Here is a 40,682-nt window from a genome sequence, read left to right as displayed (position 1 = left end):
GTTCACTGGGATTCCCTTTGCCGTCACCGGCGGCATCCTCTCGCTGCTTCTGCGCGGGATGCCTTTTTCCATGAGCGCGGGGGTTGGCTTCATTGCTGTTTCCGGCGTGGCGGTGCTGAATGGCATTGTCATGCTTACGTTCATCAACCAACTCCGTGAGCAGGGATTGACGCTTGAAGACGCCATCGTGCAAGGTGCGCTCACCCGGTTGCGTCCGGTCCTGATGACAGCGCTCGTAGCCAGTCTCGGATTCGTCCCGATGGCTCTCTCCACAGGAACGGGCGCGGAAGTGCAACGCCCCTTAGCCACTGTCGTCATCGGCGGACTCCTCACTTCGACCGTGCTCACGTTGCTCGTCTTGCCCGCAATCTATCGCTGGTTTGTGAAGGACTGACCTGAGGTGGGAATTTCAACTGGTTCGATACATCAATGGATAGTTGATAAGGCCCTTGACTTGTCAAAGACGCAAATATATGCTTCGTTGGGCATATAAGAATTCGAGCAATGAACGAGTATATCGAGATTTTTAAGGCCCTGAGCGATGAAACACGATTGCGCATCCTGCGCTTGCTTCTGATGGCCAAGAGCGGGCTGTGTGTCTGCGAGCTGGTTGATTCGCTGGAGGTCCCTCAATACAACGTTTCCAAGCATTTGAAGGTGTTGAAGCAGGTGGGACTCCTCACCGAGCGAAGGGAAGGGCGGTGGGTTTATTACTCGTTGTACGACGCCGATGAGCCATTCATGCAGTCCCTCTTTGACGCTCTCGCCTCAATTCCAAGAACTCTTTTGGCGAGGGACGAGAGGGAGCTGAAGAAGCGCCTGCGCATTCGCATCCGTGGCAAATGCCTCGTCGGGATAAAAAAGGAGAGATTGGTGCCGGGCAGGGCGGCCAAGAGAGTGCGCCAGAAGGCGAAGGCCGAAGTGGCATCGGTGAGCCGATGAGCAAACGCTATGACTGGTCAAGAGCCGATTGAGAAAATCCGAGCTGAATTACGCGTGGGCATGGACTTGGTCAAATGCCGGCAGTGTGGCTGCATGAAGGAGACGTTGAAAAAGATCGAATCGGCTCTTCCCACGCTCGAAAGCGAAGCCGGTTCGGCTTTGCTCAAACAGATCGGAGTTTGGCTGGAGCAGATGGAATCGATCAAGTATGCGTGCCTGGGCTGCGCGTACTGCTTCCCGGCCGTAGCGATGAACATATTCAATCAAGCCTTTCCCGAAGCCGCCGAAGCTCAATCGTTGAGTTGCGCCTTTGACGTAAGGGAGCGGACGTGGCCGCCGGTGCCGGGAGAGTATTTTGCTTTTTGTGATGGTCCCAATTGTCCGGTGGCCGTTTCCACCCTGGCCAGTGTGGAACTGGCCGAGGAGCTGGCTCGCATCAGGCCGAAAGGACTTTGCATCGTTGGGAAAACGGAGACGGAAAACATCGGCATTGATAAGGTCATCAAAAACACGATCACTAATCCGACTATTCGCTTCCTCCTTCTGGTTGGCAAAGAACCTCAAGGGCATTGGACCGGAAGCACATTTCTGGCCTTATGGAAAAACGGCGTTGATGAGAGCATGAGGGTAATAGGTTCTCCGGGAAAGCGTCCCATTTTGAGGAACGTCACTCGTGATGAAGTGGAAGCCTTCAGAGAACAAGTGCGGGTTGTCGACCTGATCGGATGTGAAGATGTGAAGACCATCATTGAGAAACTCCAAGAACTCTCGCAGGATCCCAGCCCCTTCTGTGCCTGTGTGCAGTGCGCTGAGGAAACCAAGTCCGCTCAGATTTCCACGGTACCGGTCATTCAGGCAGAAGAACCGACCCACGTTGAGATGGATAAGGCCGGCTATTTCGTCATCCTTCCGCAACCGGAAAGAAAGGTGATCCTTGTGGAGCATTACTCCTACGACAACCGGCTCTTAAGGATCATCGAAGGCGAAACGGCCAGGAGCCTCTACTGGACAATCATCAAAAACGGCTGGGTCACGCAGCTCTCTCATGCCGCTTATTTAGGAAAAGAGTTGGAGCGGGCGGAACTGAGCCTGAAGCACGGATTCAAATATGTTCAGGACGGGGCGACGGGAGACTTCACGCGAGAACGCTAGCGCCTTTCCTAATGAACGGAAAGGAACGCGGGATCAAGAAGCGAATGATTCCGATTTCGATCGTCTCGGCCGCACGGCCATCGTCGCTGCGAAGCAGACGAGCCACGGGGATCCCACTCTCGAAGAGGCTATGCCCGAGCCAAGCCAGATTCCCATCGCGACGGGACAGACGAGACCGCTCTTCATGTCTCATGCACCTCCTTGCAGACTCCTCATCTTGGTCGCCCATGGAGTGCCCGCAAATGCTCGCTCGCCGCTATGGCCTCCCCGCCCTGAGCCCCCCGAAATGAGGTTCAGCGGAGGAGTCGCACTGCTCCGCTGCTGACCTCCACCAGCAGAGACCCTTACGCCGTGACCACTTTCACGGCTTCCCGTTGCGCCGTTGACCGTCCACGTGGCCCGAAGGGTTCGCAGTTGATCTCCGTTGGTCATGTTGCTGACGTTAAAAGAGTCCCTATGGCTGCCCCCCGAACGACTCACCAGTCCAACCAGCGTCCGTGCCGTCCCTCCCAACGTGAGATACTCCAATCGAAATGTCCCCGTCGCTGTCGTCGGCTCAAGCGTCGTCCGAATCGCATCCGCTCGCGCATACGCCTCACCCAATTACTCACACTTCCCGAGAGAAGAAAGCGCAGATCCCCTATCCGCCGTGCCCCACATTCTCCCCTTTCTCGTTTCCGTTTTCCCGCCATCCTGTCATCGAATAGGAAGATCGAGCGTTGAGATTCGCAAGCACGAGTCCCTTGGCGTGAAGTGAAGACGCACATATCCCGCTTTCTCTTCTAGAAGATGGATCTCTTGCACATAAATGAGGTTTTCCGGATGCTCGGTCTCCTCGCACTGCGCCAAGTCCAAGACGGCCCAGGTGTCGATTGTTTTCACTTTTACCTTCGGTCGAACGATCCCTGATCCCACGTCAACGACGACCAAATGATTCGCCTTCTTCCACCGGTCAACGAATGCCACCACGCCCTCCCGGAGCCAAAAAAGGCCGTCCGACGCGAGCTGGTGAGCTTCTTCCTCGCCAGAGATCACCGGATAATAAACTCTGCGCTCGACATTTTCAGGAGGATATATGGGTATCCCGACGTTCTCGTGATTCTCAAGTCCTTGCCTGTAATGGAGCCTGTTTTGCATGGGTGAGGCTGTCGCATCATAGACAAGGTAGACCGCACTCCACCAACCGGGTTGTGTCGAATACCGGGGAGTAAATTTCACATAGGCGATGAACTGCCCATAGACGCTAGGAAAATAACAGTAAAAGTGATCCACAACGGCGCCAGCCCTCAAATCTATCACGTTCACGATCCTCACCGTTCCGCTGACGCTCCCTACTACGACCGCCCGCGATGGATTAATGATCACAAGCTCATCGACCTGAGCCGTGTCGTTTCTAATGGTGAAAAATGACTTAGTGGCGCGACGTTTATCTTTGACCTCAAAGGTGAAACTTTTACCTCCCCCACAGTCGCCACAGGGCTCGACTCGCGTGAGAGAAATGATGAGATCCTCGGATTCCACAGAAACCTCTCGTTGACGGTCGGGATCAAAGACGTCTACCTTCGAGGACCGCTGAGCTAGGGAGCTTGAGAACGAGGTTGTTCCTCCGTTTAGACCGACGTGAAAACCAGGTACACACAATGAGGAAGCCATAACGACCGTGAGCACCTTCTTGAGGCTCAGACGAGGTTTCTCCCTCATGATTTTACCTCCTGTGAAAATGGCATGTAGCGCAAGCCGCCAAGTTGTCCTACCTCGCTTTCATCGTCATGGTGTGCGTAAGCACATGAGTGACTCCTTAGCCTAGATAAGGCTACCTCAACCGGATGGTCACGAAATTACCAAGATCCGTAATCCCCGAGCACCTATCATCAGTTGTGTAGTTATCCAACTGAGCTTCCGCACAACCAGGGCATACATCCGTGACGGTCTTAACTGTCCCAGGGGTTCCGCCCAATCCGAACTATTAACACGCGATCTCCGCATGTCAAGTGCTGATGATCCGGATTCCGAGCTACAGTCGTATTGCTCAGCGACAGTCCACTACAGGCCGGTCTAATTGCTTGTTGGCGGAAGCTCCGATCAGGTGCATCAGACGGAAAATTTCGAGGCGGCCGCACGCAAAAGAATTCACGAACAATATCTCCGAAGTTAATTGATCGCCCACTCCCGTTACGGTTAACTTGCACTATAAAATCACTACGCAACATCGTAGCAGTAAAATTACAAGCGGCATTTGTAATGTATGCGCTTGCGGGAGCTCCCACACACCGGGACTCGTGTGGAGTGTTGTATTGGGAGTGCCGATAGGTTCCAAGCACACGGAAGCTCACGGCCCTATTGCCGTTGCCGGTGATCCCGTTTACAGTCCAACCGGCTCTCACTTCTGTAAATTGGCGTGCTGGAAGGTTGGCAGGGTTAAAAGAAAATACATGGGTGCCACCACTACGAGTATCGTTAAACAAGGTCACATTCCCACCAGCGCTTACCAATGTTAAGACAAGCCTTCCGCTTGCAGTGCTTGGAGAAAGTAATACTGCGATTCGATCCGATACGATGTCAGCCTCTGTAATTTGAACCTTCGGCTCCACTGTCACCTGAATCTGTTGAGTGAGCCCCAGCGTCACGTCAATGCAGGGATTGCAAATCCAGCAGTGATTCACCTGCGCATCAATCGTCGCCGTCCCCGGACTCAGAAACCGCGCCTCAAACCAATCCCGAACGGAATCAGAAATCACCACGACCTGCACAATGCTCACGTTACTCTCCAACCAATCAATCGCCCGCCCATCGTTGATCGCCCAACTCGACCCATCCGCATAATACACCCGCGCCGTCACGCTCGCCCGCTCCCCTACTACCCCCCGTATGCTCGCCACCCCCGGCTCCAGCCGCAGCGGCTGCGAGACACAATTCGGACAGGCCATCGTCGCCCGAATCCCCCGCCGCCCATCCACCAGAATCGCCTCCCCGATGATCCGCTGACTCTCCTCCACTCCCGCTATCCCATGCACCACCAGCTTGGCCTGCCCCCGGCTCACCCCACGCGGCAGCAGCCGCCCAAATTGATCGGGAATTCGTTTGTCTCTCAACGCCTTGACCGCCACCTGCCGCACCTCCCCCGGTCGCAACCGCCCGCCCTCGTAAGTATAACTCTCCTCCCCATAGAACTCTTCCACCCGACTCGGATTCATCACAGCAATCACCGTGTCGGCCTCCTCCCCAATCCTCCAGGGATAGTTGAACCCGCCATAGGCCTCGCCCACAGCATCCTTGGGACTGACCGAAATGACCTCCGATCCATCCTCGCTCACCAGCAGAAGATCGGCCACTACGTTCTCCCCTCGCCCCCGATGCTGCAGTTCCAACCCCACGTCCTCTGCCCGCCGAGGAATCTCCCCTCGCTTCTCCTCAAGGTCAAAGGCTCGCGCCTGCCCGGACCCTACCACCACCCGTCCCAACGACTTCCGCACCGCTTGCCCGTTCACCCGGTAGTGCGCAATCAAAGAGACCTCTTGCTGCCGATCTCCGCTATTGCCCAGAAGCAGCAGCGGCCTCAAACCCTCCCACAGCCGCAACGCCGGACTGAGCACTCGCCCCGATTGCCGCATGCCCACATCCACCAGGCGGATGTTCGCCGCATATCCTGAGGAATCCGCCACCCATCCTTGCACGAGCAAATCTCCCGGCTTCCCATTGTGAGCGATGCTCACCCCAACGGCGGTTGCGCCTATGGTTGACGATTCGACGATCTCCTCGCGCACGTCCATCACCCGCGTTTGATACGGTCCCAGCTCAAACGTCTGCCTCGCGCTGAAGCCGCTCTCGCCATAGACGCGCAGCTCAACCGCCCGCGTCCGTTCGCTCGTATTGGCCAGGATCAGCTCCCCTTGAGCCCTCTGGCCCGGCCAAAAGAAGACGCCATCAAACCGTGGAGCGATGCACATCGTCGGAGGCACGAAGACGTGATTGAATGACAGGCCCGCCGCCTCGTTCACCACGATCACTTGTCCAACCACTTCCATCGGATCGCCCACGTAGCCGAGCGCGACCTGTCCCTGCCCGGATGCCTCGCCGATCAGCTCCTCAAGCGACACATCCACGCTCTGGAGCGGCCCAAGCGAGATCGTCCGCGCCCGAAGCAGCTCTCCACTTTCCCGACGCACAAGGGGCGTAATCTCAATCCGTCGCGGCTGCGCGTTGTTGAGCATCAGAAGGGAGCGAAATCCCTCCCCTGCCCGCCAAAAGGGAGCATGCAGTTGCACGGGCCGAAAGCGGGCCGCTCGTTCCGCCAGAACTTGTTGTCGTAGGGCTTCAAGTTGACGCTCCCGCTCGGCCTCTTGAGCCGCGTCCGACGAAACATTCTGCCCCTCGTGAGGATGAGACGCATCGTTCCCCGCGCTGTCAATGATCGAAACCGCGTCTGACGAAATGTTCTGCCCATGGTGAGCGTGAGGGCTCGTCTGTTCCGGCTCGCGCCCCACGGGCCACACAAAGAGCGCGAGCATGAGGAAAAGAACCGCTCCCCTGTTTCTCCTCTTGTGTTCTCCCCAATGGTAGGACATACGCCTGGCCTCCCTTTCCACACAGGAGAGTCGCGCAGAACTCCCTTGTGAAAATTCAACTACTGGTTCCACTCTTTTCCGGTTGCCCGCCGCTGCCGCACGAGTTCTTGCAACTCGCTCTCGGTGACCACGGGTGGGGCTCCCGGAGGCAGGACTTGCAACGTCTTCAAAAACTCCACAATCGCTGCTTGATCTTCCTCCCGGAGGGCGGCAAATCGCTCTCGCTGTGGCCGGGCTTCTCCGGCGTGATGGAGGATCGCTTCGGTGATCGTCGTCAGATCACCCCGATGCCCATACGGAGCCGTGCTCCCCACATCCCACAGCTTCCGCGTGAGGAATTGATTCGTCGGCACGCCGTCCTGAACCCTCCGTTCATTGCAGAAGAACCGATCCTGCTCGTCGCAGATGACATGCCGCTTCAGATCGGTATAGGCCCGCACAATCGCCCGACCGTCCGGCGTTCGCTCCAGTCGAGGCATCGGCCCTTCGCGCGTCAGATCGAACGTGATTGGGCGCGCGACCTCCTCCGGGCGCAAATTCCCCGGTGGATTAAAGGGGTTGGGCTCGCTGAAGACGGGATTATCCAGAATGAGCGCCGGACGATGGCAGTCGCTGCAGCCGATTTGCTCAAAGAGCCGCTCGCCCCGCTCGGCGGCTGCTCGCCGCGCAGGATCATCCGGCCAGACGCGCCCCGGAACGTTCATCGCTGCTTGAAAGAGCGTTAGCGCGGTGATGTCTCCTACGCTCAGCTCATCCGGCACGCCGTCCTCATCGTAATCGGGCGTCGTGATGAGGTTGCCGTGACTGTCCCTCTGTCCGACACCAAAACGCTCCACGGTTTGCATTCCGTGATGATGATTCAGGGCATTGATGGAGAAGACCCGCAGGGAGACGACCGTCCCCTTCTGATTGAAGGGCTTGATGACCAAGTCTGGATCGACTCCTTCGACGCGCGACGTATCCACTGTCCCATTGGGCTGAGCTGTGATCTGGCCGAAACTGACTCCTTTCGTCACGAGCTGTTTCGTTACGGGCTGCCCCATTGACCGCGCCTCGGCTATGGCAGCCGCTCGAATAGCTTGTAGCGCCGCGCTCATCTCGCGGGCGAGCATCTCAATCGCTCCCGCTCCGTTCATCCCTAACGAGTTGCGCTCATTAGAGAATTCGGCGGAGGTGGAATCAGTCGGGGGATCGAGCGTCTGCGCCAACACGAAGACGTTCGCTGCAAAGCCCGCAGCTCCACCAATGGTCGGCTGGAAATGACAATCGGCGCAGCTTGTCGCATCCGGTCCGGAGACCCGCGAGAACCGAGGCGCATTCTTCGGATCGCGCGTGGTCGGCAGGCCGCTTCCGGTCGCCGCCGGACGCCCCTGCCCGTCGAGCACCGTCCACCGAGCCGAGAAAATCCGCTCGCCGATCTCCAGCAGCTCCTCAAACGGAATCCGACCGCTTTCAATCTCGGCCTGATCCAGATGCCTCTCCAAAGCCGGCCGCTCCCCCAAGCGCACCCTTTCCTTCTGCGCGCCGTCCCGGTTATCCCCGAAGGCGAAGACGCCTCCAAGCAAGAAACCACAAGCAGCGAGTTTTACAACCCTAGCCAGTGAAGCCCGACAAAATATCATCCACCACGTGATTGACCTCCTCAAGACCTTCCTTTTCCTCATCGATCAAGACATCCTCCTCTATTTTTTCGGGCCTTATCTATACACAAGTTTCCTGTTTCTGTCCCGTCATTGTGTCTCATTTTTGCGTCACTTTGTCTCATTTTTTCCGTCACTTTGTCTCATCTTCCCCTCACTGTGTCTTATGCGGGTCAACGGTGCCGTCATTTCTCCGTGGGTGACGGCTTCGCGTGCAGACTCTTTTGATACTCTTTGGGCGTCGCGCTGACCCAGCGCTTGAAGGCGCGCTCAAACGAGCGCAGATCAGAAAAGCCGCTGGCCTGCCAGACCTCGATCACATTGAAGCGACGGCTCGCCAACAGCCGCTTGGATCTCTCCACCCGTAAAAGACACACAAACTGCATCGGACTCAGCCCCACCTCCCGACGAAAGAGCCGATAGAAGTGAGAGCGGCTCACGCGGGCCTGGGCTGCCAGGTCTCCCACCCTAAGGGCTTCGTGAAAATTCTCCCTCAAATAGGCAAGGACCCGCGCCACCGGAACGGAATAGGACTCCAGCACCGAGGTTTCCCCTTCGAGGAGCGCGCGGATTAACTCCGTCAGATGCTCAGCCATCGTCCCTCGCCCTGCCATTAGGTCCCTCCTCAAAAGCAATCTCTCCTCCTTATCAATTTGAGGTGATCACGGCAGCACCTCCAGCGTTAGAGTCCACGTATTTCCTTTCAGGGAAACACCTTAAGCGGTCTCTAGGCCTGGATCGGGGAGGAATCCCGCAGGTCGGGTCTTACACCGATATTGCAGACGGTGAGGAAATCGCTGATGCCTCCGTGGAATCTCCCCTGAGGGAAGCCTCAACGTTCGCCTCTGAGGGCCCTTCATCATTGCCCTCCTCGGGGATGGGCCTTGCTGCCGGTCCTTATGCGGAACGGATTTTACTTTTCTCCTTATCCTTTTTCGGTCAGATCAAGAGGCTGATTCATCATCCGCTTGCCCATCGCCCGTCCACTCCAGCCCCCTCACTTCCGCCAACTGATCGGTCAATGCCGGATGCCTCCGCGCGCAGTTTTATCCTCGGTCGTTGTTCCAGGGCGATGATCTCGATTTTGTGCGTTGGCGGTCCTCGTCATGCGACTTCGGCATATAGATGGCTCGCGCAGTCTCGAGGTGCTTTCAGAAAGGTTGACCCAATTGGACGACGCGCGAAGAAGCCGTGCAGGCCTTGGAATGGCGTCTTGCTCCGTTTCGGAGCGTCCTGTATGCTTACAATTTCGGACATGTTCACGGGACTGATCGAGGAGGTCGGGCGGATTCGCCGTCTCGCGCTCATGGGTGCGGGGGGGGAACTGCAGGTCGAAGCACGTGAGGTCTTGGATGGCCTGCGCGTTGGTGAGAGCATCGCCGTCAATGGCGTGTGCCTGACGGTGACAGAGGTCGAGCGCAATGGCTTTCGTGCGCAGCTCTCGGCCGAGACGCTCCGCCGGACGACATTTGGTCAGCTTCGCCCCGGACGATTGGTGAATCTCGAACGCGCGCTTCGGGTGAGCGATCGGCTCGGCGGGCATATCGTCCAAGGCCATGTGGACGGCATCGGACGCTTGCTGGAACGGCGCCCGGAAGGAGAATCGTGGATTTTTCGCTTCGCCTTCCCCCAGGATCTTCGTCGGTATCTCGTCATCAAGGGCTCGATCGCTGTGGATGGGATCAGCCTGACGGTCGCCGGACTGAGCGAGACGTGGTTCGAGGTAGCGATCATTCCCCACACGCTGCGGATGACGAACCTTCGGGAATTACATCCTGGCGATGGCGTCAACCTCGAAGTGGACGTTCTGGCCAAGTACATCGAACGAATGATGGAACCTATGCTCGCGCACGTTCGGTCGAAACTCTCAGGGATAACGTTTGAACAGCTCAAAGCCGAGGGGTACGCGGAATGAGAGCGCGCCGAGGACGCGACGTTTCGCCTTTTGCTTCCATTCCGGAAGCCATCGAGGAGATTCGCCAGGGGCGCATGGTCATTCTCGTGGACGATGAGGATCGCGAGAACGAAGGGGATCTCTGCTGTGCCGCCGAGAAGGTCACGCCGGAGATCATCAACTTCATGGCCAAGCATGGGCGGGGGCTCATTTGCCTCTCGCTCACGCCCGAGCGATGTGAGCAGTTGAACCTCCCCCTTCAAGCTCCGGAGAATACGTCCCGGTTCGAGACAGCCTTTTGTGTCTCGATTGATGCGCGCGAAGGGATCACGACGGGCATTTCGGCGGCTGACCGCGCGCGCACGATCTTGACGGCCATTGATCCACGCACGCGTCCCTCGGATCTGGTACGTCCCGGGCACATCTTCCCATTGCGGGCGCGCGAGGGAGGGGTCCTGGTGCGCGCCGGACAGACGGAAGCGTCAGTGGACCTGGCGCGATTGGCTGGATTGACGCCCGCTGGTGTTATCTGCGAGATCATGAACGGCGATGGCACGATGGCGCGGCTCCCGCAGCTCATCTCCTTCGCGCGCCGCTTCGGTTTGAAGATCGTCACCGTGGCCGATCTCATTCGCTATCGCCTGCAACACGAGCGCGTGGTGCGCAAGCGCGCCGAGGCCATGCTCACGACCCCGTATGGAGAATTTCGCGTTTCGGCCTATGAGAATCCCATCAATGGGGAGGTTCATCTCGCGCTGGTGAAGGGGATGATCCCGCCGGACGAGCCGGTTCTCGTTCGCGTCCACACGCTTTCGATCCTCGGCGACGTCTTCCGCTCTCAAGGGGAAGAGACCGAGCTGCATCGCGCGCTGGAGCAAATCGCGCGGGAAGGGCGTGGCGTCCTGCTTTATCTGATCCGACGCGAGCATTTGGGCGAGCAACTTGTCACTTCGTTGCTTCGCCATCACACAGCCTCCGCCTGCGAGATGCCGGAGCCGGAAGTCGCAGAGCATCGGGTACCTGGAACGCTCTCTTGGGACATGCGTGACTATGGTATCGGTGCGCAAATCCTGCACGATCTCGGTGTCCGACGCATGCGATTGCTTACGAACCATCCGAAGAAGCTCGCCGCGCTCTCGGGCTTTGGCTTGGAAATCGTCGAGACGATCCCCTTCTCCGAATTGGGCGCCGATGTCGTCCCCTTTCGGACGAGAGGGCGAGCACGCGCCTGAACGAACTCCGCCCGCCATCTCGCCCCAGAGTCCGAAGGCCGCGGCATTCCCTTTCCCGAAAGGGCGGCCACGGCGAGATGCGAGCAACGCCGCAAGCCGATGTCGCATTCTGAACTCAATGTGAGGAGATCACGCCATCGCATATGAGACGTGCGAACGTCGCCATCGTCATTGCCTCCGGCGCTGGGGTGATCCTCGCGCTCGCCCTCGGACTCGCCCTTTGGACGAGGAGCGCGCACTTCGATCGGCTCTTGGAGCGAACGCTCAATGATCGGCTGCGCCCGCTGCGCCTTCGGATTGAACTGGCGGATGCGAACCTCTGGCTTTGGCGGGGCACTGTGGAGCTGCACGATGTGCGCCTCTTCCCCGGCCGACATCAGGCCCCATTGCTTCGCCTTCCCCGCGTGAGCGTGCGCTTCGAGATCGAGGACCTTTTCGCTCGCACGTTTTCCATTGCCGATCTTCGGCTCGATCGCCCACAGATTCTCATCGCGATTGATCCGAATGGGCGCCCGAACTTCGCCGATATTGACCTCTCCGCACTTCGCCGCCCGAAGGCTCCCAGGCCTTACACCTTGCGTCTGGAGCACATAGAAATCACCGACGGGAACCTCCTGGTCAACGACCGACGGCATCGCCTTCAACTCAAGGCCGAAGGCATGCTCTTCTCGCTCTTGCCCGCGGATTCGTCCCCACGCGCATCGGGAGCGATACAGCGGCTCGACCTCGCCGTGGACGAGCACGTGATCGCGCGCGCGCATTTGGAATGGCGCGCGGAGGTCGCCCGCGACCACGTGCGGTTGGAGCGCGTCCGACTCGTGGCCGATGTCGGCGATGTATTGCTGGCCGGGACGATTCGCGGATGGATGAATCCGCAATACGACCTCGTGGTGGAAGCTCTCTTGCACCTGGATCGCGTGGCGACGAACTGGCCTTCTCCAGTGATGCTTTCTGGGGATCTCGCTGTTCGCGGACGCATGCGCGGTCGGGGGCGCGCTTACCAACTCGACGCGATGGCGATGACGACGCGCGCCACGCTGTGGGGAATTCGCGTGGCGAATGGGAGCGGGGAGATTCGCACGCCTGACGCGACAGCAGCCGAGGGATCGATGGGCGCGCGCCTGCTCGTTCATCTGAAGGCGGATGCGCTCGCAGCGGCGTTCTTCCGCGCGCGCGGCGTTTCCGTGATGGGAATGCTCTCGGGGCCGACGGGTTGGCTTTTCGCGGGCAGATTGGGTGGGCGCGCGACGACGATCGGCCCCTTTCCTATTGAAGAGGTTCGCGCTCATGTGCGTCTGGGGCCGGAGCAGGCGTCTCTGGAAGACCTCGATGTGCGTATGCTCGGTGGACGAGCGCGCGGCTCGGCTCGTGTTCATTTCTCTGAGAATTCGGAAGCCCATGTGCGTTTCGACGGTGTGAGCGCTCGGGATCTCGTCGCTCGCCTCTCCTCTCGCGCGCTCCCTGTGGAAGGAACGGTGCGGGGGACCCTCACGGTTCGGTGGCCAGGGCTGGCTATTACTCGCGCCTCAGGCGCGCTCGCGATGACGATCGCGCCATCTTCAACTTCGACGACCGATGCACTCCCAGTGCGCGGCGCACTCGATCTCGCTCTATCTCCCCGAGCACTGGCGGTGAAGGCTTCTTCGCTCCTCGTCGGCCGTTCAACAGTGAACCTCTCCGGCACCGTGAATTGGAATGGCGATCTCGATCTCGTCCTTCGGGTGCGTTCGGAGGACATGGCCGAGCAACAACGATTGCTCGAAGCGTACGGCTATCGGTTGCGCGCGCTGACGCAGGACCTCGTCCCACAACTCTCCGGGACGGGCGAATACTCCCTTCGCCTCGCCAAACGCGGAGACGAGTACGCGATCTCTGGCGAAGGGGAGGTGGGTGGACTCCTATTGGCGGGAGAGCGCGTTCACTCGCTGCGCGCGCGTTTCGCGCATGCGCACGGACGATGGCAGATCGAGGAAGCGCGCATTCTTTGGGAGACGGGCGCTCGAGCAGAACTGGCGATTGAGACGACCGAAGGAAATGGCTTCGCCGTGCGGGGCCAACTTCAGCGCGTGAACGTCGAACGATGGCTGAAAGCGCTGAATCTCGAATTGCCATTTTCCGGGAAACTCTCAGGTGAGATCGCGCTCGTCGGCTTGCCCGGAATCCCAAAAGGGACAGCCCGAATCCTGTTGGAAGATGGCGCGCTCTTGCTCCTCGAACGATCCCTGCGATTTCGCCACCTGATGGGTGCTTTTCACCTCGATCCTCCGCGCTATGAGATCCGCGACGTTCGCCTCGCGCTGGATTTCGGCACGATCGCGCTTTCGGGATCGCTGCGGAGCGACGACGGAGCATACGCGCTCGCGATGAGGGCAGAGGACGTAGATTTAGCGACCTTGCTGCGCACAGTAATGGGGCGAACGCCGAACGTCGGGGGGCAGATTGCGCTCGCGCTCTCGGGCCAAGGCACGCTCTCAGATCCCCGCCTCTCCGGCGATGTGCGCGTGCGTCAGCTCTCGATCGCCGGTCGCTCAGCCGGAGAGATCGTGGCGGAGTTGAAGACGAACAACGGTCGCCTGGAGATCCCCATCACGGCCACGCTCTTTGGCCAGACGCAAACGCTTCTTGGCACGCTCGACCTCACTGATCCCGCCCTCGTTCTCGACGTACGCGCGCGATTCGAGGATTTCGCGCTGACCCCGTATCTCCGTCTCGCTCGGCGGCTCTCGGAATGGCGAGGTGCGATGAGCGGAGAGCTGCGGCTCGAATGGCCGCTCGGATCGCGCAGCGAGTTCACGAACACTCGGCTGCCAGCGAACCGCACGACCGATGTGCGCGCCATGCTCGCTCTCTCACGTCTGAATCTCGTCATCAACGAATATGCCCTTCAGACGCGCCGACCGTTCGCATTACACATGCGCGGGCGACTGTTGAGAATCGAACCCGCCGCGCTAGTCGGCGAGAACACGAGCCTCGATTTGAGCGGCACGATAGATCTCGGCGAATTCCTCGGAGGACCGACGGGTCGCGGTCACGAGTTGGATTTGAACGGGTTGGTGGACCTGCGCCTTTTGCGCGGCCTATATCCCGGCCTCTTCGCTTCGGGGCGAGCGACGATTCGCGCGTCCCTGCGGGGATCGTTTGAGGAGCCGCGCTTGAGCGGCCTCATGGAGATCGAGGATCTCGCGCTGCGCGTGCTCGATTGGCCGGTCGCGCTCACCCATGGACAAGGGCGCATCCGGTTCACGGCCTCACAAGCGCTGATCGAGAACCTGCGCGCTCAAGCGAACGGCGGCGACGTGACCGTGAGCGGCGGGCTCTTGCTCAGGAACCTTCGCGCCGACCAATGGCGAATCATCGTTCGCAGCGAAGCCATCGCCCTCACATATCCTCGCGGACTTCGCTCCATCGTAGACGGGACGCTCACGCTGCAAGGGAACCGACAATTGCAAATCCTCTCGGGCACGATCACCGTACGCCGCTCCGAATACACTCAAGACGTGGACCTGGCGCAACTCATCCTCGCTCAGGCGGGCGAGCGACTGCGGCTCTCGCTCCTCGACGCGCCGATCCGCCCCCCATTGTCGCTTGACATCCGCGTCCAGGCGCTGGACACGCTCTTGGTTCGGAACAATCTCGCCGATGCTGTTGGGAGCGCCTCGCTGCATGTCGGAGGAACGCTGGCCTCCCCCGTCATCTCCGGGAACGTGATCGTCACGCGCGGCGTCGTGCGCTTCCGCAATCGCGAGTATCAGATCACGCGGGGGCGAATTGATTTCCCTCGCGATGGGACGGCGGCGGGCGCGCCTCGCTTTCAGCTCGAAGCGGAGAGCGACATCGCCGGATACCGCGTGATCGTCGGACTCCTCGGAACGCTCGACCGATTTCAGACGACGCTTCGCTCGGAGCCGACGTTGCCTTCGGAACAAATCCTCTCGCTAATCGCGACGGGCGAACTCTCGCAGCGCGCTATCTCCTCAACGACAGTGCCAACGGGATTGGGAACGGCGGCCAACTTGCTCATCGGCGAGCTGACGCACCGCGCTGAGGAATTCACGGGGAAGATCTTCGGCATCAACCGCTTTCAAATTGACCCACTGATCGTTGGCCGAGGTTCCGATCCGACCGCGCGTCTCACCATCGGGCGACAGATCAATCGCAATCTCTCCATCCTCTACGCGACGAACCTTTCAGGTCCTCAGGAACAGGTCATCATCGTCGAGTATCGCCTGAGCGACCGCTTCTCGCTCGTGGGGACGCGCGACCAAGACGGGAATTTCAGCTTTGATTTGCGAATCCGAAAGCGCTTCTGAACGAGCATGGAGCGAATCGGACGATCCGTCGCGCATCGGACCACCGCGGAGATCCCACCGCGGGAGAGACTTCGACAGGCGTCGGCAGCTATCATCGCTCGAAATCCCATCTGCTCGTTCTGCCCCTGGATGCATCGGGGGCTTCTTCTCGGTCTTGCACTGCTTTTGCCCGGCGCCCTGCGCGCGCAAGTGGAGCGTCCGACGTTGGCGTCCCTTCAAGGAAAGCCCATCGCTCAAATCGAGCTTCTTGTGAACGAGAAGCCCATCACGGATCCCCAGGACGAACTGCGGCGTGTCCTTCCGCTTCGGATCGGTGATCCTCTGCGTCTGGCGGACGTGCGTCGTGCGATCTCAGTGCTCTACGAATCCGCGCTCGCTTCCAACGTCATCGTGGAGGCCGAGGATATGCCTTCGGGCGTGCGGCTGCGATTCCGCCTCTCTCCGCAGCCACGGATCGGGCGCGTGAGCATGCAAGGCGCAGATCCCGACGTACAAGCGCGCCTGCTACTGCGACTCGGCGAATTAGCCCCCGGCGCGCGCTTCACCGAAGCTCTCCTCGCTCGCGCGGCGGAGGAGATCGTCGAGTTCTATCACGGCCTCGGATTCTTCGACTGCGAAGTCACTCCGGAAGTGACTTTCACCGATGACGGCCGGACGGCCAACGTGCTCTTTCGGATCGCTCCGGGTCCGCCGGCGCGCGTGGCCGAGGTGCGGATCACCGGCGAGGTGAGGCTCGATCGCAAAGAGCTGCTCGCGCGTTTGGAGAGTAAGCCCGGCGCGCTCTTCGATGCGCTGCGTCTGCAGAGCGATGTGCAGCGGATTCGCGAGCTGCATCTTCGGCGCGGATATCTGGCGCCGCGCATCGCCTCCCCGCGCTTGGAGCGCGCCGAGGGCGAGAATGCCCTCATCGTGGAGATCGCCGTCGAATCCGGTCCACAGGTCGAGGTCCAAGTCGAAGGATTCCCGCTCTCCGCGGAACAGCGGCATCAACTGCTCCCGATCCTTCGCCAAGGAGGCTTGGACGAAGCGACATTGGAAGAAGGACGGCTGAATCTCCTCGACTACGTCCAGCGTCAGGGATATTTCTTCGCCGAGGTGACGGTGACGCGCGCGGAGGCGGACGATCGCGTTCGCGTTCGCTATGAGATCCAACGAGGACGACGATACGCGCTGCGCGCCATTCGCGTGGAGGGGACATCGGCCGTCACCCTGGAACAGCTTCGTCCGCGCCTGGGCTCGGTCATCGGCGGACGGTGGGGACGAGGCCTCACCAGTCGTCAGCTCATGCAGCGCGATCAACAGGCCATCGTCGAAGCTTTGCGCGAACAGGGATACGCTCGCGCCCGCATGATCGCCGCGCGCCTGGCGGTTAGCTTGACCAAGGAGGACCTCCTCATCATTTACGCCGTGGACGAAGGGCCACGCTTGATCCTCGCGCAAGTGAATGTCGAAGGCGCGCGCGCTTTCTCTCCCGAGGAGTTGGTGCGGGCGAGTGGACTGCAAATCGGTGCTCCTTTTGTCGAAGCGCGCGTGCGCGACGCCATCGCTCGTCTCACCGAAATGTATGCGGATCGGGGCTATGCCGAAGCCACGATTACTCCCTTGATCCGCGAAGACGATGCGCACCGCGTCGCCGTGACGTTTCGCGTCCATGAGGGCGAGCCGTTGCGGATTGGATCCATCCTCATCCGAGGTAACCGCATCACCCGCGATCAAGCGATCCGGCGCTACGTGAGCTTTCGCGAAGGAGAATGGCTCCGTCCCGCCGAGCTGACGCGCAGCGAGGAACGCCTGTACGGCACCGGCGCCTTCCGTCGCGTCTCCATCACTGCGGAGGCGATCGAAGCGAATCCCTCCTCGCACGCCGTGCGCGATGTGCGCATCGAAGTGGACGAAGCCCCGCGCTATCAGTTGACCTACGGTTTTGGCTTCCGCACCGACGATGGACCGCGTGGCCTGCTCGAGCTCTCCGATGCCAACTTTCTCGGCCAACTCCGCACAGCCGCATTTCGCCTCCGCGCGAGCCGCCGTGAGCAAACCGGACAGCTCTCGTTCACCGATCCGAAGTTCTTCGGCACAGATTTCTCCTCTCTCGCCTCCGTCCTCTTCCAACGGCAGGAAGAGATCGCCTTCGACGCGAGCCGCTTGAGCATCCTCGCGCAGGTGGAGCGGTCCATTGGACCGCGCAGCTCCTTCCTCTTCCGCTACACGTTCAGCAACGTGATCATCTCCAATGTGACGGAGCCCGAGGAATTGCGTCGAGAGGATACGACGGTGCAACTCGGTCGGCTCTCCACCTCCTTCGTGCACGATTCGCGCGATAATCCGTTCGATCCGATGCACGGGACGTTCACGACGCTGGATGTCGCTATTGTCTCTCGGTTCCTCGGTGGAAGCGAGAACTTCGTGCGCTTCTTCGGCGAGCATCAACGCATGTATCGGCTTACCCCCCTGGCCGACGTCACCTTCGCATCGAACGTGCGCGTGGGGCTTGCGCGCCCCTACGGACGTTCGCTGACGATCCCCATCAGCGAGCGCTTCTTCGCTGGCGGTTCGACGACCTTGCGCGGCTTCGGTTTCGAACAAGCGGGGCCGCGCGCGCCCGATCCGAATCGCCCGGGTCAGACGCGTCCGTTCGGTGGTAACGCGCTCGTCATCGTGAACGCGGAATTGCGCTTTCCCGTGCTGCGCGCTTTGCGCCTCGGCGGAGCGATCTTCTACGACGGAGGGAACGTCTTCGCGCGCATCTCCGACATGAGTCTCCGTGATTTCACGCACACGGTGGGTCTCGGCTTGCGCATTAAGACCCCACTCGGTCCCCTGCGACTCGATTTCGGCGCTCTGCTCCGGCGCGCGCCCGGCGTTCCACGCACGCAACTGCATCTCACTTTCGGGAATCCCTTCTGAGGCGGCGCGAGATGAATGCGCTCCGGCAAAGCGACGCCAACAGTGAATCCCGCGCGACGCGATGGAGCGCGCGTCATTTCCACGGGCACGTCTTCCTGGCGCGATTTCTTCGGGGAGCGCTCCTCGGCTTGCTCGTCTTTCCCTTCCCGACTTCCGCACAGACGATCCTCGTGGATCGCATCGCCGCTGTCGTCAACGGCATGGTGATCACCGAGAGCGACATCCTCTGGTATCTCGCGTTGGATCCGGAGATACCTGAGGGGACATTCTCCGAAGATCTGAAAGCGCGCGCTTTGCAACAGCTCATTGATCAAGCGCTCCTTCACCAAGAAGCCGAGAAACTTCCGACGCTCACCATCGCGGAATCAGAGATCGAGGACTATCTCGCTCAACTGCGCGCGCGTTTCCCCTCCGAGGGCGCGTTCCGACGCCGTCTAGCAGCCGTCGGACTGGACGAGCGGACGCTTCGCGAGATCGCTCGCCGTCGGATGGAGATCTTGCGCTTCATTGATTTCCGCTTCCGTTCCTTCGTCTTCGTGAGCGAACAGGAAGTGCAGGGATATTACGAGGGCCATGTCGTCTCGGAAGCGCAACGACGCGGGACGACGCCTCCTTCGCTCGAGCAGGTTCGCTCACTCATCGAGCGCATCCTTCGCGAGGAGAAGACGAAAGCGGAGATGATCGCGTGGCTCGATGACGCGCGCCGAACAGCCGAGATCGTCCTCTATCCCCCGTACCGCTCTCTCCTGAAGTGAACGAAGGAGCCCCCTCAAAAATGCGCTCGGGAGGTGGTGTGGGCCCTCCAGGACTCGAACCTGGAACCAACGGATTATGAGTCCGCTGCTCTGACCGGTTGAGCTAAGGGCCCGTGATCCTGAAAAAGAGTTTGCCCGTTCTCGGGACCCGTGTCAAGCACTGAGGGATTCGTGAGATGGACTCTCGCTCAGAGGCTCAGTGAAGCACGAGCGAGTTCCCCGATGACACGCCACGCCCGTCTGCTCCACGAGATAGAGCAACGTGTCTCGATCGCAATCTACTAAGATCGCGCGCACGCGTTGAACGTGACCGGATGTCTCCCCTTTCCTCCATAATCGGTTGCGCGAACGACTGAAGTAATGGGCGTATCCGGTGCGCAACGTCTGTTCGACGGCTTCACGATTGGCGAAAGCCACCATGAGTACCTCGCGCGTCGTCGCCTCTTGCACGACAACGGGCACGAGTCCACCGGACTTCTGAAAGTCCACGTCATCGAGCGGAACGCCGGTCATAATCGCACCTCGACTCCCCGCTCGCGAAGAAAGCGCTTCACGTGCGGGATGGGATATTTGCCGTAGTGAAAGATGGAAGCGGCGAGGGCGGCATCCGCGCCTCCGATGGTCAAGACGTCGAGGATATGCTGAGGATGTCCACAGCCGCCACTGGCGATCACCGGGATGCGTACGCATTCGGCGATCGCGCGCGTCAGGTCGAGATCGTATCCCGCTTCCGTCCCGTCGCGATCAATGGAGGTCAGCAGGATCTCTCCCGCGCCCAGGGCTTCCGCTTCCCGCGCCCAAGCGATGGCGTCGCGCCCTGTCGGTCGCCGCCCTCCGTGCGAATAGACCTCGAACCAAAGGCGCTCGCCTTCCTGGCGCCGTCGCGCGTCAATGGCGACGACGACGCATTGTCGCCCGAACGTCTCGCTCAATTCACGAATGAGCGCGGGACGCTCAAGCGCCGCCGTGTTCACGGAGACTTTATCAGCACCACTGCACAAGATGAGGCGCGCGTCCTCCAACGTGCGAATTCCTCCTCCGACAGTGAAGGGGATATCGAGCGTGCTCGCCACGCGCTCCACCCACGCGCGCATCGTCTGTCGGTGTTCGATCGAGGCCGTGATGTCGAGGAAGACCAACTCGTCGGCGCCCTCCTCTCGATAGCGAGAGGCCAACTCCACCGGATCTCCCGCATCTCGAAGAGCGAGAAAATGCGTCCCTTTTCGAACGCGCCCTTGATCCACATCCAGACATGGGATGATGCGCTTGGTCAATCCCATCGCCTCATGCTTCCGAAGGACGTTCCGCATCGGACGAAGGAATGCTCCGGCGCTCTTCCTCAGCGAGCGCTCGACGAATTTCCTCAAGCGTCATCCACCCTTCATAAAGCGCCTTTCCGATCACTACGCCTTCGATTCCGGCGCGCTTCAATTCCACGACGTCGGAGACTCGACTGATCCCTCCGCTCGCTAGGATGCGGACATCTGAGACGGCGCTCAGCTCCGCGTAGATGTGAAAATCCGGACCGCTCAACGTCCCATCGCGTTCGACAGCGGTCACGAGGAATCGTCGGACGCCATAATCGCGAAATCGCGAGAGCGCTTCTTCGACAGTGACCGACGTCGGCCGCGTCCATCCCTCCGTCACGACGCGCTCTCGCGAGAAGTCGAGCGCGACGACGATCCGCTCCGGCCCGAAAGCTTCGATCAACCGACCGACGCAGGCCGGATCCTTCATGGCCAGTGTTCCAAGAACGATGCGCGCGACTCCTCGCTCGAGCCACTCCCGCGCCGCGCGCTCGCTACGAATCCCTCCACCCAATTGCACCGGGATCGTCACCCCCCTCACGAGCTGCTGAATCACGGAGAAATTCGAGCCCAACCCGAGCGCCGCATCCAAATCCACGAGATGCAAGGCATCGGCCTTTTGCTCCTGCCACCGCTTGGCGGTCGCCATCGGATCGGCGCTGTAGACCTTCGCCGTCGCGATCTGGCCGCGCGTCAAGCGCACGACTTTTCCCATGAAGAGATCCAACGCCGCTAAGAGTTCCATCGCTCCCTCGCTATGGCGAGAAAGTTCTCGAGCACGCGTCGTCCGACCCCCCCCGATTTCTCGGGATGGAATTGCATGCCGAAGAGCACGCCCTCGGCGACGATCGCCGGAAACGTCCGGCCATATTCCGCCTCCGCGAGGATGATCGTGGGATCCTCCGGATACGGATGATACGAATGGACGAAGTAAACCCACGCGCCGTCTTCGATTCCCTCGAGGAGACGATGCCGCTGCCGCACGCGCAGGGCGTTCCATCCGATGTGCGGCACCTTCACCGAATTCGGCAAGCGCACAACGCGCCCGCGGAAGAAGCTGAGACCGCGCCCCGCTCCCTCTTCGCTCTCCTCAAAGAGGATCTGCATACCGAGGCAGATGCCGAGAATCGGCTTTCCATCCGCAAGCCATTGCTGCAAGCGATCTCGCATCTCGCCGAGGCGTTCCGCTACTGGCGTGAAATGGCCAACGCCGGGGAGGACGAGCGCGGCGAAATCTTGCTCCGAGGGGAATTCCGCTGCGACGACGGGTTCCACCCCCGCTCGCTCCAACGCCGCGCACAAGCTGAACAAGTTCCCGACGCCGTAATCGAGCACGAGGACGCGCACGTCAGATCACCCCCTTGGAACTCGGCACGCCCGAGCGCTGCGGATCCGAACTCATGGCCGTGCGAAGCGCAAGGGCGAAGGCCTTCATCCCAGCTTCGATCTTGTGATGATCGTTCTCCCCATACAGCACGACGATGTGCACGCAGGCTTCCATCGCCGTCGCCAAGGAACGAAGGAAATGCGCGACGTCCTCGCGAGGCATGTCCTCGATCATCTCTCGTTGGAGTTTGAGATCCGTGACGCTGAAGGGACGACGCGCCAAATCCACGCTCGCGAGCGCCAGCGCCTCATCCAAGGGAACGAGCGCCGAGCCAAAGCGTCGGATCCCCTCCCGCTCACCGAGCGCCTGATTCATCGCCGCGCCGAGCGCCAGCGCCACGTCCTCGACGAGATGATGCACGAGATCACCCGTGGCCGTGACCGTCAAATCCATGAGGCTGTGATGAGCGAACACTTCGAGGATGTGCGCGAGAAAGGCGGGGCGTAATTCCACTTTCGCACGTCCCTGCCCATCAAGAAGGACTTCGACGACGATGTTCGTCTCGCGTGTCGTGCGATGTACGCGAGCCCGTCTCTCCATCCGACCTCCTCCTTTCGCTCACGCCCGACGAAACAGCTCAGGCAATTCGTTCACCGTCGGCAGAATCGCTGCAGCGCGCCGAGCGCGAAACCACGCGATCTTCTCTCGTGCCCCGTATCCCGTATTGTAAACCCCGACGAATGCGAAGCGCGCATCGCACGCGCGCTCGACCATGAGAGCATCCTCAGTCGAATCCCCGACGTACAACGCCTGTCGAAAATCTCCCATCGCGCGAGCAGCCCGCCACAGACCATACGGCTCCGGCTTCCCGATCGTCATTCCTGTCGGGGCGTTCCCCCATTCGTCTTCTAAAAAGACGAGGGCCTCCGGGTTGAACGCATCGAGTCGCTCTCCCAACGTCCGACGCGCTGATTCGCGCGATCGTCCGGAGACGATCCCTAAGCGCATCCGTCCGAACGTTCGCAATAACCATCCGAGCACTTCATCGGTGAGGATCGGGCGCTCTCGTTCCATGAGCCCAGGTCCCAAATGAAATCGCGGTTCCCATCCGAATTGCTCGCGGCAGTAGGCAGCGCCATAAAACAGCTCGTTGAACACGCGGATGACGAGGCTCTGCTCGGGCTCTCCCGGATAGCGAAGGAACCTCTGAAGCGCTTGAAACGCTTCTCGACGGCGACCCGCTATTCCCCATTCCTCGAGGATCGTTCGCTCGATCGAGGAAAGACCGGAGCTGTCGGCGCGTTCGGCCAGCTCGAGAAGTCGACGCCGCATCGCCGCTGACGGAAACGGATGGCGCAGCTCGATCACTTCCTCCACCGTCTTCGGACGACGCAGGCGTCCGACGTATGCCATGAATCGCTCGGCTGCGTCGCGAAGCTCTCGATTGGCCAACTCCCCATCCACTTGAAGGAAATCTTCCACCCATCGCTCGGGCAATTGAACGGCGATCCCCCATAAGATGGCGCACACCGTGTCCCAGTCGTTGTTGAATCCTCCGCTCCGTCGAAACTGATAAATGAGCCGTCGCGAGACCGGACGTGTGATCGGGCGCTGCGCGAGCTTGCTCAAGATGTACGAGACCGTTTCTCGAATCGCGAGATCGTACGACGGTCGGATGTCGATCAACACCCCATCGCAATCGAATAGGACGACGTCCACCGATGGCGCCTCGACAGCCCAATCCTCCCGAACATACACGATCCCCGCTCGAGTCCGTCGTTCGCGATAGTTCATCCGAGGGCCTCCTGAACCCGCGCGATCAACGCCCGATTCGTCTCCGGCGAGCCGACAGTCGCGCGCAGACACGCCCCATAACCGAGTACTTCGCCGACGTATTTCACGCGCAAGCCGTGTTCGGCCAGATGCCGCCAGACCATGTTCGCTCGATCACCGACTTCGAAGAGGACGAAGTTCGTCTGCGAGGGAAACGCGCGCACCCCCAAGGTCTGCAATGCCCGCCGCAGCCACTCGCGCTCCCGCTTGACGGTCTCGATGGTCGCGCGCACTTCTTCATACGCCTCCAAAAGGAGCCGGGCGAGTCGCACGGCGAATGCGTTCACCGGATAGGGATATTGCACTTTCTCGGCGAAAAGACGACTGAGACGCGGAGGCGCCAAAAGATAGCCGAGTCGCATCCCCGCCAATCCGAACGCCTTCGAGAACGTCCGCAGCAGAACTACGTTGGTCGAACGCGCCAGGAGCGGCAGCGCCGTCTCCGATGCGAATTCGACATAAGCTTCGTCCACGATAAGAAGGCCGGAGAACTCTCGCGCCAAGTGCTCGATCTCAGCCAAGGGGAATTGATTTCCCGTCGGATTGTTCGGGGAGCAGAGGAAGAGCACGCGCGCTCCGTGCGCTGCTCGCGCGAGCGCTTCCAAATCGAGGGAGAAATCTTCCCGCAATGGGACTTCGATCACCCGCGCTCCAGCGAACGCGCAGCGAATCCGATAGAAGGAATACGTGGGCGCGATCGTCACCGCTGTCGCTCCAGGCTCCAGGAAAGCCTGCGCCACGAGATCGATGAGCTGATCCCCACCACTTCCCAAGACGATGTGCTCGGGCTCGATCCCAAGATAGCGACTGAGGTCTCGCACCAAGGCCCGCGCGTCTCCGATGGCGTAGAAGCGAGGATCGAGCGTCTCCACAGCGCGCTGCGCCAACGTCACAAGGAGCGCCTTCGGCAAAAGGACATTCTCATTCGCATCGAGTTTGCCTTCCGACAGCTCGTCCCCTTCGGGGATCGGATACCCCTCCAGAGCGTCCAGCTCGTCGAGTCGCTGTTCCCACCACGCCCTCATCTCTTCATCCGATGGTCAAGACCTCGCACGCGTTCCTCTAAGGCGCGATAGTGATTCGGCAACCCTTCGGCGAGAGCGAGGATGCGCACCGGTTCCACGAATTGCGCGAGACTGCGCCGCGCGCATTCGGCGTACGTCACCCGTTTCAGGAAATCGAGGACCGAGAGACCAGAATAAGCGGCTGCCGTCCCCCCCGTGGGTAAGACGTGATTCGTGCCCAACACGTAATCGCTCGCACTCGCCGGGGAATGCGAACCAATGAGCACGAGTCCGGCCCGCGAGATGCCGCGCGCGACGCTTCTCGGACGCCGCGTCATGACTTGCACATGTTCGGGGGCCAAGGCATTTGCGAAGCGCACGAGCAAATCGAGATCCCCTTCCGCATAGAGCAGGAACCCTCGCCGAGCAAGCGCCTGCTGGATGATCGCACGACGCTCCGCCGTCGTGAGTCGTGCACGGAGTGCTCGCGCCGTCTCCTGCGCCAAATGACGAGAGGTCGCCAGCAACCCACAAAGACTGTCCTCCCCATGCTCGGCCTGTGCCACGAGATCAGCGGCGATCGCTTGCGGCGATGCCGTCTCGTCGGCCACGATGACCAGCTCGCTCGGCCCAGCCGGCAAATCAATCCCCACGCGCTCGGCAGCCAAAAGTTTCGCGGCCACAACATACGGTCCACCCGGCCCCACGATTTTCTCCACCGATGGGATCGTCGCCGTCCCGTAGGCGAGCGCTGCAATCGCCGTTGCTCCTCCTACGCGATATATCTCGGTGATCCCGCAGAGATCGGCCGCGACGAGAACGAGGGGATGAATCTCGCCCGTCTCTTGCCTCGGAGGGGAACAAATCACGATTCGCTCGACCCCAGCCAAGCGCGCGGGCACGACGTTCATGAGCACGGAGCTGGGATACGCCGCCTTTCCCCCCGGGACGTAACATCCCACACTTCGGATGGGACAATGCGCGCTCTCAATGACGACACCATCGGCGACGACGCGGACGCGCTTCAAGGCCTCGAGCCAACGTCGCTCGGCGCGTTCCAATCGGCGCCGCACCAACCGGAGTGCCGCGATCGCTTCGCGTGAAACCTCGCCGTAGGCCGCGCGAACGGCCTCCGGTTCGACCCGCAGCCGGTCCCGCGAGAGCACGACGCCATCGAATCGCGCCACATATTCCAGAAGCGCTTCATCCCCCCGCCTCCGAACGTCCTCTAGGATGCGGTGCACCTGTTCCCACACTGCTTTCGAGAGACCACGACGCTCGCGAATCTCCCGCAATCGCCGTTCAAAAGTACGCTGCGTCAACGCCCGAATCGGAATGAGCCATTTTTTACTCATGGGCCTCGTTGCGCGCGATCTCCTCCAAGGGCAAGATCTGTTGCGGTTCGTGAACGACGAGTCCCTGCGCTAATCGGCGAAGGGCGGGAAGCAGCGTGAGGAACTGCTGCTTCTCAACAATCGTATTCACCGAGTACCACCCGGGGGCCGAAAGCGGACTGACCGTCGGTCGCTTCAAGGCAGGCAGCGCCCGCAATAGCTCCTCCAAGTTCTCTTGCCGCACGTTCACGAAAATGTGGAGCTTCTTCTCGCTGTCAATCACGCCCTTGAGCAGCGTCATGATGTCGTAGATCTTCTCCCGCTTCTGCCGATCCCGCAGCGCGCGCCGATTGGCGATCAAAACAGCCGTGGACTCCAAAATCGTTTCGATCGGTTTGAGATTGTTCCGCTCCAGCGTCGTCCCCGTCTCGATGACGTCAACAATGACGTCCGTATCCTCAGGGGGTTTCGCCTCCGTGGCCCCGAACGAGAGATAGATGCTCACGCGATCGTTCGTCCCACGTCGCCACCAGGGCGTGACGATGAGCGGTTCCTTCCGTCCGAATTTCCGGCGATAGAGCGGATTGGCCTTCACATAGTCCGCCGTGATGTTCAAATACTCGGCGGAAATGCGGACTTTCCGCCCCTGGCGCCAGAACTTCCGAAAGAGATCCGTCAGCGAAGCGACATCCACGTCTTTCGGAACCGCGACGACCAATTTCACTCGCCCATATTCCAGATCCAAAAGGGTCTCAACATCCGCGCGCCCTTCTTGAATCCAATCCTTCCCCGTGATTCCGACATCATGCAGTCCTTCGGCGACGAAGATCGGAATCTCCTGCGGGCGGAGGATTTTCAGCTCGATCTGCGGATCGCTGATCTTCGGCCGATATGTACGCTCCCGGCCATAGATCTTGTACCAGGCTCGTTCCAGGAGATCGAACGTTGCTTTCTCGAGCGATCCCTTCGGGATCGCGAATTTCACCAGAGCCATCTCATGCTCCCACAGCGTTCGAGAAATCCTTCAGCTTCTCTCCCTCACCACGTCGAAAAGATTCCAATTTAAAAGGACGGGTGTCGGCCATGTCAAGGATGGCTCGGGAACCACGCCGACGTCAGTCGCAGCGATGGGAGGCCGAAAGAGGCAAGGCCCAGGTTTTTCCCCTTTTGCCTGCTTCCTTCCCAAGGGCTATACTAAGCGTCGGCTCGGGGTTTTTGAAATCCAAGGGCGAGGACGCATATGAAACGCATTCGCGATATCGTCGGCTCTCGCACCGAGGTTTACACGGTCCAGAAGACGGATTCTGTGCGACACGCCGCTCAAGAGATGACGCGACGGAACGTACGCGCCATCTCGGTCCTGGATGGAGACCGGTTGGTCGGCATTCTCTCGGAATGGGACATCATGACGAAGGTCGTCGCCGAAGGGCGCGATCCGGAGACGACGCGCGTCGAGGAGATCATGACGCCGGATCCGATGACGGCCACGCCGGATGCGACCTATGCCGAATGCTTGGTGACGATGCTCGCCAATGACTTTCAGCACCTGGTCGTCGTCACAACGGAAGGGAAGGTGCTAGGGACGGTCTCGCTTGGCGATCTACTCAGCCTCGATAAGAAGGAGCGAGACGAGGCGCTCGCATTCTACGAGCGGTTCTTCCAGATCTATTGAACGGGCATGAGGGAGAATCCTTCGACGCTGAGCGAGCGCGTTCGGGCGATCGTGGAGGATCATCTCTCGGGAGCGACGACGCTGACCGAGCAATTGGCCGAAGTCATGCGCGACGCGCTCTCCCTTTCATCTGCGGCAACCCCTGAGGACTTGGGGATGGAGCTACTCGACATCGGCGAGCGCGTGATTCGCGCGCACCCGAATATGGCGTCTCTCGTGCATTTGGTGAATACCGTCGTGCGCGCCACTGCTGGGATCGCGATGCTCGAGGAGGCTCGCTCTTCCGCTCAAGAGGCGCTCAACCGATTCCACAAGGAATGGCGGGAACACACGCGCGCGCTCGAAATTCGGGCGAGCGATCTCATTCCCGATGGCGCGCGTGTGCTCACCCATTCCTTCAGCGCCACTGTCCTCGCGGCTTTGCGCGCAGCGCACGCTCGCGGACGCTCTTTCTCGATCGTCTGCACGGAGTCTCGCCCTCTCTGCGAAGGCCGACGCTTCGCCGAACAGGCGCTCGCGCTCGGTCTCCCGGTGACGCTAATCGTGGACGCCGCCATGGCGGAATGGGCCGGCCGGTGCACGCTCGCACTCGTAGGCGCCGATTGCGTCGCTCCCGAAGGCGTGGTCAACAAGATTGGCACGCGGCTCCTGGCGCTCGCGGCTCGGGAATGCGGCATTCCCCTGTATGTGCTTGCCGAAAGCAGCAAGTTCTTCCCCGCCCTTTTGAGCGCTTCACGCTCGCAATCTCCCGTTGAGATCTGGGAGACGCCGCCGCTTGGACTCACGATCTGGAACGAATATTTTGAGACGACGCCGCTTGACCTCTTCACCGGCGTCCTCACCGAGCGCGGCCTTCTCTCTCCCGAAGACGTTCGACGCCATATCCGAGGGATCGTCATAGATGCACGCTTATGGTCACGGTTGAGATTATCGCCATCGGCAACGAACTCCTCTTAGGTGACACGCTCGACACGAACACGCAATGGTTGTGTCGGACCTTCACCGGGTTGGGCGGTCGGGTTGAGCGCGCTGTTCTCGTGCGCGACGATTGCTCGGCCATCGTTCGAGAGATCCGCGGAGCCTTAGGACGAGGGGTGCAGCTTCTGGTCACCTCTGGCGGACTCGGACCGACCGATGACGATCTGACGTTGCAGGCGGTCGCTGAAGCGCTTGAGCGCCCGCTCACGCTCAACGAGCGAGCGCTCGCTCTCGTGCGAGAGACCTATGAGCGACTCGTCGCAGCCGGTTATGTCGCCGATGCGCAACTCACGGAGAGCCGCATGAAAATGGCGCGCCTTCCCCAGGGAGCCGAGCCTCTCGCGAATCCGGTCGGAGCCGCTCCGGGCGTGCTCCTGCGCGTGAGTGGAACGACGCTGGTCAGTTTGCCGGGCGTTCCCGCCGAACTGAAGGCTATCGTGACCGGTCCGCTTCGTCCAATCCTGCAGGAGATCTTTGGCGCTGGCGTCTTCCGAGAGCGGGAAGTCATCGCTCTTTGTCGAGATGAGACAGTGCTGGCGCCCATCCTCCGCGAGGTCGCCGAGCGCCATCCCGAAATCTACATCAAATCCCGAGCGCGGGAGTTCGGCCCTGATATTCGCTTCCGCATCACGCTCTCGCTCTCCGGACGCGATCCGATGAGCGTCGAAGCTCGACTCGAAGAAGCGACGCGCGATCTCTGCGAGACACTGCGTCGAGCGCACATAGAGGTCGAAGCGTGAACGCGAAAGTCGCCGATTCGTGGCAAGCGGTGACGTTCTTAGGGACATGAAATCCGGATCGGCACCTGAGCGAAATTCACGAGGGCGAAACGCATCACGTCCCTTCTCGACGCGCCAAGCACCGGCTCGCTGCTCGAAGGAATGCCTCGCGCAAGTCGGGATCAGCGATTGATTCGGCCAACGGAGTCAGCTCGCGAAGCAAGCGTTCGTCCAAAGCGGTCTGAGGGGACGCCGACGACGCCTGCTCCTTAGGTCTCGGCGAGAAGACCTCTCGCTTCACGCGGTATTCAATGGCCTGCACGAGATCGGCCCCCAACAGGCGATTGATTCGTGCGAGGATGTCCGGCGAGAGCTTCTCCAGTTGCGCTTTCCACGTTCGATCGGCCGTCAAAACGATCAGGCGTCCCTCACGAAGCTGCATGGGGAAGGTGCGGGCGGCGATGGCATCGCCGACTAGGCGCGCCCACGCCACCTGCAGTACCCGCTCGCAAGCGCTCTCTTCGTATCCTATCATGCGCAGTGCGTGCGGGAGGATGTGAATCAATTCTTCCATCGCTCTCCGAAGACGCGCGGATTCCGCGTTTGACCACTCAATGTTTGATCTTCGCCCAATAGCTCAAAGGCTCGAAGTCCGGACTATTCTCCCTCGTGTGACAGGGCAGACAGCCTTCGGGCACACCGACTTTTCCATACGGACGCGTCGGATCTTCGAGATGGCGGGATGCCGGCCCGTGACACGCCTCGCACTGAACGTCTTTCAATCGAGGTGTGGAGAAGACATTGAGAAATCCTCCCGGCTGTTCATACCCAGTCACATGGCAGCCGAGACATTGCGGATCGTTCTCCCGCTTCACCTTTTGAAGCGTTGCGAAAGCGTGCGCATGCCCGGATTCTGTCCACACGGCATAGGCCGAATCGTGACACGGTTGGCAAGCGCGAGAGCCAACGAACATGGCTCCGTCGCCTGAAGCGGCATGCCGCGCCCTTCGACTTGCGGCCGTCGCGCGTTCAGCAATCCGCCGTTGTACGGCGGCGAGTTCGCTCCGAGCTTCCGCGCGCAGCGCCTCCGTCGCCGGATCGTCGGGAATGAGGCCGTCCAATTCGACATACCGCGCCACGACCCTCCATCGTCCGCCCTGTTCATCGTAGATGCGCAACTCGCCCAGGAGCTTCGTCTGATATACACTGTAGGCGATGTAGGTACGGCCGATGGTCTTCGGCTGCAGCCAGAGCGGACGCCCCACATCGGCCAAGATCACGTCCACCTCCGGATTCTCGCGCGCCAACGTCTCGATCATCTCCGGCGAGAGATAGGCGAGCACCACGACCAAATCGGCGCGCGCGCGCACTCGGAGGACGAGCGACCGCACGGCCGCGAGCGGGTCCAACACGACGAATTCTCGCCCGCGATAATTTCCAGATTCGGTCACGCCGATGAATCCGATCCGAAGCGTGCGTCGGTTGAGCCGTCCTCCGCTCAACTCCCGGATCACATACGGCTGCGGATTCGCATATGAGGCTTCACGGGCGCGCACGTTCGCCGAGAGGAAATGCTTCACCACGGGCGTCGCGGCGGCATGGTGACGGAACTCCTCCGATCGGAAACATCGCGCGAGCTGAGGGAGATCGTGATAAGAGAGATTCACCGCATCGAGCTTCATGTGCTCATACGCGCGAATCACCCACTCGTTGCCCACGACGACGTCTTCGGCGAGCTCTCCCGTCATCAGGTCAACTCGATCGCTGAAGAAGTAACCGGTATCCACGTGAAGAAACGGGACATCGGGATACCGCTCCTTGAATAGCCGAATGTACCCTTGACGACGCGCTATGCCGCCGAGTGGATTCTTCGGACAGCCGCAGACCTCCAGGTTCCCCATGATGTCGCCGCCGAAGAAGATCGCCGCGATGAACCCATCGTCTTGCCCTAATCGGCCAGAAAGCTTCGTCTTCCTCGCCTGCGCTCGCTCAAATTCGAAGACGTCCTTCGGCGACTGCGGCGTCGCCGTCTGTACCGTTCCTTCGACAGCCGACTCCGGTTTGGAGCCGCGAGACTGAATCGCGAGCAACACGAGCGCCCCGGCCGCGAGGATGATGAAAATGCCCACGAGTCGTCGGATCATCGGCCTTCCTCCTCTCGTTTCTTGGTCGGCGAGATCATACCTCAATCTTCCTGCCTCAGCAACCGGTCCGCGCGCGCACGGTATAATGCTCATCCGAATGAAGGATGGAGTGCCAGAGGCTGTGCGCAAGTCTCGGCCTCTAAGGCGCCCATTCCAACGCCGTCCCAGGGAGACGCCGGAGCACGTCAAGGCGATAAAAATTCACGATGTTGGGACTCGACCCCAACATCGAGGCGACGGCGCGATCCGAATACCCTTTCGCGAGAAGCTTCAGAAGCTCTATCTCGACGATGGGAACCTGGAGACGATGGCAGCGGCTGACCGTTCTCTCCTGCAGAAACTTCAGGAGTGCGCGCGCAATCGAAGGACTGAGGAAGGAAAACCCTCGACGCACCGCCACGAGCGCCCTCCGGAGGATCGCCGCGCTCTCGCATTTGGAGACATATCCCATCGCTCCCGCCGCAAACGCCTCGCGGACGATCTCCGGTTCCTCGATTTCGGAGAGGACGATCACGCGCGGCTTCGGGCTAAGACCCGCCATGTGTCTCAGGACGCGAAGCCCATCCGACGTGGGCAATGCAATGTCCATGATGATGACGTCCGGCCGCGTGGCTTCGACATGTTCCAGCAACCCACGTCCATCAAGTGCTTCCCCAACGACAGCATAGGAACCAAATCCCTCAATGAGGGATCTCAAGACGTGCCGCCAGAGCTGATGGGCATCCGCGATGACCAATCGTCCTTTCGCGCGCACTCGGCCTTCCCTCAACGGATCCCGATCCACAGAGCACACACCATACTGGCGCGTCGCTCCAACTCGCGCGTTTTCCCAAGCCTCTATGATCGCCGATTCTGGGACGTCCGGCAATTCGGTATACAGCGGATTTTCCATCCCCCAGGGGGAGTATTTCCGGGGAGGTGAGAAAAAGTGCGCGAGGATTATCCTTGAATGATCCCTCGACGGATCGCGTAGCGCACCAGTTCGGCAACGCTATGTACGTCGAGCTTCCGCATGATGTTCTCCCGATGCGTCTTCACCGTCTTCTCACTGATGCAGAGCATCTGGGCGATCTCTCTGTTCGAGTACCCCTCGGCGATGAGCTGAAGGATCTCTCGCTCGCGTGCCGTCAGATCGGAGAATTTCTCCTCGGGCGGGACTTTTCCGCGAGCGAAATCAAGATGCTGAGCGATCACCCGCCTGGAGATCGAAGAGCTCAAATAAGCCCCCCCCAAATGGACGGCTCGGATCGCAGCGATCAACTCCTCGCTCGCCGCATCCTTGAGCAGATACCCAGTGGCTCCAGCGTTCAAAATCTCCATCGCCATTTGGTCGTTCTCATGAACCGTCAGAATGAGGATCTTCGTCCTCGGCAGAGACTTGGCGATCTGACGCGTGGCTTCGATTCCATTCAAAATGGGCATCGAGATGTCCATGACGACGACGTCCGGCTTCAACGCCTCCGCCTTCTTGACGGCTTCGCGACCATCGCCTGCTTCCCCCACGACTTCGAAAGAGGGATCAGCTTCCAAGATCTTCCGTAGACCCTGCCTCAAGATCGTGTGATCGTCCGCCAATAAGACTCTGATCTTTCCCATAGCACTGCTTCGATCTCCCCCGATTGAATTTGGCTCGATTATATTCAAGCCGTGGGACGGACGCAATAGCGTGCTCCTCGTCCTGCGAGCCCCCTTCATGGAGGGGGCGGAGTTTGCTCTTTCACGCGGCTTCGCGCATAATTGAATGCTGTTACAAAACTCCAACCGAGGAGAGACCTATGGTGCCATCATTTAAGAACGAACCCTTCACCGACTTCAGCCAGGAAGCGAACCGACGAGCCATGTTCGAGGCCATCGCCAAAGTTGAGTCGGAATTCGGGCGAGAATATCCACTTATCATCGGGGGGAAGCGGCATACGACGGGGGATCTGTTGAAATCCGTCAATCCCTCTCAAACGGATCAAGTCGTGGGGTGGGCGCATCGCGGCAGCTCCGAGCATGTGGATCAAGCCCTGGAGGCGGCATGGAAGGCCTTCGCTTGGTGGGGGCGCCGTCCAGCCGAAGAGCGAGCGCGATATCTCTTCCAAGTTGCTCACGTCATGCGCCGCCGGAAGTTCGAACTGGCCGCATGGATCGTCCTGGAAGTCGGCAAGAGTTGGGCCGAGGCTGATGCCGACGTTGCCGAAGCCATCGACATGTGCGAGTTCTACGGGCGCCAGGCCATCCAATACGATGGCCCCCGTCCGGTCACTCCCTCCCCTCTTCCCAATGAGCACAACGAGTGGTTCTATATCCCGCTTGGGGCGGGCGCGATTATCCCTCCCTGGAATTTCCCTCTGGCGATCCTCGTGGGCATGACGATGGGCGCCGTCGCCGCAGGCAATACGGTCGTCGTGAAGCCCTCGAGCGACAGCCCCATCATCGCCGCGAAGTTCATGGAGGTGCTCGAAGAAGCTTCATTCCCTGAAGGCGTCGTGAACTATCTACCCGGAGCAGGATCGAAGGTCGGCGATTATTTGGTCGCCCATCCGCGCACGCGTTTCATCGCGTTCACCGGCTCTATGGAAGTCGGATTGCGCATCAACGAGATGGCTGCTCGAACCTCTCCCGGCCAGATCTGGATCAAGCGCGTGATCGCCGAAATGGGCGGCAAAAACGCCATCATCGTGGATAGTTCGGCCGATCTCGATGCTGCGGCCGAAGGGATTGTGATCTCCGCCTACGGCTACTCAGGGCAAAAATGCTCGGCGTGTTCGCGAGCCATCTTCCTGGAAGACGTCTATGAAGCGGGCGTTGAGAAAGTGATCGAACGCGCGCAAAAGATTACCGTTGGACCGACCAAAGATCCGGCCAATTGGATGGGCCCCGTCGTCAGCCAATCGGCTTACCAGTCCATCCTCGGCTACATCGAGATCGGAAAGAGCGAGGGCAAGCTGCTGCTCGGTGGACACGCCCTCGAAGAAGTCGGCAACGGATGGTTCATTGCTCCGACGATCTTTGGCGATGTCTCACCCTCAGCGCGAATCGCGCAGGAGGAGATCTTCGGGCCAGTCCTTGCTTGCCTGCGCGCCCGAGATTTCGATCATGCCTTGGAGATCGCCAACGGGACCGTCTACGGCTTGACCGGCGGCGTCTATAGCCGCACGCGCGAGCATATCGAGCGCGCGCGTCGGGAATTCCACGTAGGCAACCTTTACATCAATCGCAAGATCACCGGCGCGCTCGTGGACGTGCATCCCTTCGGAGGCTTCAATATGTCCGGCACGGACTCCAAAGCCGGTGGCCGCGATTACTTGCTCCTCTTCCTCCAAGCGAAATCCGTCGCTGAGAAGTTCTAGCGCGCGCAATACGGGGTCTCCACGCCAACGTGGAGACCCCTGAGGACAAGGCGGACGGTCCCTATCTTTCTTCCCCCCATCTGTGCCATAATTGTGCACGGGCATACGAGGGAGATGAACATGGCGCGCGAGAGGCCGATCTCAGTCCTCACCTTAGAAGAGGTCCTGAAGCAGTTCGCCATTCCCGGGGAATTGTACGAACGCCTCCCCGAAGGGAAGGTGCGCTGCTTCGCTTGCGGCCATCGCTGCGTGATCCTACCCGGATTGGAAGGCATTTGCAAGGTGCGCTATAACGAAGGCGGCACGCTTTACGTCCCCGCCAACTACGTCGTCGCCCTCCAATGCGATCCGATCGAGAAGAAACCCTTCTTCCACGTGCGTCCGGGCTCCCGCGCGCTCACCTTCGGTATGCTCGGCTGCGATCTCCACTGCGCTTATTGCCAAAACTGGCTGACGAGTCAAGCCCTTCGCGATCCTCTCGCTGGAGCTCCGCCACAAGCGATCACGGCGCGCGAAATGATCGCGCTGGCGCGCCGCTACCGCGCCGATTCGGTCATCAGCAGCTACAACGAGCCCCTCATCACGAGCGAATGGGCCATCATGGTCTTCAAAGAAGCGAAGCGCGCGGGCCTCTTGACCGGATACGTCTCCAATGGGAACGCCACGCCGGAAGTCCTCGATTACCTTCGCCCTTGGACCGATCTCTACAAGATTGATCTGAAGACGTTCAACGATCGGAACTATCGCCGACTCGGCGGCACGTTGAAGAGCGTCTTGGAGACGTGTCGCCTGGTCTTCGAGCGAGGGTTCTGGATGGAGATCGTCACCCTCGTCGTCCCCGGCTTCAACGATTCCGATGCGGAATTGCGCGACATCGCGCAATTCATCGCCTCGATCTCGCCGGACATTCCATGGCACGTAACCGCTTTCCACAAGGATTACAAGATGACGGATCCGGAGAACACTTCGCCTGAGACGCTCATTCGCGCGGCCGAGATCGGATATCAAGAGGGGCTTCGCTATGTGTACGCGGGGAATCTGCCGGGCATGGTCGGTCCCTTCGAGAACACATATTGTCCGCAATGTCGGATGCTCCTGATCGAACGCTATGGGTTTCGTATTCTCCAAGTGAATCTGGAGGATGGCGCGTGCCCGCGCTGTCACACGCCAATTCCAGGAGTGTGGTCGCTCCCTTCTGTTTCGGAAGCGTGAGGAAGCGCGAGTTCGACACGAGAGGCCAAGGACGGATCCGGCACTTACCGAAAGAGTCGTTTCAACGACTGCTTCAAAATCCACTCCGTCGAGTGATCGCTCTCACTGGCTAAGACGGCCGCCACCGTCTTCTCCGCGAGCGGTCGTGGATAACCGAGATTGAGGAGCGCCGAGATGACATCGCGCTTGACGGCTTCATCCGCCGCCCCCGCCTCAGCCGTTGCTTGATACGCCAACTCCGCTTCTTTCGTCGTGAGCGTTGCTAGTTTGTCGCGCAGCTCGACGATCAATCGCTCCGCCGTCTTCCGTCCCACGCCGGGGATCGCCGTCAATCGGGCCAGATCATTCGTGCGGATGGCCGGGATCAGTTGATCCACGCTCAGCCCCGAAAGGATCGTGATCGCTAACTTCGGACCAACACCCGCGACCGAGATCAAGCGCAAGAAGAGTTCCTTCTCGATCGGCGTGCGAAAGCCATAGAGTTGGAGCGTGTCCTCACGAACGTAGGTGTAGGTGAGCAACGAGACCGTGGAGCCGATCTCTCCCAATTCGTAGTAGGTGGAGAGGGGGATCGTCACCTCATAACCGACACCGTGAACGTCTATGACCACGGATGTCGGCTGTTTCTGAACGAGCGTGCCTCGCAGATGCGCGATCATCTCCGTTCGTCTCGACCCCACACGGTTGATGCAGCGGGAATTACTATACCGATGTCGCCTCAAATTCGTCAAACCGCGCTTGTTCCTCGCAAGGATCGGTCCAATACCCCCTTGACGATGCGAGCCCGTTGGCCGTATTTTGCTCCTGGTATGGATGAGCGGAACCTTCGCGAAGCGATCGTCGAGATCGGGCGACGCCTATACGAGCGTGGGTATATCGTCGCCAGCGACGGCAACATCAGCGTGCGCTTGCCCGAAGGTCGCATCCTGACCACGCCAACCGGCGTTTGCAAGGGCTTCCTCACGCCCCAAATGCTCGTCGTCGTAGATTCCGAAGGACGGAAGCTCGAAGGAACGCTCCCCCCCTCTTCCGAACTAGCCATGCATTTGGAGATCTACCAGAAGCGTCCGGACGTCCACGCCGTTGTCCATGCGCATCCCCCGTGCGGAACCGGATTCGCCGCCGCCGGCATGAGTTTAGATAAACCGCTCGTCTCCGAAATCGTGCTCACACTCGGATGCATTCCCTTGGCCGGTTACGGGACGCCCTCAACGCAAGAGCTTGTGGCCGCGATCGCTCCCTACGTGCCACATTACAATGCCCTGCTTCTCGCCAATCATGGCGCCGTCACTTACGGCCCAGACCTCGAGACGGCTTACTTCCGAATGGAGACCTTGGAGCATTTCGCGCGCATCACGCTCGTCGCGAAGCTCCTCGGAAGCGAACAGCCGCTTTCGGCCGAAGCCGTCCAAAAGCTCCTTCAAATTCGGGAGCGCGCGGGGACGACCTTTCCCGATCCGACATCCTGCAGCCCGCCGAATCAAGCATTCCCTACCTCATCCGATGAGATCATCACGCTCACGCGCCAGGAGTTGGTCGAGCTGGTTGTCGAGGTGGTCAGGGGAGTGCTTCGGCATTTGAAGCCGGTTCGGTGAACGAGGCGAGCTTGAGGTTTTAGATCAGCGAACGCCGCGCGGACGCCTTCGTCAGTAGGAAACCATCGCACGTAAATTGTGCGCAAGGAGCCGAGGGAACGGCCGCGCAGCCGACGCGGCGCAGCAATGGAAATGCCGGGCGCAAGGGCTCACTGTCCCGATCAAGACGGCAGACGCGATGGTCGCCCCCACCGATGTCACGCTCAGCAGCCTTGAGAAGACCGGCAGCCTGTCCCCACCCTCATGCTAAGGAAAGTCGCCGCCGTCAAAGCGATCGCCGACGCGGGAACGACTCTCTGTCGGCGTGCTGGCAAGCTGGTCAACATGCTCGCGACCACTTCGTGGATGAAGCGCTCCCGAGGAGTCTCCATGCCCAGGGAGCGAAATCACTCACGATCCTCGCGCGCCCGAGGAACCGCTATCGCCACTCGCAATGACCAACGGTGGCACGGTAAGAGGTTACTCGTCGCGCGTCCCTTTACATCAAACGCAAGCGAAGAGGCGAATTATCCAGTCGCTGTGGATACCGTCGGCGCGGGATTCTAAGAAACAATCCCCGCCGTCTCGGGAAGCTCCACTCGCACGACATGCGATTGTAAGGACCGTCCCGTTGATGCTGCTATCGCCAGTAGCATGGATACCACCCCGGTTGAGCCACAGCTTCATGCGGATTCGTCCCGCCTCACAGGAAACTTACTTCAGCAGATCCCTAGCGCGGAGGAGTTCACACCAGATGTCCGGTTGATCCTCTCGCTAGATCACACTCTCCGTGTCGCCCTTGATCCTCCCGATGACTTCTTTCCTCATCCATCGCGCGTCGCGCAAGATGTAGAGATAGATCGAATCCCGTTCTTCATCAATCAACCCCTTCAAGCCCAATTTCACCCGCTCCAACTGAGCTTCGCTCAACTCCCCTTCGAAGGCCGAATTCTGCACCCAATGCAGATACCGACGCAGGAACTGACACACCTTACCAACACGCTCCTGCTCGACATCGTAAACGAGAACGACGTACATACTCCCCCCCTCACCACCAAGCTCGCAGCGCTTGATAGGGCTCGATCCCCAACAAGTGGCGCACGAGTTTGTAACACTCCAATCGGATGAATCCGCGATAGGAGACATGCCGTCCCAATCGTCGGTGCTTCACCGTCGTCTGTAATCGGCCCTCGAACTCTTGAACGACGACCTTACGCGCTCGCTCCTTCAACGCGGCGAATCCCACCTCCGGTATGAGGTCGTCGTCTCCAATCATCTGCCGATTGATCAGCGCGAAGATCATCTTGTCCACGATCATGGGTTTGAAGATCTCGGCGATGTCGAGCGCTAAGGAGAACCGACGCGTCCCCGGCTCATGCAGATAGGAGATCGTCGGATTGAGCGGCGTCCGATAGATCTGCGAAAGCACGGCCGCATAGAGGAGTGAATTCCCGAAGCTGATGAGCGCATTAATGAGGTTATCAGGCGGTCGCTTCACGCGCTTGAGAAACGGCGTCTCTAAATTGAGAATCTCATTGAAGGCACGATAGTAGACCTCGCGCATGCGACCTTCAGCCCCCATGAGCGCCGCAATCGAATCCGCGCGCTCGATCTCTTCTCCCTCTTGTTCCAAAGCGCAAACGGCATCTTCCAAAGCCTTTCCCCGATTTCGATAATAAAGCAGATTACGATGCAAATGATGATAGGCCCCACGCGCGAACTCGCGCGCTATCCGCAAGCGCTTGGCCATGTCGGTGTAATGCTCGACCTGTTTCACTAAGAGATGCCCAGAGACATTCGTTTCACGGGGATAGTACGAGCCGCTGTAAAACCCGTAATAATTGAAGACGTGAACGGGGATGGCCTTCTGCGCGAAGAAGTTCAAGAGCTTCGTGTTCAGCGTGATCTCGCCGAAGAGGAAGATCTCCGCGACATCTTCAATCGGGATGATCCGGCGTTGTGGGGAGTCAGTGGGTGAGACCTGGGCAAATGAATCCTCGTCTTCATACTCCATGGATTCGGACTCCCCTCTCGTCTCATGCTCCAACGCATCGGCTGGAGAAGAACCCTCCCCATCCTGCAGCACCATCTCTTTCGCGTCGGCCGATTCGACAACGGCCCCATCAACTTCCTCATTTCCAGAAGGGCGTGCTGAATCTGCCCCTTCCAGATAAAGGGTATTACCTTTGCGCCGCAATCGTCCGCTTTGGAAGATGTAATAACTCCGTGCCATTCCTCTCCTCTGGTTTAAATTCGGCGCACTTCACGCCATCTCCTCGCCTCAAACGCGAGCTACATGTGAAACCGAACGAATCCACGGCGATTTCGATGCCCTCTTATCCCCAGCACAGCTCGATATATGCGCAGGAGCGACAGATGGGCATGAACGCTACGGCGGGCGGCGCGGGAAGCTGCTCGATCCGACGAACCTCGCGCAAGACCGCCTCGATTTCCTGCTCCGCCTCGTCGGTCAAATGAACCGGCTCGCGCCGCCGCTCTTTGGGGAATCGCAGCTCCCCGGTCAAGCCCGTCACGCCGAGCCGCTTCAAGTAGTACAGATAGTAGAGCACCTGAAGCCGCGCTGCTTCCTTCATGCGCCGGGAATATTTCACCTCGAGCACCTTCCCTTCGCTTTCCAAAAGATCCACCTTGATGAGGTTATCAATGAGCAATTCACGGCGAGGCTGTTCTCGATAGGCGCGTTCGTGAAGCAACTTGCCCAGGGCGACGCGCTCGCTGCTCTGCTCCATGCGGATGTCGTGGCTGTAGAGCCAGAGCTTGCGCGGACAGACAATGCAGTAATTGACCTTGATGCCGTTGGTCTTCAGCTCAGCAAATTCTTCGTC

At 60.0% G+C, this 40,682-nt stretch carries 35 protein-coding genes and 1 tRNA gene; 14 read left to right on the top strand and 22 right to left on the bottom strand.

The features are described 5' to 3' along the window. The 3 genes from NZ746_00460 to NZ746_00450 all read left to right on the top strand — a co-directional run. The coding region (locus NZ746_00460) for an efflux RND transporter permease subunit (protein ID MCS6815830.1) at nucleotides 1-394 on the top strand (394 nt) is incomplete at its 5' end. Between the two features lie 110 nt (nucleotides 395-504). Then, nucleotides 505-942 (top strand): metalloregulator ArsR/SmtB family transcription factor, encoded by a 438-nt coding sequence (locus NZ746_00455; GenBank protein ID MCS6815829.1) that lies wholly within the window; start codon nucleotides 505-507, stop codon nucleotides 940-942. Between the two features lie 9 nt (nucleotides 943-951). Then, complete coding sequence (locus NZ746_00450) at nucleotides 952-2,094, top strand: DUF4346 domain-containing protein (protein MCS6815828.1); 1,143 nt, start codon at nucleotides 952-954, stop codon at nucleotides 2,092-2,094. Between the two features lie 696 nt (nucleotides 2,095-2,790). On the opposite strand, the gene NZ746_00445 is transcribed toward NZ746_00450, so the two are convergent. The 4 genes from NZ746_00445 to NZ746_00430 form a co-directional block, all read right to left on the bottom strand. Then, on the bottom strand, nucleotides 2,791-3,795 hold the full coding sequence (locus NZ746_00445; GenBank protein ID MCS6815827.1) for a hypothetical protein: 1,005 nt from the start codon (nucleotides 3,793-3,795) through the stop codon (nucleotides 2,791-2,793). A 230-nt stretch (nucleotides 3,796-4,025) separates the two neighbouring features. Then, the gene (locus NZ746_00440; protein MCS6815826.1) at nucleotides 4,026-6,659 is read right to left on the bottom strand and encodes a hypothetical protein; all 2,634 of its coding nucleotides are present in this window, start codon (nucleotides 6,657-6,659) and stop codon (nucleotides 4,026-4,028) included. A 59-nt stretch (nucleotides 6,660-6,718) separates the two neighbouring features. After that, nucleotides 6,719-8,143: a hypothetical protein gene (locus tag NZ746_00435; protein ID MCS6815825.1), complete on the bottom strand. Its 1,425-nt coding sequence runs from the start codon at nucleotides 8,141-8,143 to the stop codon at nucleotides 6,719-6,721. 341 nt (nucleotides 8,144-8,484) lie between these two features. Further along, nucleotides 8,485-8,913, bottom strand: a complete 429-nt coding sequence (locus NZ746_00430; protein ID MCS6815824.1) for an AraC family transcriptional regulator — start codon at nucleotides 8,911-8,913, stop codon at nucleotides 8,485-8,487. Between the two features lie 641 nt (nucleotides 8,914-9,554). Here NZ746_00430 and NZ746_00425 point away from each other — a divergent pair. The 5 genes from NZ746_00425 (at nucleotide 9,555) to NZ746_00405 (ending at nucleotide 19,397) form a co-directional block, all read left to right on the top strand. Beyond that, nucleotides 9,555-10,214, top strand: a complete 660-nt coding sequence (locus NZ746_00425) for a riboflavin synthase (protein MCS6815823.1) — start codon at nucleotides 9,555-9,557, stop codon at nucleotides 10,212-10,214. Beyond that, nucleotides 10,211-11,425 carry a 3,4-dihydroxy-2-butanone-4-phosphate synthase gene (gene ribB, locus NZ746_00420; protein MCS6815822.1) on the top strand — a complete coding sequence of 405 codons (1,215 nt, stop codon included), beginning with the start codon at nucleotides 10,211-10,213 and terminating at the stop codon, nucleotides 11,423-11,425. The genes NZ746_00425 and ribB overlap by 4 nt, the downstream gene beginning before the upstream one ends. Before the next feature lie 143 nt (nucleotides 11,426-11,568). After that, on the top strand, nucleotides 11,569-15,735 hold the full coding sequence (locus NZ746_00415; GenBank protein MCS6815821.1) for a translocation/assembly module TamB domain-containing protein: 4,167 nt from the start codon (nucleotides 11,569-11,571) through the stop codon (nucleotides 15,733-15,735). Nucleotides 15,736-15,741: 6 nt separating this feature from the next. Then, entirely contained in the window at nucleotides 15,742-18,642 is a 2,901-nt protein-coding gene (bamA, locus tag NZ746_00410; protein ID MCS6815820.1) for an outer membrane protein assembly factor BamA, read from the top strand. 11 nt (nucleotides 18,643-18,653) lie between these two features. After that, nucleotides 18,654-19,397 carry a SurA N-terminal domain-containing protein gene (locus NZ746_00405; GenBank protein MCS6815819.1) on the top strand — a complete coding sequence of 248 codons (744 nt, stop codon included), beginning with the start codon at nucleotides 18,654-18,656 and terminating at the stop codon, nucleotides 19,395-19,397. A gap of 39 nt (nucleotides 19,398-19,436) precedes the next feature. On the opposite strand, the gene NZ746_00400 is transcribed toward NZ746_00405, so the two are convergent. The 10 genes from NZ746_00400 to hisG all read right to left on the bottom strand — a co-directional run bounded on the left by NZ746_00400 (nucleotide 19,437) and on the right by hisG (nucleotide 27,196). Continuing rightward, a tRNA-Ile gene (locus NZ746_00400) sits at nucleotides 19,437-19,510 on the bottom strand. A gap of 40 nt (nucleotides 19,511-19,550) precedes the next feature. Continuing rightward, complete coding sequence (gene hisI / locus NZ746_00395) at nucleotides 19,551-19,910, bottom strand: phosphoribosyl-AMP cyclohydrolase (protein MCS6815818.1); 360 nt, start codon at nucleotides 19,908-19,910, stop codon at nucleotides 19,551-19,553. Next, on the bottom strand, nucleotides 19,907-20,677 hold the full coding sequence (gene hisF / locus NZ746_00390) for an imidazole glycerol phosphate synthase subunit HisF (protein MCS6815817.1): 771 nt from the start codon (nucleotides 20,675-20,677) through the stop codon (nucleotides 19,907-19,909). Before hisF ends, hisI begins: the two co-directional genes overlap by 4 nt. Before the next feature lie 4 nt (nucleotides 20,678-20,681). Next, nucleotides 20,682-21,449: a 1-(5-phosphoribosyl)-5-[(5-phosphoribosylamino)methylideneamino]imidazole-4-carboxamide isomerase gene (hisA, locus tag NZ746_00385; GenBank protein ID MCS6815816.1), complete on the bottom strand. Its 768-nt coding sequence runs from the start codon at nucleotides 21,447-21,449 to the stop codon at nucleotides 20,682-20,684. Then, nucleotides 21,437-22,051, bottom strand: coding sequence for an imidazole glycerol phosphate synthase subunit HisH (gene hisH / locus NZ746_00380; GenBank protein ID MCS6815815.1), 615 nt, complete (start codon nucleotides 22,049-22,051; stop codon nucleotides 21,437-21,439). Before hisH ends, hisA begins: the two co-directional genes overlap by 13 nt. A gap of 1 nt (nucleotide 22,052) precedes the next feature. Then, nucleotides 22,053-22,631 carry an imidazoleglycerol-phosphate dehydratase HisB gene (gene hisB / locus NZ746_00375; protein ID MCS6815814.1) on the bottom strand — a complete coding sequence of 193 codons (579 nt, stop codon included), beginning with the start codon at nucleotides 22,629-22,631 and terminating at the stop codon, nucleotides 22,053-22,055. A gap of 18 nt (nucleotides 22,632-22,649) precedes the next feature. Continuing rightward, nucleotides 22,650-23,825: a hypothetical protein gene (locus NZ746_00370; GenBank protein MCS6815813.1), complete on the bottom strand. Its 1,176-nt coding sequence runs from the start codon at nucleotides 23,823-23,825 to the stop codon at nucleotides 22,650-22,652. Then, nucleotides 23,822-24,889 (bottom strand): histidinol-phosphate transaminase, encoded by a 1,068-nt coding sequence (gene hisC, locus NZ746_00365; GenBank protein MCS6815812.1) that lies wholly within the window; start codon nucleotides 24,887-24,889, stop codon nucleotides 23,822-23,824. The genes NZ746_00370 and hisC overlap by 4 nt, the downstream gene beginning before the upstream one ends. After that, nucleotides 24,886-26,223 (bottom strand): histidinol dehydrogenase, encoded by a 1,338-nt coding sequence (gene hisD, locus NZ746_00360; protein MCS6815811.1) that lies wholly within the window; start codon nucleotides 26,221-26,223, stop codon nucleotides 24,886-24,888. Before hisD ends, hisC begins: the two co-directional genes overlap by 4 nt. Then, nucleotides 26,216-27,196, bottom strand: coding sequence for an ATP phosphoribosyltransferase (gene hisG / locus NZ746_00355; protein MCS6815810.1), 981 nt, complete (start codon nucleotides 27,194-27,196; stop codon nucleotides 26,216-26,218). Before hisG ends, hisD begins: the two co-directional genes overlap by 8 nt. Before the next feature lie 246 nt (nucleotides 27,197-27,442). On the opposite strand from hisG, the gene NZ746_00350 reads away from it, so the two are divergent. The 3 genes from NZ746_00350 to NZ746_00340 are packed head-to-tail and all read left to right on the top strand — an operon-like array spanning nucleotide 27,443 to nucleotide 29,592. Beyond that, nucleotides 27,443-27,874 carry a CBS domain-containing protein gene (locus tag NZ746_00350; protein ID MCS6815809.1) on the top strand — a complete coding sequence of 144 codons (432 nt, stop codon included), beginning with the start codon at nucleotides 27,443-27,445 and terminating at the stop codon, nucleotides 27,872-27,874. A 6-nt stretch (nucleotides 27,875-27,880) separates the two neighbouring features. Then, a complete protein-coding gene (locus tag NZ746_00345; GenBank protein ID MCS6815808.1) occupies nucleotides 27,881-28,831 on the top strand; it encodes a translation initiation factor eIF-2B in 951 nt (316 codons plus the stop codon). Then, complete coding sequence (locus tag NZ746_00340; protein MCS6815807.1) at nucleotides 28,786-29,592, top strand: molybdopterin-binding protein; 807 nt, start codon at nucleotides 28,786-28,788, stop codon at nucleotides 29,590-29,592. Before NZ746_00345 ends, NZ746_00340 begins: the two co-directional genes overlap by 46 nt. 94 nt (nucleotides 29,593-29,686) lie before the next feature. On the opposite strand, the gene NZ746_00335 is transcribed toward NZ746_00340, so the two are convergent. The 4 genes from NZ746_00335 to NZ746_00320 all read right to left on the bottom strand — a co-directional run bounded on the left by NZ746_00335 (nucleotide 29,687) and on the right by NZ746_00320 (nucleotide 33,311). Next, complete coding sequence (locus NZ746_00335; GenBank protein MCS6815806.1) at nucleotides 29,687-30,145, bottom strand: DUF721 domain-containing protein; 459 nt, start codon at nucleotides 30,143-30,145, stop codon at nucleotides 29,687-29,689. A gap of 37 nt (nucleotides 30,146-30,182) precedes the next feature. Then, a complete protein-coding gene (locus tag NZ746_00330) occupies nucleotides 30,183-31,715 on the bottom strand; it encodes a hypothetical protein (protein ID MCS6815805.1) in 1,533 nt (510 codons plus the stop codon). Nucleotides 31,716-31,854: 139 nt separating this feature from the next. Continuing rightward, nucleotides 31,855-32,607: a response regulator transcription factor gene (locus NZ746_00325; GenBank protein MCS6815804.1), complete on the bottom strand. Its 753-nt coding sequence runs from the start codon at nucleotides 32,605-32,607 to the stop codon at nucleotides 31,855-31,857. A gap of 47 nt (nucleotides 32,608-32,654) precedes the next feature. Beyond that, nucleotides 32,655-33,311, bottom strand: a complete 657-nt coding sequence (locus tag NZ746_00320) for a response regulator transcription factor (GenBank protein MCS6815803.1) — start codon at nucleotides 33,309-33,311, stop codon at nucleotides 32,655-32,657. Nucleotides 33,312-33,490: 179 nt separating this feature from the next. Between NZ746_00320 and pruA the strand changes: the two genes are divergently transcribed. After that, nucleotides 33,491-35,050, top strand: coding sequence for an L-glutamate gamma-semialdehyde dehydrogenase (pruA, locus tag NZ746_00315; GenBank protein ID MCS6815802.1), 1,560 nt, complete (start codon nucleotides 33,491-33,493; stop codon nucleotides 35,048-35,050). 120 nt (nucleotides 35,051-35,170) lie between these two features. Next, entirely contained in the window at nucleotides 35,171-36,262 is a 1,092-nt protein-coding gene (gene amrS / locus NZ746_00310) for an AmmeMemoRadiSam system radical SAM enzyme (GenBank protein ID MCS6815801.1), read from the top strand. A gap of 44 nt (nucleotides 36,263-36,306) precedes the next feature. On the opposite strand, the gene ruvA is transcribed toward amrS, so the two are convergent. Continuing rightward, entirely contained in the window at nucleotides 36,307-36,921 is a 615-nt protein-coding gene (ruvA, locus tag NZ746_00305; GenBank protein ID MCS6815800.1) for a Holliday junction branch migration protein RuvA, read from the bottom strand. 150 nt (nucleotides 36,922-37,071) lie between these two features. Between ruvA and NZ746_00300 the strand changes: the two genes are divergently transcribed. Next, the gene (locus NZ746_00300) at nucleotides 37,072-37,857 is read left to right on the top strand and encodes a class II aldolase/adducin family protein (GenBank protein MCS6815799.1); all 786 of its coding nucleotides are present in this window, start codon (nucleotides 37,072-37,074) and stop codon (nucleotides 37,855-37,857) included. 753 nt (nucleotides 37,858-38,610) lie between these two features. Here the strand turns inward: NZ746_00300 and cas2 are convergent. From cas2 to cas4, 3 genes are all read right to left on the bottom strand, one after another. Beyond that, nucleotides 38,611-38,874 (bottom strand): CRISPR-associated endonuclease Cas2, encoded by a 264-nt coding sequence (gene cas2 / locus NZ746_00295; protein ID MCS6815798.1) that lies wholly within the window; start codon nucleotides 38,872-38,874, stop codon nucleotides 38,611-38,613. 10 nt (nucleotides 38,875-38,884) lie between these two features. Continuing rightward, on the bottom strand, nucleotides 38,885-40,069 hold the full coding sequence (gene cas1b, locus NZ746_00290; protein MCS6815797.1) for a type I-B CRISPR-associated endonuclease Cas1b: 1,185 nt from the start codon (nucleotides 40,067-40,069) through the stop codon (nucleotides 38,885-38,887). 103 nt (nucleotides 40,070-40,172) lie between these two features. Continuing rightward, nucleotides 40,173-40,682, bottom strand: a 510-nt coding sequence (cas4, locus tag NZ746_00285; GenBank protein MCS6815796.1) for a CRISPR-associated protein Cas4, incomplete at its 5' end; no start/stop codon positions are given.

The sequence above is a fragment of the Blastocatellia bacterium genome (assembly GCA_025055075.1).
Classification (GTDB): domain Bacteria; phylum Acidobacteriota; class Blastocatellia; order HR10; family HR10; genus HR10.
The sequence above is the reverse complement of the archived record's forward strand: the minus strand, read 5'-3'. Positions and strand labels throughout refer to the sequence as shown.

Bases quoted from the DNA above. Each gene is read 5' to 3' on its own strand.
- NZ746_00425 (MCS6815823.1), top strand. From the start codon at position 9,555: ATGTTCACGGGACTGATCGAGGAGGTCGGGCGGATTCGCCGTCTCGCG.
- cas1b (MCS6815797.1), bottom strand. From the start codon at position 40,069: ATGGCACGGAGTTATTACATCTTCCAAAGCGGACGATTGCGGCGCAAA.
- NZ746_00430 (MCS6815824.1), bottom strand. From the start codon at position 8,913: ATGGCAGGGCGAGGGACGATGGCTGAGCATCTGACGGAGTTAATCCGC.
- NZ746_00350 (MCS6815809.1), top strand. From the start codon at position 27,443: ATGAAACGCATTCGCGATATCGTCGGCTCTCGCACCGAGGTTTACACG.
- bamA (MCS6815820.1), top strand. From the start codon at position 15,742: ATGGAGCGAATCGGACGATCCGTCGCGCATCGGACCACCGCGGAGATC.
- NZ746_00325 (MCS6815804.1), bottom strand. From the start codon at position 32,607: ATGGAAAATCCGCTGTATACCGAATTGCCGGACGTCCCAGAATCGGCG.
- NZ746_00405 (MCS6815819.1), top strand. From the start codon at position 18,654: ATGAATGCGCTCCGGCAAAGCGACGCCAACAGTGAATCCCGCGCGACG.
- NZ746_00340 (MCS6815807.1), top strand. From the start codon at position 28,786: ATGGTCACGGTTGAGATTATCGCCATCGGCAACGAACTCCTCTTAGGT.
- amrS (MCS6815801.1), top strand. From the start codon at position 35,171: ATGGCGCGCGAGAGGCCGATCTCAGTCCTCACCTTAGAAGAGGTCCTG.
- hisC (MCS6815812.1), bottom strand. From the start codon at position 24,889: ATGAGGGCGTGGTGGGAACAGCGACTCGACGAGCTGGACGCTCTGGAG.
- NZ746_00330 (MCS6815805.1), bottom strand. From the start codon at position 31,715: ATGATCCGACGACTCGTGGGCATTTTCATCATCCTCGCGGCCGGGGCG.
- NZ746_00335 (MCS6815806.1), bottom strand. From the start codon at position 30,145: ATGGAAGAATTGATTCACATCCTCCCGCACGCACTGCGCATGATAGGA.
- hisB (MCS6815814.1), bottom strand. From the start codon at position 22,631: ATGGAGAGACGGGCTCGCGTACATCGCACGACACGCGAGACGAACATC.
- NZ746_00415 (MCS6815821.1), top strand. From the start codon at position 11,569: ATGAGACGTGCGAACGTCGCCATCGTCATTGCCTCCGGCGCTGGGGTG.
- ribB (MCS6815822.1), top strand. From the start codon at position 10,211: ATGAGAGCGCGCCGAGGACGCGACGTTTCGCCTTTTGCTTCCATTCCG.
- pruA (MCS6815802.1), top strand. From the start codon at position 33,491: ATGGTGCCATCATTTAAGAACGAACCCTTCACCGACTTCAGCCAGGAA.
- NZ746_00370 (MCS6815813.1), bottom strand. From the start codon at position 23,825: ATGAACTATCGCGAACGACGGACTCGAGCGGGGATCGTGTATGTTCGG.
- cas2 (MCS6815798.1), bottom strand. From the start codon at position 38,874: ATGTACGTCGTTCTCGTTTACGATGTCGAGCAGGAGCGTGTTGGTAAG.
- NZ746_00450 (MCS6815828.1), top strand. From the start codon at position 952: ATGACTGGTCAAGAGCCGATTGAGAAAATCCGAGCTGAATTACGCGTG.
- NZ746_00320 (MCS6815803.1), bottom strand. From the start codon at position 33,311: ATGGGAAAGATCAGAGTCTTATTGGCGGACGATCACACGATCTTGAGG.
- hisA (MCS6815816.1), bottom strand. From the start codon at position 21,449: ATGGAACTCTTAGCGGCGTTGGATCTCTTCATGGGAAAAGTCGTGCGC.
- NZ746_00440 (MCS6815826.1), bottom strand. From the start codon at position 6,659: ATGTCCTACCATTGGGGAGAACACAAGAGGAGAAACAGGGGAGCGGTT.
- hisI (MCS6815818.1), bottom strand. From the start codon at position 19,910: ATGACCGGCGTTCCGCTCGATGACGTGGACTTTCAGAAGTCCGGTGGA.
- hisF (MCS6815817.1), bottom strand. From the start codon at position 20,677: ATGGGATTGACCAAGCGCATCATCCCATGTCTGGATGTGGATCAAGGG.
- ruvA (MCS6815800.1), bottom strand. From the start codon at position 36,921: ATGATCGCGCATCTGCGAGGCACGCTCGTTCAGAAACAGCCGACATCC.
- hisD (MCS6815811.1), bottom strand. From the start codon at position 26,223: ATGAGTAAAAAATGGCTCATTCCGATTCGGGCGTTGACGCAGCGTACT.
- NZ746_00300 (MCS6815799.1), top strand. From the start codon at position 37,072: ATGGATGAGCGGAACCTTCGCGAAGCGATCGTCGAGATCGGGCGACGC.
- hisG (MCS6815810.1), bottom strand. From the start codon at position 27,196: ATGGCTCTGGTGAAATTCGCGATCCCGAAGGGATCGCTCGAGAAAGCA.
- NZ746_00345 (MCS6815808.1), top strand. From the start codon at position 27,881: ATGAGGGAGAATCCTTCGACGCTGAGCGAGCGCGTTCGGGCGATCGTG.
- NZ746_00455 (MCS6815829.1), top strand. From the start codon at position 505: ATGAACGAGTATATCGAGATTTTTAAGGCCCTGAGCGATGAAACACGA.
- NZ746_00445 (MCS6815827.1), bottom strand. From the start codon at position 3,795: ATGAGGGAGAAACCTCGTCTGAGCCTCAAGAAGGTGCTCACGGTCGTT.